Below are 53613 nucleotides of genomic sequence, written 5' to 3' on the forward strand. Positions count from 1 at the left end.
GGCTGCCCGGTCAGGGCCTGGCGGGCCGGGACGGCCTGCGGATTCTGCGGCGCGCGCGCGGTGTCGGCACCCTGGCGCGCGTCCCGCGCCATCGGCTGGGCCACCTCGTTGAACGCCTTGACCGTCGGGTCGGCTTCCTCCAGGCCGGCGCCCCGGCCGGGCGTCGCGGGCACGCTGGCGCGCGCCTCGGGCGCGTCCCGGTTCAGCGCGCTTTCGATGCCGAGCACCGCTTGGCGAATCGCGCGCACGTCGTCGCGGATGGCGGCCCAGTCGGCAACCGCCTTGCTCAGGTCGATGGGGTCGCCTACCAGGAACCCCTGTGCGTCATGTTTCAGCGCCATCGGGACCTCATGAAGGTGTCGAGCTGCGAGAACGTCATCTGCACCTCTTGCAAGCCGTCCTCACGGCGGGAAAGGCTCACGTCGAGATTGACCGGGCGGAACAGGCCGATGTCCTCGTATCCGCCCCGGTTGCTCTCTGCCGTGATGAACGAATGCACCACGCGGATGGTGATGGCGAAGCTGTCAGGCACGCCGACGGTGCCATCGCGCGGCGCGGCGGCGCCGTGGTGCGCGGCAAACCACTTCTTCAGGGAGCCGGCCTGGTCGTCCAGCGTCGTCATGCGCAGCTCGACCGGCTCCGCTCCCTGCACCGCGTCGATCACCGCGCCGCCGACGCGGTGCTTGTCCCCGGCGACGATGAAGGGCGCGTACTCGACCTCGGTGGCGAACAGGTTGAAGCGGTCGGGCATGTTCATGCCCCCACCGCCCAGCCGACTCGTCACCTCCAGCAGCCAGAGGTTTTTCTTGGCGAGGCGTTCGTTGCGCACCTGGTCATAGATGCGCTTGGCTTCGCTCGCGCTGATGCCGCCAAGCAGCGGCGTGGCCGCGCCCCAGTACGCCACCTGCGAGGCGACGCCGCCACCGAAGCCGGGCAGCAGTTCGTTCAGCAGGCCGGAATCCAGCACGCGCAGGCCCGCCGAGTTCCAATCCCCGTTCATGAGGTCGCCCACGGCGCCCGCGCCCACGTTGATCGCACGCTGCGCCTGGATGGGGATGTGCTTGTTCACGGCGTTCATGCCGGCATTGACGGCTGCGCTCTTGCCCATGCCCACCACGGTCTGGGCCAGCTTGCCGCCGCCCAGGGCCTGGGTGGCCGAATCCGTCACGCCGCCCAGGGCCGCATTCAGCCCCGAGCGGATGGAACCCAGCAGCCCGCTACTTGACAGACTTTCGGCGATGTTGTTGTAGAGGCTCATACGCTATAAAATCCTTGTGTGCGCTTTGCGGCCCAGCCGGAGGGTTGGGTAATGTGGTTCCCTGGAACTGCACGGGCCATGAACGGCTTGCTCCGTGTCTGGCTTAGTGCGCGAAGCTATGACCTGTCGCCCAGCATCCGCAGATACTCGGCAACGGACAGCACTCCGGGGCGCATCGCTCCCGGCGCAAGGCGCGCAACCACCCTCTGTTTCTCCTTCATCTTCCCGGCGATCTGCCGCTTCCCGCTTTCATAGACGGAGCGCGCCACAAGGGCGCCGCCCACCACGTCCAGCTCGATGCGCACCAGCGGGATAGACCCGCTTCCCACGCGCTCCCTGAAGATCGCCACGCGCGCCCCGCTATGGATGAACCAGTCGTCCGGGCGCTCCAGCACGAACTGGATGTCGGCCAGTACCTCGTCGGCGTCGCCGTGGTAATACTCGGGGTGCCGCTCGGCCAGGGCCTGCAAGTCGGCGCGCATGGTCATGGCGCCATCGAAGCCCAGCCACTCCACGGTGCGCCGGGGGATGGGCACGGGAACCATCTGGCCCACGCCGTCGAGCGCGGCTGCGTCGAGCACGCTATCCAGCCCGCCGCCGTTTCCACCCCCGCCGAAGCCGCCGCCGCCAAACCCGCCACCACCACCGAAGCCGCCGCCATCGTCCTGCGGCTTGGCATCGACGATGGCCGCGTACAGCTTCGCCTGGTCTTCGTCCAGCATCATCGTCTTGGCGAGGAACTCGGTCATGATGTCCTTGCTGGCGCCCATCTCCTTGAGCATTTGCATGGCCTGCACCAGCAGCATCCCGCCGTTCATCGAATCGGCGCGCGTGCGCTGCTTCTCCGCTTCCAGCGCAGAAATCGACCCGAAGAAGTTGATTTCCCAGGGGCGCTCCTTGACGTTGAACACGATGCCGTAGCGGCGGTAGGTGTGGATGTCGATGACGTGGTTGAAGAACTCGGCCAGGGCCACGCGAATGACGCGCGCACGCTCGGCGGCCTGCGCCGACACGCGGAAGAACCCGCCTTCGCCCAGGCCGCCCGAGAGCTGATCGGCGAAGCCCAGCATGGAAAGATCGACGCCCAGCGCGCCGGACAGCAACCGAGCGTGCAGCAGCACGTCCTCAATGCTGATGGTCGCGGCCCGGCCGGTCTGGCCGCCGTTGCCGGGGCCGATGTTGGTCAGTTGCTTCTCGTTGAAGACCGGGATGATGTGCCGGATGCGCTCCATGATCGGGCGCCCGCGCTTGACGGCCTGCTCGGCGTAGTTCTTCGACGCCAGCAGCATCCCCTTGACGGACTCGACGAACCGCTCCTGCTGCTCCAGCGTCATCGACTCCAGATTGACGGCCACCATCTGCTCGTCGATGGAGTCCATCCACCGCTGGCCCACCAGGCCCAGCAGAGAGGCGGTGAGGTTGTCGTAGGGTTCCTCGGCGTTGTAGAGCAGCGAACCGCCCACCATGCTGGGCATGATCGGCAGGTTGTCGATGTCGTTTTCGGTGATCGCACCCTTCAAGGACTTCTCGACCACGCCGAACTGCGGAATCCATTGCGTGCGCGGCATCTTCAGCCGGGCGAGCTGCGACACGTCCAGGCGCTCGAAGTTGCGTTCCCCGAGGGAGACGGCAAACCCGATCGTGCGGCTGCCGCGCTCGAAAGGCTGCACCAGTTGCGGGCGCACCATCTCGTCGGAGTGAAGATCGACCACGCCGCGCGCGTCGGTGTAGATGCGCGCGTAGGAGTCGCCGTAGGCGGCCCCGGTGTAGGCCATCTGGAACGCCACGCGGTTGAACAGCGGCGCCAGGTCGGCGGCGATTTCATCGGCGATGGCCGCGAGGCGCTTGTCCTTCTTCGCCTCGGCCGTCTTTTCGACGAACACCAAGTCGCCGCTGGTTTCGTGCCCGCCCAGGGCCGAAGTCACCAGAAGCTGGAGCGCGCTGGAGATGATCGGGTCGCCCTCCATCCGCATCCACTTCTCGTAGATGATCTGGCGCGAGCGAGCACCCCGGCTGCCGGAACCCAGCAGCGAGGCAACGGTGGTGATGCCGGCACCGTACAGATAGGTGTCGGACTGGTCGATTTCCTTGACCGGCGCGACGTGCGTAGAAGCCCATCGCTTGCGGGACAAGCCGAATCGGGCCAGGAAGCCTGGCTTGGTCGGAGCGGGGATGTTGGGAGTGTCGGCCATACGGGAAGGGTAGGCTTCCCGATATGGCCCCCTCTGGGCAGTTTTCCGCTATAGGGCGCGCCCGCGCTACGCGGCGGGAAACTCCATGTCCGCGTCGTACAGCACCCAGAAGTCCGGGCTGGCCGCATCCAGCAGGAACTGGTTGGTGTAGATCATGTTCGCCTTCAAGTAGGCCGTGCGGAACTCGTCGGCCATGATGAGGGTTTCCACTTCGCTGTCGCCCCGGTACGCCTTCTTCACCAACGGGTCGGTCTGGCTGCCCAGGTTGTAGCCGCCGGCGATCATAGCGTCCTTCAGCGCCCACCAGTACGGGCCGTAGTCGCGGTAGCGGCGCGGGTCTTTGCCCAGCCGCTCGGCCACCACGCCCAGGCCGAAGGCCAGCAGGTTCGAGAACCCCCGGTTGGCGCGCAGCGCGGCCGCGCGCTCGGACACCAGGGCCTTGATGGCGTCCTTGTCGAACTTGTATTCGGTGTAGGCCATGTTTCCTTCCTTACAGGGAGCGGGTCGCGGCGGTCAGTTCGAGCTGATCGGCCGCCTGGGGATAGTTGGCGATGAGGTAGTCCCAGGTGGAACGGTACACGTTCCACGCCAGGGCATCCCTGTCCCACTTGTATTTGCCGAAGCCGGCCATGTTCGCGCACCGCTTGATGGTTTCCTTCCACACCTTGGTGTTGCCCCGGATGCCCACCACGTCCGACGGCGAAGGCCCGGCCGAACGGTCGTCACCGGCCACGACCTGGCGCACGGCGGCGGCGATAGCGGCCTTGAAGCCATACGGCAGGTAGTCGCTGGCCGGGTCTTTCTCCTGCCAGTCGAACCACGGCGAGGCCGCGCGCATGAACGCGGTGGCCTGTTCGATCACCTCCGGCTCGGTGCTGCCGGTCAGCGCCGCCTTCAGGTCATCCAGCGAAACCGTCTTCTCGATCTGCTTCTGCACCCAGAGGTCGGAGTCGTCGAGGTCGGCCACGGTCAGCTTCAGGCCGTTGGCCGTGGCGAACTCTCGCAGGGCGTCATGCCGAGCGGTGGAATCCTCGTTGCTGGCTCGGCGCGTCACCGGCGTGTCGCTGGGCACCACAAACTTCCCATCGTCGAACGACCGGATGATGGCCTTCTGGGCATCGAAGATGCGGCGCTTCACTTCGGACTTGCCCGCGTCCGTCGGCGAGATAGCGAAGGGGAAATGCGGCTGCGGCAGCCGGTAATCGTGGGTGCTGTATGCCGCCAGGGCTTCCACCTTGCGGCGCTGCGCCACCTCGGGCACTACCGAGCTGAAGCCGTTTTCGACGGTGCCAGAGGCGTTGATGGTGTCCTCGATCTGGGCCGCGTCCGTCAGGCAGGCGTCGTAGCCGGCCGTGCCCTGGTAGAACCACTCGCCGGCCATGACGGCGGCCGTGTTCGCGGCCAGCGGGGTGCCGTCGAGGCTGCGGCCGAAGGCGCCAGGACGGCCGCTTTCCAGCTTCAGCACCGCCAAGCCGTCGGGCACGCGCACGAAGGTTCCGTGGATGAGCGGCTTGCCGTTGTAGATGATTCCCTCGCCGCGCGCGATGGCATCAGCCACGCCGGCTGGGTAGCCGCCGGACTCCCCGGCTTGACGCGCGAACGCGGCCTTGGCCTCGTCGATCATCGACCGGGCCATATCCACCTCGGCCTGCCATTCGTTGCCGATGGGGCCGCCCTCGATGACGTTCAGCCCGAAGGACGGATACGACCGGCCCAACAGCATGGATTCGATGTCGTCGTCCTTCTGCTTCTTCCCGCCGCGCACTGCGGCAAAGAAGCTGTCCAAGGTGGCCGGCTCCGAGGTCGAGCCGCCGGCGCGCCATTCCGTGCGGAACAGGGTTGCGGACTGCTCGATCTGCCGGCGCAGGCCGCCGACGCTCGCCATCAGCTCGGCCAGCAGGCTTTCGTTCTTGGCGACGGCGGTTGCCGTGGCCTTCGGATTGCTGATGCGGTCGCGCAGCTTCTCGGCCTGCTTCTCCAGCCCCCACAGGCCGATGATCTTGCGGATGACGAAACTGGCCGCCGTCTGGTTGTCGTTCAGGAAGGCGTTTTGCTTGCGAATCGTGTCCAGGTTAATCATCTGCCTGTCGCGGTTGCTCGACGCGCGCGAGGCGGCTTCCTTGGCGGCGATGGTTTCCTGCATCCGGCGCATGGCGTCGGCGTCGCCCACCACGTCGATCAGGGCCTCCATCTGCTCCTTGGACAGCCCACCGGTGACGGCCACGCTGTCGGAGCCATTCACGTCCATGACCTGCCCAATCCAATCGGCCTTCTTGTTCACCATCGCCCGCTTGCTGGTGTCGAAAGTGCCGTCGGCGTCGTAGTAGTAGAGGCTCACGCGCGCGGTCAGGTTGCCCTGGCGCACGCCGCGCCCGTTGCGCTGCTCCAGGCTGTCCGGCGTCCAGCCGATGGTCAGGTGGTGGATGGCCTGGGTTCCCTTCTGGAGGTTGATGCCCACCTCGGCCTTCTCGTTGGCGATGACGGTCTGGTACTTGTTGTCCTCGCCGGTGCCGTTGAACCCATCCTGCACGGCCAGGATTTCGTCGGGCGTGTTGTTGGTGCGGCCCGTGATGATGGCGATGGCGGCCGACGGCACGCCGGCGCGGCGGGTCAGCAGGCGCTTGATCTTGTTGTGCAGCGGCAGGATGTCGCAGAACACGATCTGCTTGACGATGGGCGAACGCTGGCCGTCGGCGTCGATGCCGCGCGGGCTGGCCTGCTCATGCTGGAAGTTTTCGAGCATGGCGGCCAGCTTCGGCGGCACGGACACGTCCAGATCAAGGCCCAATTTCTCCGCGATGGCCTCGAATGCGCTCTGCACGTCCGGGTCGATGGTGTCGATCACCACGCGGCCGCCGTCGATGGCCTTGGCGCGCACCTCGATCTTCAGCAACTCGGTTTCGTTGCCGCCGGAATCCTTGACCGTCTTGTGGCCGACGATGGCCGCCTCGTCGGTCATGGGGCCGGGCCGAGGGCGTTCTTCCGTGAATTTCCGGGCGTTGAACTGCTCGATGGCCGCCTTGGCCTTGTCGGCCTGGGTGGGAAGGTAGCTGTAGAAGGTGGCGCGCTGGTCGAGTTCGGGGTCGGCGATCAGCAGCGTCATCTTGTTGATGAGGTTGAACGGGTGCCCGATGAGGTTCAGTTCCTCGCCGAAGTGCTGCGCCACCTGCGCGTAGGCTTCCGGGTCGCCACGGTTCGGCGACTTCTCCGAAATCTCGTCGATGGCGTAGCGGAACGCGCTCTTGTAGAGCTTCAGGCGCTCCACCACGTCGGGCGGCAGCGCCACGGGCGCGGCCTTTTCCTCGCGGTCGGGCACCGCGATCTGCTCGCCCACGTCCTCGGCGCTCTTGATCGTCGCCACCTCGCCGATGGCCTTGCGCAGCACGCCGACGTTGTTCAGGCCGACGAACACGTCCGTGGTGCGCGCCACGCCGTCCATCGTCACGTCGTCCTGGTTCTCCTTGGCGCACATCATCTCCATGAAGTCGTCGGCGCCACGGATGCCCAGGCAAACGTCATTCACGCGCTCATGGCCGACGGCCAGCGACAGCATCGCGTAGATTTCCAGCGGGCTATTGGTGATCGGCGTGGCGGTCAGCACCATCACGCCGTCTTTCAGCTCGGACTTGCCCCGGATGAACCACGCCTTGGCCTGGGCGTCGATGCCGCGCCGGGATGCCGGCGACAGGGACAGGAACTTGGCGCCCTTGAAATCCACCGTCTGGGCGGAGTTCTTGAAGACGTGCCCCTCGTCGAAAACGATGCTATCGACGCCCATGTCCTCCAGGTACGGCGCGCCGCCGCGCTTGTTGGACAGCACGGACAGCAGGCCGGCCTGCTTGCTCTTGGCCCGTTCGTCCTCCTTCTTGTCCATGCTCTCGGCGAAACTGGCGTCCGCCTGGCGCATGAACGCCTCGTAGGCACCGATGGTTTCGTCGCGCAAACGGATGCGCTCGAAGGCTTCCAGCGTCATGAACACCTTGCTGTGCCGGTTCTCCATCACGGCCGTCAGGTCGGCGTCGAAGTTGGTGGCGCTGATGGTGGCCTTGCCATCCTTGCCCACGCGCAGCCCTACGAACAGGCAATCGTCCGTGCTCGCGTAGGCGCGGGCAGCTTCCTTGCGCCAGTTCGACAGCACCGAATTGGGCACCACAAAAAAGGTCTTGGACTTGACGCCGATGCTCTGGGCGTACTGGGTGGCCGCCAGGGCCGTGAAGGTCTTGCCCAGGCCCACGCCGAAGCCGTTGATGCCGCCGAACTCGCGGCTGGTCTTACGCACGTAGGCGTTCTGGTAGCCGTGCAGCGTCAGGCCGTCGTTCATGCCAGGGATGGGCATGGGTGCCTCATCCTCGACCTGGCGGAAACGCAGCTTCGCTGGGTCGGCCGCCACTGCCTCCAGGCGCGCGACGATGGGACGATTGCCGCGCACCCAGCCGTTGAACTGCTCGTTGGCGGTATTCACCATCCGGCGCAGCTCTTGAAGCGCCTTGGCGTCGTCCATGCCCAGCTTCACGCCGCCCAGCGTGATCGTGCCATTCTTCAGGTAGTCGCCGATGCGGTTCAGCAGCTTCTCGCGGTCGGTTAGGTTGCTGCCCGGCACGTCGATGTCCACGCGCTTCTCGCCCGTGCGCTCGTCGTAGATGACGGCGGCCGATGGATGCACGAACCGGCGCAGAAACTCGGCCTTTTCCTCCAGGGTGACATGCGGGCTGAACAGGTTGAAGGTCAGCTTCGACACATCCACCTTGTCGATGCGCGCGCCGGCGTCGAGCTTCTGGCGCAACAGCTTGGCCCGGATGTCGTCGCTGGCCGCGCTGGCAATGTCCGCATCCACGCGCCGCAGGAACTCGGCGTAGTTGCCCACGTAGTAGTCGTCGGCGCGCGTGACGCTCTTGCCGTCCGGCGACAGGCACCAGGCCGGGTCTGCGTAGGGGTCGAAGCCATCGCCGTAGATGCCCTTGGCGTCCTCCAGGCTCACCCAGGCGGATTTCGTCTTGTAGCGCAGGCCCTCGAAACTGGCGTCGGCCGTGATTTCGACCGTCGGGGCCTGCTGCTGCACGTCGCCGCGCCAGACGGCCGAAAGGCCCGTCTTCTTCTGGTAGTGGTTGCCGATGAGCACCAAGCCATCGCGCAGCTTGCCGCCCAGGGCCGCCGGCCGCTTCTTCGCCGTGGTGGCGACGCGCTGCATGGCATCGGTCAGCGCCGGATATTCCTCGGCGAAGTTCACGCCGGTTTCCTCGCCCAGGCGCTCTTGCAGCACCTGCGCGGCCGCCATGCCCACGATGCCGGCGTTCCAGAACTGAGCGCGGTCGCCTTCGTCCTTCAGGTGCCGGATTTCGGTCATCGCACCGCGCAGCCAGTCGGGAATGTCCAGCGACTGCGAGGTTTCAATCATGTAATCGACGCACCGCTCGGCGTCGGCCCACTGGATGCGGCCCTCGAAGGCCGCGTAGGGCGTCGTCAGCTTGCCCACCAACTCGGCCATGCTGGCGCTGTCCTCGCCGCGCGCCATCGGCACCCAGCGGCCATCCTGCATTTGCAGGGTCTGGCCGGCCTGTGTGATGGTGTCGCCGTCGCGGTAGGTGATGGGCGTGGTTTCGACCGTGCCCAGCATGTCCCAATCCACGCGCGAGCCGGGGAACTTCTTCAGCATCCGAGCGATTTCGTCAATGGGCCGGTCGGTCGTCACGCGATCAACGTCGCGGAATTTGTTGGGGTCTTTCGGCACGAACTCGCCCAAGATGAACCGCTTGCCTTCGCCGTCGAAGTAGCGCCCCTCGATGAAGGGCTGCCACTGCACATTGGCGTCGATCAGGGCCTTGGGCGACTGCTCGCGCAGCTCGGCGATCTTGTCCAGCGCCTCCCGCCCGTACTTGCGGAAGGCAATCACGTCCGTCATGGTGTCCGCGCTGGCCGTGCCGAACACGGAGTTCGGCAGGCGGTACGCGCCCAGGAACTCGGCCATGTAGCTGGCCTTCACGCGCAGTTCTTCCTCCTTGCCACCCTTGCCGGAGACGCAGCGCGGCGGCGTGATGAACACGGCCAGACCGCCCGGTTTCAGCTTCTCCAGCGTGCGCAGGATGAAGTAGTTTTGCAGCGGCTCCTTCTGATAGCGCCCGTCCAGCAGTTGGTTGCCGCCGCGATCTGCGACGCCGCCGAACGGCACGTTGGTGACGACGGCATCGTATTGCTCGTCGGGCGTGGCGGCGGCCACGCGCTCGAAGGGCGCCACGGTGGCGGTGTAGCCAGGGCCGGCATTCACCAGGCCGTTGATGCGGCCGGAAGTTTCGTTCAGCTCCACAGCGTCGATGGCCGCGTTCAGCGGCGCGGTGGCGCCGAAGATGCCGACGCCAGCGCACGGGTCGAGCACCTTCCCGCCGGCGAAGCCCAACTCGGCCATCAAGTCCCAGATGCCCTCGGCGATGGGCTTGGGGGTGTAATACTCGTAGGCGCTTCCCTTCTTGCCGTCGGCCCCGATCAGCGCGCCGCCGGTGCCGGAATACTTCGCCAGCGCCAGCTTTTCCTCGGGAGACAGCCGGGCCGCATCGACTTCGCCGGCGTCGATGCGCTTCAGCAGCGCCATCGCGGCGGCGTTGTCCTTCTTGCGCTGCGCAGGCTTGCGGTTCGGGTTGAACTCGTAATACTGCGCGGTCTGGTTGCGCGGGGCCACCGGCTCGTCGTCGCCCGAGGGCGGCTCGGGCGTCGTCGCCACCTGCGCCGGGTTCGGGCCGGCCGCCGGCGGGGTCGCCTTCGGCTGCGATGCAGCGCCCAGCGCGACGCGAATCTGGTTCGCGCGCGCCACCAGCTTCAGCCGCTTGACGGCAGCCAACGGGCCTTCGCCCGCGTCCTTCAGCCCAGCCTTGATGCGGGCCAGCTCGCCCACCAGCTTCAGGCGGGCCAGCGCGCCGCCGGCGGCCACGTCGTCGAGGGAGATACGGTTCTGCATGATCTTCCCTTTCTTACGCAAGGCTGGAGGTGGCGGCCATCATGGCGGCCTGGTAGGCGGCCACGGCCTGCTCGAACAGGGCCGCCAATTCGGCATCGCCCTGGTTGCGCGTGTAGGCGGCCTCCAGGTCGTCGGCCAGCTCGGGCGCTAGGATGTCGGCCACCGTGCCGTCGATGACGGACTGGAACAGGGCGCGGTCGGAGTCCTTCTGCGGGTCGGCTTGACTGTCGCCGGCGCCGCGTTTGGCGGCCTCGGCATCCGCCAGGGCGATAGCTGCGCCAACATCGGCCGTCCGGCCAATCTCGGTCGCCGCGCCCGTGATGCCGCCATTGAAGCCCACGGTCAGGCGCACGATGAACCCGTCTTCAGTCACCCGGACGTTGAACTGGAGCTTCTTGTCGCCGGCCTGCACCGCACGCACGTAGTCGTTGTTCAGCACGCGACGGAAGCCAGCGGCGATCAGCTCGGGCACGTCCGGCGGGGTATCGAGCGGCGCAGCCGTCGGCGCGGCGGACTGCGGCACCAACGTGGTTTGTCCCTCCAGCCCCGGAAGAATGGCCTCCACCAGCGGCTCGCCAAGCTGGGCCTCGACCTTCGCGCGCAGCTCGTCGGACAGGATTACCTCGTCCCCATCGACCGGGAACATGAAGTAAGGCAGGCCGCCCTTGATGTTCAGCCGCGCCAGCGTGCGCGACTGAACGGCAGCCAGGGCAACCGCTACAAGGTCGGCGTCGTCGCCACCTGCGCCGGGTTCGGGCCGGCCGCCGGCGGGGTCGCCTTCGGCTGCGGCCACCTCGGCCTGAGCCTTGACGGCTTCGGCGATGGCCTTGCCGTCGGCAGCGGTGGATTCCGTGGTGACGTTCGGTTCAATCATGATCTGCGCGCTCCCGACATTGACCCAGCCGTGGGGCGAAATCTCGACCTTCAGGCTCTTGCCGCCGTAGGCGATGCTGGTGTTGATGACCAGGTTTGCATCCACCTCGGCGTCCTGTACGGCCACCCCGAGAATCGAGGCAGCCTGCTTCACGGCCAGATACCCGGCGTCGCGCTTGTAGATGCCCGGCGCGTCCGGGTCGTTGCCGGCGTAGGGAACTGCCGGCGCGGGCGCTGCGGCATCGCGCATGGAGAACAGTGCATCGACCATGAGCACCGCGTCGTCGTCCGAATACATCGCGCGCGTGCCCGACGGGAACACCACGCGCTCGTCGCCGGCGGCGCCCACATACACCATCGCCTTGCCGTCGTCGGCAATGTCGATGCGGCCGATGGCCTCGCCGGCCAGCTTGATCGTGCCGACGTGCTCGGTTCCATCCAGGGACGGCACCGCGTCCAGCGCGGCCTGCTGCCCCAGGAACGAACGCAGGGACGCCAGCAGCGCCTTGACGGGCGGCTCGTTGGTGCTGTCCAGCGTGACGGCTTCGGCCTCGAAGGTGCCCCCGATGTCTTCTTCGCTAGGGGCGTAGTCGGCTTCTGTCAGCGTGGCGATGGCTTCGCGGATGCTCTTGGCCGTGTCCGTTTCCAGGTCGGCCTGCAAGATGTCGCCCTCGGCCCGGTTGATCGGGGCGTTGTTCTCGACCACCGCCAGGCTGGCCTCCAGCGAGGCCACGGCATGGCCCACATCATCCAGGGCGGCCAGGGCCTTGTCCCATTCGACGGTCGCGCCGTGGCGCTTCACCGCCTCGTCCATCGCCTTCGCGGTGACGAACGGCGAGTAGTCAGCCTTGTTCAGGGATTCGTGCAGCCACAGCTTGAAGCCGTCTGTCGCGCTCTCGAACGGGTAAGCCGCATCCACGGCCGCAATCTTGTCGGCGTCGCCCTGGGCCTCGGCGGCCTTGGGTTCGACCGCACCCACCAGCTCCAGTGCTTGGCGCAGCCCGCCGAAGGCGATGGCCGCCTTCAGGAAGTTGGTGAAGGTGCGGTTGTTCACGAACACCAGGTCGGTGCCCTTTTCCAGGCCATAGACCGTTGCTGCACCGCGCTTGAAGGAACCCACCGTGTCATAGCCACCAGCCACCTGTCCCAACAGGTACTGCTGGCCGTCCGACACGATGCCGGTGCCGTTGTTGCGCACGTTCATGGCCTTCAGGGCGTCCCAGGCGTCCTTGACCTTGCTCTCGCGCTGGCGCGCCAGCCAAGCCGCATCCTTCGCGGCATCCATCTCGGCGCGCTTCTCCGGGGTGATTCCGGCCCACTCGTCGATCTGCCGGCCGCGCTCGCGCTGGGTCTTCGCCAGCTTCACGCCGGTGGCGCGCTCGAACACCTCCATGCTGGCCTTGTTGCTGTCGCTGCCGACGCCGGCCAGGATTTCGCGCAGGCCGTCGGCGTCCTTCGCCTCGACCTGCTGCGCGACACGGGCCACCCAGCCCTCACCGCGCGGGCCGATGTCGATGCCATGTTTGCGGAACACGGCGCGCGCCACGTCTGCCAAAGGTGCGTCGTCAGGCAGCGCCGCCAGCTCGGCCTTGCCGGCCTCGATCAGCTTTTCCTTGGCGATGGCCTGAATCTTGTCCGTGGCCGCGCGATAGGCGTCCATCGCGTCGCCCTGGGCCTTGAATCCGGGGCTGTCGGTGACACTCGCCAAGCGGTCGTCCCAGGACTTGATGCCGACGGCCTCCAGGGCGTCGCGGGCCTTCACGATGAGGCGGTCGCTGTTCGCTGCGTCGCGCAGCTTCTGCATTTCGGCGGCGGCGCTGGCCGTGTCAGTGATGCCCTCCCAGTTGATCGCGGCCACGGCGGCGTTGATCTGCGCCGCTTCCTCGCCCCACGACTTGAAATAGGCGTCGATCAGCGCCTGTTCGTCGGGTTGCGGCGGCTCTTCCAGCGCAGCCGCCAGGGCGTCGGCTTCCTCGTCCGAGGTCGGGCCGCTGGTGTCCTCGGCAACGGTGTAGCCGGCGTCGCGGATTTGCTGGATGACGGCCTCGGTGTGTGCCGCCAGAATCTTGCCGCCCTCGCTGCCCTGGGTAGCGTTCATGGTGCGCCACGCCTTTTCACCCTCCGGGGTGTTGGGCAAGAACGTGGTGAAAAGCCCGTCGGCGCTGTGGCGGTAGCTCAGGTCGGGCACGACGGCGGCAGAGGCGGCGGCCGGAGCCGGATTCGCATAGCCGTTGGCGGCCTGGCGCTCCGCCACCCACGCCTCGACGCGCTCGTTCAGTTCGCGCGCCACGTCGGCCGGCTCGCGGTCGCGGCCGTCGATGTCGAAAAGCTGGTCGTCGCCGAAGATCGCCGCGATGTAACGCTTGCGCTCGTCGAAACGGTAGCCGGCGTAAATCTTCCGCGTGCCGTCCGGCACCATCTGGCCGCCCAGCGGGCCAACGCCGGGGAACGCCTTGACCACGCTGTCATTGCCCGTGTCTTCCCAGCCGTAGGAATCGACCAGGGCCTTCAGGGTCTGCGCTGAATAGTGCGGCCCATCCTCGGTAGCGGGCGCCGCCGGCGTCACGCCGTTGGCGATGTCGCGCAGGCGCTGTACCTCGACCGCTTGGCTGTCGATCTGGGCAGCCAGGGCCTCCTTGGTCTGCCCCGTCTTGGGGTCGGTGCCGCCGTTCTGGGTGGCGCGCAGGTAGGCGTCCTGCAAGGTACTGACCTGCTGCACCGCGTCGGCGTAGGCGCGGTTCTTCTTGTTCTGGGCGTCCTCGGCATCGACCTTCGCCACTTCCAGCTCATGCTGGGCGGCAGCCAGCTCGGCCTCCAGTCCGGCGATTTCGTCCTTCAGACCCTGGATGGCGCCCATGCGCTCGGCACGCTTCGCGTTGAGCCGCTGGAAGGCAGGGCTATTCTTCTCGGCCAGGCGCATGATGCGCCGCGCCACCTCACGGATGTTCAGGTCGGCGCCGCGCTCGGGTGCCACCACGATGGTGATGTCCTTCTTGTTGAGCAGCCACTTCCACGAAATCACCTCGTCGGTCGGCGCCATCTTGCCGGGCGTCACGTCCGGGTTGTGGAAGAAGATGGAGACGGTCTGGCCGTCGGACAGCTCGAAGATGGCCGCCACGTTGGCGACGCCGCGCTGCTTGAACGGCTCCGTGATCTGCATGGCGACGGGTTTCACCTTGTCCCCGGTGCGCCCCATGACGCCGCGCAGCAGCTCCATCTTGCGCTCCAGCTTCGCATAGGGCGACACCAGCGCGTCGAAGGCCAGCAGGCCATCGGCATCCTCGGTGATTTCCTGGGCCGTCACGGCATCCATCAGCAGGCCCTCGCCGGCGTCCGCGCAGCGGATTTCGTACAGGACGTGATCGAGGGTGTTGTCGTAGGGCAGCGCGTCGCTGTTCCACTGAACTTTTCGGGTCATGGTTTCCAGTCCTTCATGAGGGAGGTTGTCGGCGCGGAGCGGGCGGCGCAGGTCGCCGTTCTTGAGCCACCACTTGAGTTGAGAAATCGAGGCCGGCACCAGGCTGGCGAGGCCATTCCAGCCGCGCTCGTAGCTGTCCAGGTAGGCCCGGCGGGCCGTGTCCTCGTCGGGAAAGGCGAGCATTACCTTGTGCTCGTCGAAGCGGCCGCCCACGTTCTGATTGATGACGTAGGCCGTCTCGCTTTGCGGGTAGAAGCCGATGAAACAATCCACGGCGTCGTCGTCGGCGCCTTTCGTGCCGCTGATGTAGCCGTAGTGGGCTGCCATGCGGCTTGCCCACCGCTTGCCGGTCTTGGCGTCAATGCCCGTGCGATAGCTGCCTCGCGGCTGTTCGATGGCGAGGGGCAGGCCGTAGAGATTGGCCCGGCCCACCTTGTAGTTGCCTGCGATGCACTGCGCCTCGGTGGGTTCGGGAATCGTGTTGTTCCCGAAGGCCCCGCCGTGCGCGGCATTCTCGATGTGGAGAAACGTGGAATCGCTCATGCAGGGCATGGTATGGCCCGGCCTGGAGCGGAAATCGGGGCGTTTTCCGCCCTATTGGGGTGGCGCTTCGGCCTCTATCTCGTCGGCCCACTCGCGGGCGATTCCGGCCGCCCCCACCATCTCGCGGCCGTGTTGCGTCATGCGCCCGTTGAAGCCGCCGAAGTAGTCCATCGCCGCGCCCAGGGATTCCATGTCGGCGGCCACGGCGCGCAGGCGCGCGACGATTTCGGCAGGCGTCATCAAGCGGCCGCCGGTGCAGCGGTGCCCTTGATGGCCTCGATCTGGCTGCGCACCTCGGCGATGGCGGCCTTCAGGGCGTCGCGCTTCTCGGTGAGCACCTGCTCCATCTTCGGCGCGGCGGTGCGGATGCCCGCCGGCGGGCGCGCCTGGGCGGCGGCCAGCAGTTTCTGGAAGCGGGAACGGCCCGCGTCCATCGCCTGCACGATTTCGGCGATGGCCTTCACATGGTCGTCCTGGTTCTTGATCGGCAGCACCTTGCCGTTGAGCAGCACCTGGAAGATGTCGCCCGATTGCTTGATACGCAGCACGACCTGCTGCGAGTCGGCGAAGGTCAGTGCCATTTCCCGGTAGGTGATGCCCGACGAACGCTTCACCGCCGTGGGCACGTCCTGCTGGACGACGTTCGCGCCGGCGCGCGAGAAATAGCGGGCGGCCTGCTTGGCCGCCTTGTCCTTGGCCGACAGGTCTTCAAAGCTGAAAAGCAGGTTCTTCATGGTGGTGTCTTTCCCAGGGCGATCTAACTGCCTGCATTGTGGAACCCGGCAGACGCGCGAGCGCGGCGGGTTTTCCGTCAGCCGCCGGCGAACACCGTGCCCGAGCCGCTGGCAACGGCGCTGCCGCACGCCACCGAATCTCCAATGCGGCCGAGAGGCTTCCCATTCACGAACACCGTGCCCGAGCCTGCGGCCAGGGTCGAGTCGTGACACGTCGGACCGCAGCAATGGGACTGCCAGTGATCGCCCTGGCGGTGCGCGCCCAGGCCATTCACGAACACGTCCTCGGAAGCCTGGTCGTTGGCCCGCGACGGGAAGCAGCCGTGGCCCGTGCAGGTATCCCCGAATCTAGCGACGGCGGGCATTGACGGCCTCCTTGAGTGCGTCGCGGCCAGGGTCGAAGTTGGCCCAGACGCGCAGGATGAAGTCGGCGGTGAAATCCTGGGCCGCCCCGGTGAGGGCATCTGCGCAATGCGCCGTCACCCGCAGCGTCCAGTCTTTCGTGTTGGCCGGGTTCGGCACGAAGCGGATTACCTCGTCGGCCTCGGCCGGCAACTCGTCGAACGCCGCGCAGTGCCCGGTGACGCCCTTGATCTGGTACTCGATGTCCAGCGGCGGAAATACGCCGGCCAGAGCCTTCGGCGCCGACGCGGTGACGCCGGCGGCGTCGGCCTGGACGAGCAGTCCCGGCAGCGGCTCCAGCCCGACGACTTCGCAGCTATACCCCGTCACCGTTAGCAGCGCCTCGGCATCGGCGGCCGTGATCGGGCCTTCTGTCCAAACCTCGTCGGCCTGCACGTCATGCCAGGGCACGGTAGCCGGGTCGGGCGTCCAGGTCAGGGGCATGTCAGTTCAGGTCGATGCGTGGGCCACGGATGGCGATGCCGTCAGGCGTCAGCACGATTTCCGACGGGCCGACAGCCAGGCGCATGGTTCCGTCGGCCAGCAGCTCCATGTTCGGGTGGTGCCAGCGCCGCCAGTCCGCCGAGTTACCCGCCTGGGGGTTCCGGTAGCCGGTGATGATGGGGTAGCGCGGATCGCCAGCGAGAAACGCAACCCAGACGGTATCGCCGGCCAGCATCTCGATTTCGGTGGTGTTCGCGCCCGCGCGCGACTTGTCGCCGATGGGGTACTCGATTTCCGCCTCGGGCAGCACGTCGGCGCCGTCGGTCAGGCCGGGAATCTCGACGCGGCACGTCCGCCGGGCCTGGTTGTAGCTGCGCACGATGGCCGGGTAGCGGCCGGGCATGAGGCCGTAGTCCATCATTCCTCCAGCGCGCCCAGCCAGAGCCGGGTGTAGGTGTCGCTGGCACCGCCGTCGTCCGTGCCGCTGCCGAAGGCGTGCGCGGCCGTGACGACCACCAGCTTTTCGCCGCCGGCGAAGGCGATCAGGTCGCCCGCGCCGATGCGGCTGTCGTAGTCGATGCGAACCGTCTTGCGATGCACCAGGCAGCGCGTCATGTTGCGCAGGCGCTGGGCATCCTTGAACGGGGCGTAGCGCACCGTGCGCGGCTTCTCGCGGTTGCCGAACACGGCGGCGCCGTTCGCGTCCAGAGAGAAGAACCAGGGCACCTCGTGGCGCTCTAGAAAGCCGCCATCCACGTCGTCCGATGCGTTGTCGGGCAGCGTCTTCACGGGCGCCTGCTTGAATAGGTCGGGCAACCGGACGAACTGGAGCCGGCCGGCCTTCCAGCGCACCACGCCGCCTTCCTCTTGCAGCACGCGGGCGACGTGGAAGGTCGGCGTCTCGCCCACAGGGCAGTAGAAGCGCGGTACAGGAAAATCGGCATCCACCGCCTTGATGGTTGCGCCGGCCGCCTTGTAGATCGCCGACAGGGCGGCGCTTTCTTTGATGATGGCGCGGCTTCGCACGTAGGCGACGCCGAGGCAGGATTCCAGCAGCGCCGTGATACGGAAGCTCGCCATCTCGCGCGTGCCCTGGGTGCTGCGCTCGGCCACGCGCACGGACTTGACGATGTGCAGCGTATCGCCGCTGCTGATGGAGAGCTTCTGGCCCTCGGCCAGCAGCTTGTCGAGGCTGGCGTCGCCGGCCCGGATGTCCGCCTCCAGCGTCATCGGCACCGGTGCCAAGTCGGAGCGCAGCACGGCGGACTTGATGAGGTCGCCGCGAATCTGCTTGCCGTCGGCGAGAAAGAGAATCACGGCCCACCCTTCAGACGGTGATGATGGGCTGGAAGAACGCCCGGTGCGGCATGTCGGCCTCGGCCTGGGTGATTTCGGCCGCGATTTCGCTGGCCGAACGCCCGAACGGGTCGATGCCCATGCCGCGCGACGCTTCCAGTTGCAGCGCGGTTTCCCGCTCCGCGTAGAGCAGGAACAGCGGGCGAATCAGCGCCCATTCGGACGTGGTGATGGCGGTGTCGCCGTCGATGTCCGGCACGGGCGTGACGCCCTCGTGCGCGCGCAATGCGGCGAACCCAGCATAGAACCGGGTCGCCGCGACGGCCTGCGCCAGAACCGTTTCCTCGTCCAGCAGGTTGCCGGCCGGCCGCTCTTGCGTGGCGAAGGTCTGCGCCAGATCGGCCAGCTTCGCCATTAGCGGTAGTCGCCCGAGTTGCCGGCGATGATTTCGCCGAAGTAGTGGTAGAACAGCGTGCCGCTGAAGGTCAGCGGCTGCGAGCGGTTCTCCCAATCGCGGTCGGGCACGTCCATCTGGATGAACGCATCGACGATGCGCTTGGCGCGCAGGAACTTGGTGGGCGTGCCCTCGTAAATCTTGGCGTTGAAGGTGGCCCCGCCGCTGGCGTAGGTGCCGCCGCGCGTGATGAGGTTCACCAGCATTTGGTCGATGGAGCCGGCAATCGTCTCGAACATCGAGATTTGCCCTTGCTGAGCAACCTTCAGTTGCTGCGGCTGCCACATGGTGGCGCCCAGCGGCGTCGGCACTTCGATTTCGCCAGCGGGCGAAAGCTCGGGCCAGGGAGCCTGCTTGCACAGCAGGTAGTTCCCCTCGAAACCTTCGATTTCAAAGGTGAAGTCGCTGGAAATGACCTTGGCGCCCAGGGCGCGGGTCGTGTCGTAGAAGCCCTTGAGATAGGCGGCATTGGAGACAGTCATTTCGTGTCCTTTCGGTTGATGAAACTCCCCTGCACTGTATGGCCCGGCCGCCCGTGGAACTGGCGCGGTTTTCCGGCTGCCGGCAGGGTTCGGCGCCGGATTTCCCCTGTTACTTCTGGCCCGGCGAATCCGCCGTCACCGTGCCCGGCGTCACCGCGAACTGGCGCACCTCGGCGTTGGCGCGCTGCGTCTCGCCGGTGGTGCCAAACCAGAACGCCAATACTTGCTTCAGCTCGTTGAACCAGTAGCCGACGATGGTGCCGATGGTCAGGCTGGCGGTGGCATCGCGCAGCAGCGTGTCGGCCATGCCGGAGAAAACGAAAAACACGATGCCGCCGGCGCCGAGCAGCAGCAGGACGGTGATGGACGGGCGCACCCAGTCCTTGGGCTGCTGGGCCGCGAGCTTGCGCGCGCTGTCGCGGTCGGCCGCCTCGGCGGCGTACTGCGCGGCGGCCGCCTGGAGCCGGTTCTGTTCGGCGCTCACCGCGAGCTGCTGGAGCTGCACCCTGGAATTGACCTCCAGCTCCTTGAGCTTGACGGCCGCGTCCGGGTCGCCCAGCAGCGCGGTGGAAACCGCGTCGGGCGTGGCATCCGTGCCCAGCGCCGTAGCAACAAGGCTGCCCACGGCGGCGCCAGCCGGCCCGCCCAGGATGCCGCCCAGAATGGGGGCCGCCTTACCGACGACCCCGGCAACGTCTTTCCAGTCCATTACGCAACCTCCGTGTCATGCCGCTCGAAAGCGGCGGCCATCTTGATGTCGTACTTGTTGGCCGCGTAGTTCGGCCCGTTGTAGTTCTTGGCGAACTTCGCCCAGTCCTGCGCCTTCAGCGCCGCCCAGATGGCCGGGTTGGCCTTCACGAAGCGCACGAAGGCGTCCAGGTGCGCGGCCTCGTCGCGGTACATGGCGTTGATGAACGCCTGCACCGAAGCGAAGCCCAGCAGTTGCCAGTGAAAGCCCATAATCTGGAACAGGCCCCAGCTCGCGGACTCCAGCGCACAGGCGCGGTTGATCTTGGCGGCCTCGTCCAGCCGGTCGCACTCGGCGACACCGCCCCGGTAGCCGCCGGCCGTCGGATTGACGACGCCAGGATTGCTTTTGGCGAAGGCGTCCGCACGCTGCTGGCCGATGGCATTCTTGAGTCGGCGGTACATGATGTGCCGCTCGAACAGGATCACCGGACGGCCATCGGCGTAGAAGCCGTTTCCACGGCTTTCCACCTCGGTGACTGCTTTCACCGCCGCAACGGGCACAGCAAGCGCCTTGGCCGCCGCCTCGAAGTCGCTTTCCTTCAAACTCTTGGTATCCATCACTTTCCCCCGGAAATATTCGAGACGATTCCGGCCCACACCGCAGCGGCCAGCGCTGCTGCTACCACACCGATGAAGGCCAGGGTTCCGTGGTCGGCGATCTTGCGCAGCTTCCTGCCGAAGCGAAGATCGGCGCGGAATTCCTCGACACTCTCCGGCCTATCGACATCGACACCAAGAATGGCGAAGACCTTCTTCACTGCACGATCTGCCGCTTCAGCCGAAACCGTCTCAGGAGACAAGCAGTGCTCGTCGTACTTGGATTTCTCGGTCATCAGCGAGTCCTCGCAATGGTCTTGGCGACGATGCCGCAGGCGCGGATAACGTCGTTAAGTCGGTTCACAATTGCCGCCTGCGTTTTCAATTCGGACTCCCTTCCTTTTTTCCAGTCGTCGAACGGCTTGCCCTCAAAGAATTTCCTGACCGTGCTGGGCTGCATCTGCATGGCGTCGGCCAGGGATGTCGAGGAATATAGGGTGAGGCTAGAGGCCAGATTCATCAGGTTTTCCGACCAGTTCGCGCGCCATTCGAGAGAGGCAGGTATGAACCGGAAATCGGGCCGGCGGCAGGTTCGCTGCCGCCCCTCCTTTGGGCATCGCCACGATGCCGTCCTTGCTGAACTCGGTCTTGAACAGGTGGTGCAGCTTCTCGCGGCCGGCGAAGTAGAGCGCCATCAGCGCGGAGAAGTCACTTTCGGGGAAGGCGCCCATGATCTTCATGCGCGCCACCATGAACTCGTCGAAGGCGCCCTCGGCCATGTCAGCGTCCGGCACGCTCTCATCCGAGCGCACCATCTGCGCGGCCATCGCGCCCAGAATCCAATGCAGGCGGCCGGACAGCGGCTTGCCCGAGGCGTCCTGCACCTCGCCAGTCATGCGCTCGATGGACTCGGCCATCGCGCCGGTCAGGTGCCGGATGTGCCAGGTGTCGCCGCCGACCTCGCCCACCTCGATCTGCGGGGCCTGGGTCTGGATGTCGGCCGCGCCGTCCAGGTAGTCCGAATAGTGGCCCTCACCCAGGGCGAAGTCGGGGCCGTCCTCGGCCGTCGCGGCCAGGTAGTGCGCCACGGCCAACATGCGCTCTTGCACCGTCCAGGCGGCGGGGTCGTCGATGCCCTGCGCAGACGCCACCGCCGCGCGCAGGAAGGCCGTGCAGGACGCTTCTTCCAGGTGCGTCGGCATCGACGCGATGGCGACGGACTCGGCGATGGACAGCTCGCGCAGTTGCACCGTCAGGCGGCGCGTGCGCAGCAGGGGAAAGTGAATCATCGTCTGGTGCTCCTACATGGAAACGATGGCCGCATTGCTCCAGTCCTTGCGGTCGAGCGCGGTCAGCGTGCAGAGGGTCATGGGAACGGCGAGCTGGACGAACCGCCCGCTAGCATCCACGGGGGAATTGAGGGGCATACCGATGGACTCGATCACCAGGGGTGAGAAGATGCGGCCCTTGTATTTCAGGGCAACCCGCGTGGGCGCCTTCGAGGGCATCAGGGCCTCGACATAGCCCATGTCGCCCTTGGCCGTCTCGGCCGCGCGCGCGAGCACGGAGCCGTCCTTGGACAGCTCGATGGGCAAGGCCCACTCCATCAGCTTGTTGAATGGCGCCTCGACTTCGCTGGCGGAATCGCGCCAGGCCCGGAACAGCGCAGTCACCGTGATCTTGACGGGCGGCATCCCGTTGAACACCTGCGTGCTGTTCAGCTTCGTGATGCCGGTGCGTCCCTCGAACTGCTTGAGGAACTCGTTGGACTTCTGCTGCGCGGAGCCTTCCTTGGACTTGCCCATGACCGCATCGACTACGGGCTGGAGCGCACCGGATTGCAGCATCGCCATCAGCGCCGGGGCCTTCGACTCCGGGCCGGCTTGCTCGAACGGGCTTTGCCAGTTGAGCACCATTTCCAGATTGGCGTCGGTCAGCGGCGCCATGACCGCGATAGGGTCGGTCTTGCCCTCGATGCGACCCCAGGCGTCATCGCCCGTCTTCGCCACCTCGTAGAAGGTGGCGATCAGGTGCGGGGAAAGCCCGTCCCAGATGGAAGTCAGGGCGTTCGCGCCCAGCGTGGCCGCTTGGCCGATGGATGGAATGGTTGCCATAGCAAAAAAATGGCGCCGCCGGCGGTAGCACAGCGGCGCCCAAGTCCCCCTCGGAGCAGCGGTTACAGGCCGGCCTTGCGGCGCAGGCGCATGGACTTCAGGCGGCGCATCATGGCGCCGGCGGAGTGGCTTTTCATACGGGCCTTGCGGATGGCGACTTTCTGCTTGGCCGACAGGCGCACGGTGCCGGAGATGCGCTTGTTGATGCGCACCTTCTTGCCGTTGCGCACGGCCACCGTCTTGCGATACACCGCATCGAGGGCCGGCGCGTTGTCGTCGTCCGAAAACACGAAGCTGTCGATTTCGGCGCTGGCCGCGTCGTCGCCATCGGGCAGCACCGAAGCCACCAGGTCGCGCACGCGGTCGGCCGCGTCGTCGTCCCAGTCGTTTAGCAGCGCACCGGCGTCTTCCTCGGTGACGCCAGCCTTGACCAGGTAGTCCCAGGCCGCGTTGAGCGCCACTTCCAGCACGCCCTGTTCGTCCTCGGTGACATCGCCGTCGTGGTTGGCGTCGGCGATGCCCACGAACATCGCCATCAGGCGGTCGGCATAGCTTTCGCCGTCGTCCAGGTCGTCGGTTTCCGCCCACTGCTGAACGACCGCGATGGCCGACAGCTTGATGTCGCGGAGGGTGTAGTCGTCGGCGCCGGACAGCGCCGGCTCGTCGCCGGTCGAGTCCAGCACCTTGACGGGTTCGCGGCGCTTCATCGCCCCGCGCAACAGTTCGCTCATGCTCATGTTGATGTCCTTCTCGGTGATGGGTTACTTGGTCAGCGTCTGGGTGACGAAGGTCTGGCGGTTCGTGCCGTCGTAGCGGAGCCAGTAGGACACGTCCATCGCGTCGTAGGGGCGTTGCTCGTTCGGGCGCACGTCGTAGGCCCAGGCCGCACCGTTCATCTGCGGGTCGTTGGACGGCACCAGCCAGCCGGACGCCTGCGCACCCTCGAACAGGGTGGTCAGGAAGTCCCGCATCTTCTTCACGGACACGTCCATCGGAAGTTGCAGGAAGTCCTTGGCCGCGCGCGTCACGGACTCGTCGATGCTGGTGGACATATCCGCCACCGCGATCAGCTTCTTCAGGCTCGACTCGACCAGCGCGCAGGTCAGCGAATCGCGGAACACGTAGCGGCCGCCGCCGGTGTACGTCTCGTAGATCACCGGGTTGATCTTCGCGCGCGCCAGCAGGTTGAGTTCCTGATTGGTCGGCGAGTAGGTCTGCACGATGCGCGTGCGCTGGAGCGGCCATTCCCGGCCCGCGATGGGGTAGTTCTTCGGCGCGAAGCCCTTGGCGTTCTTCTGGGCGTTGCGGCCGCAGCCGTAGGCGATGTTCAGCGTCTCGGTGCCGAAGTAGCCGTGCGGATTGATGCCGGTCGGGTCGTCGGACTTCAGCGGCGCCCAGAATGCGTGCATCAGGTGCGCGGTCTGGCTGGCGCCCATGTTGAGCTGATTCACGAACGCGACGGCCGCCTCCGGCGCCAGGTTGCCCGGAATGCCGAAACGGAGCTGGCGGTTCGTGTCGAACGCGAGCTGGGCGAGCTGCGCCAGCAAGGCCGGGGCCTGCGTGCCACCGGACGAGATGTAGGCGTAGTCGAACTGCGTGTATTGCAGCTTGTCGCGCGCCGCCATGTAGTCCTGGGTGGTGTAGGCCGTGCCGCCCTCGACGAAGCACACCAGCGTGCCGGACTTCGCCCACTTCTGCTGCCCGTTGGTGTCGTAGCCGTAGGCCGCGGAATCGGAGCCGATCACAGCCGAGGCGCCGGTGACGCCCGTGGTGATTTCCACCGCGTCGGTCTGCGCCAGGGCCACGTCGGGCAGGTAGGCCGAGTTGCCGTAATCGTCCTTGGCGTCGCTTTTCAGCGAACCGTAGAACTCGTACAGCAGGTTGCCGTCCTTGTCCCGCAGGCGCAGGGTCAGCTTGTCATTGTCGGCCGGCAGGCCGCCAGAGGTGACTTCCTCGGCGCGGAACTCCAGCACGATGCCGTCGTTGAAGCACTCCAGGTGCTTGACGGCGAACAGATACGGCGTGGCCGGCAGGTTTTCGGACACGGTGAAGGTGAAATTGCCGGTCGGAGCCGGGGTTTCATCCTCGCTCATCTCCGCTGCCACCACGGCGTACTTGATGACGGCAGCCGACGTGCTCAAACGCTGGACGATGGCTTGATAGGCGCCCTTGTTCAGGGCCTCCACCACATGCACCCACGCCTCGTTCAGCGCAGACAGGCGCACCTGCTCGCCGCTACCCAGCTTCTTGAACACGTTGCCGCGATCAACGGCGAACGGCTTGTCGATGCGGCCACGGGTAGCCCGCATCATGATGCCGAACACCTGATCGGAATTGTCGGTGGTCGGGATTTCGGAGTTGTCGCGCAGCGGGTTGAGCTGCACGCCGGATTCCGAACCCAGTTGTCGCACGAAAGCGGTACTCATGGCCTCTCCCCTCGATTAAGCGTTCGCGGCGCCGGTGTCGGCAGCGCCTTCCGTGCCGTCGCCAGCGTCGGCGGGCGCGGCATCCAGCAGCGCAGCCAGGTCGGCCTTCTTGGCGTTGGCCGCGAACTCGATGCCCTTGGCCTTCAGCGCGTCCTTGAGCTGGTCGTAGGTCAGGCCATCGGACGGCTTCTTGGCGGTTTCGGTGCTGTCGCCAGTGGGCGCGCCAGCGTCGGCGGCGGCCTCGGCCGCTTCCGAGATGGTCAGCGCCAACTCGCAGCGGCTCAGTTCGGCGATCTGCTCGACGCTCGACGCCAGGCGCTGGAACAGGTCGTGATCGGCGATCACCACCGTCTTCCGGCTGTCCTTGGGATTGGCGACGTGGCGGAGGAACAGGCCCTCGACCTCGGGGAACACCACGTCCTGGGGCATGTGGTTCTGCACCACCACCTTCAGGGGATACGCGGCATCGGCGAAAACCTCGGCTACGAGGTCGTTGGCGTCCTTCCCGGTCAGGGAAGGAGCGCCCAGTTCAACAGTGCGGGTCATGGCTCCATCCGTCCTTTACATGTTGGTGACGTTGATGAGGGCGAAGCCGCGAGCCGACGGGTCGTGCGGATTCACGGCGGTGAAGTTGCGGGCGTAGAAGCCGGCGCCCTGGCGCAGGTCGGCATTGACGGCCAGCGGGATGACGGTCGGCGGCACGGCGTCGCCCAGCACCACGGGGTTGCGCGTCACGTCGGTGGCGCGGCCCACGGCCAGAATCTGGGCGCTGGTCGCGGTTTCGTTCAAGCCCTTCGGCGTGTAGTACACGTCGTACTGGCCGAACAGGCGGCCCAGGCGATAGATGCCGGGGCGCGGGGCAATGCCCGAGGGCTGGAACAGCGTGCTGGGCAGGCCAAGGAACTGCGCGGCCACGCGCTTGGTGACGTACAGATGGGTGACGCCATGATTCATGGTGTCCTCGGCCATCTTCTGCGACACGACACTCAGCGGGTAGGCCAGCTCGGGCCACACGCCGAAGCGGCCGCTATCGACGTGCGCCTGCGCGGCGCCGAAGTCGAAGGTCGCGGTGTTCAGCGCGGCCAGGCGAACGCCCTTGCGCAGCACGTCGTAGTGGCGCTCGTTGGCGAACTGCGCCTGGATGGCGATGACGCTTTCGCTGTACGGGTCGAGGCCCAGTTCGTTCGCCATCTGGGTGCGGCTGTCGATGGTCTGGTGCGTGGTGACGCGCCAGGGCTTGGCGAACAGCGAGAAGGTATTGACCGCCGAGATGATCGTCGGGGTCAGCTCGGGCGCACGCTCGAAGTCGATGAAGCCTTCGACCACCACGGGCACGGTAGCCGGCAGCGCGGGGGTCGTGGTCAGCGAGTAAGCGCCGGTGTCGGTGTTGATCGTGCCGCCGATGGCATAGCTGGTGCCGCCGACATTGATGGTGCCGGACACGGCCGAGTTGCCGCTACCAGCGGAATCGACCTCGCGGGCAGCCACGCGGCCATCCACATAGACGATGGAGCGGCCACGCAGCAGCTTCAGGTTGGCGGCGTTCTGGTCGCAGGTGTCGGCGGTAGCCTGGATGGCGGTAATCTTGCCCGTTACCGCGCCAGGGGTGGCGTCGCCCGAGCCGGCCGGCATGGAGGTATGCACGCGGCTGGAGCTGATGTAGGTGTCGCCGGAATCGACGCCATCCAGCAGCGCGCCTTGCGCATAGGCGCCGAACTCGCTGCCGGCTTGGTGCGTCATGATCGCCAAGCGCGCCTCGTTGGAGCCGATGTCCGCCGGCAGGTAGTGCGCGAACGGGATGGCTTCGCCCAGGGCAGCCAGAATCGCCACCACGGCGCGGTTCGGTTGCAGCGAAATCTGGTCGTGGTGCGCCGAGGTCGCCGAGTCCAGACTGAACTTGCGGCGGGCGGCTTCGGTCGTGGCGTAGGCCGAGTGCAGCGCCAGCTCGATCACGTCGGCCGGGGCCGGGGTGCCGTGCTGGGCCTCATAGACGGAAACACCGTCCAGAACAGCGCGAGTAACGAGAGCGGCCGCATCGTCGCCCTTCGCCTCGTCCAGCACGGTCTGGAGGGTGTCGGGCACCTTGACGCCCGTGTTCTGGCTGGTGGCCGTCGCCAGGAAATCGGCGGCGGCGGCAGAATCGAAGGTGCCGCCCTTGGTGGCGTTGTCCTTCAGAGAATCGACGAATTGGGCTACTTCGGCAGTCTCGCGCTTGAAGTAATCCTGATGGATGCGCTTGGTCATGGTTTCGTGTCCTTTCGGAGAAGTTCAAACACTGGAACGCCGGCTGGTAGCCGACTGCCAGCTATTCTCAAAGGCTCACGAACTCGCCAGACGGCGCTTTTTCCGGGTTTGCTATCCGCCCGCGCTGGGCTACGAAGGGAGTCTTTCGCCGCTCTCGAACGCCTCGCGCCCATCCATCGCGCGATGCACGATCAGGCCCGGCTCGTCATCGTCGGCAACGGGATGGCACCAACACGACAGGCTGGCCTCGTGCTCTCGGAAGTCGCCCAGAGGGATGACGTGGATGCGATCAGGGTTCATCCGGCGCCTCGTCCTGAGAGTTCGCGTAATCCTCTTGCGAAAACAAGTCCAAATCGTTCCGACGGTTTGTGATGTAGCGCGTGGTGAAAGGCGGGATGTTGGACGTGGTTTCGATGCCCACGACCTCGAAGGCCATTTTCGGCGGCGTGTCGCCAGTTCCAAGCAGCAGGTACATCACGTCATGGGTGCGCACGTCGAACCAGTCCTGGTGCCCGGAGGGTTCCTCCGGCTCGATCAGGAACCGGAATTCTTCGCCGGAGCCAATGTTGGCGTCTCCGCGCTTGACCATCGGCGCGGGCGCGAAGCCCTCTGCCGGAAGAGCATGGCCGTAGCCAAGGAAGGCGTATTCGTACTGCTCTTCGTCCATCGAATCCAGCACGCCCAAGCCGCCCATCGTGGGCAAACCGCCAACCGTGTCTGGCGCCGCGCGGGTGACGGTTTTGCGGTACACCTCGCAATTCATGGCGTTCGGGTGGTTCATGACCACGTTGCGCGCCATACGGTTGATCCCGGTCGGGACGTTGTTCAGCATGTCAGTTCCTCGCTGTTTCTCACTGAGCCACCCTGGAAATCTTCTTGTCATCCCAACCCCAGGTGCGCATCTGCGCAACCTGATCGGGCATCAGCGCGCCACGCTTGAGCGCCGCGTCAATCCGGCGTGTGTAAGGGTCAATCTTCTTGGGCGGTCGAGCCTTCGGCCGGCTCGCCGAAGCCTTGGCGGCCCGCCTGTCACGAGCTTTATCCGCCTCGACCTTGCGCTGCTCGCTGGTCTTGATGCGTGCCGGCGCCTTGGATTGGATGGCTTCTTCGGCCTCCGTCTGCTTGAGCGTGGTATTCGCCTTGTAGGCCGACACGCCCTGCAAATGTCGCTCCAGAAAGCGCAGAACGGTATTGGACGATTCCAACTCCGTCATGACACGCAGGACGTGCTTGCAGGCTACGCCCTTCAGTCCAGGGTTCCGAATCTTGGGAAAACCCGTTTCGTCGCGGCCGGCATTAAACCCGCCGATGGTCGCCACGTAACGCAGGAAGTACCTATGCCGGTCGCAACTGCAATCGAACTTCAGCCCGCCCTTGCGCATTTTGTTGGCTTCCCTGCGCACGGCGGCCTGGTCGCCACCAGAAGCGATGATGGCATCCACCGCGTTTCGGAATCCAACCAACTGAATCGTGACATGGTGCCGCGTCACGCCTGGCGTCGAGCCGCCAGCGTTCGTTATGAACCGCACGGAGTCGTGAAGCGCCGACACCGGCACACCCATCGTGATTTCCTTGCGCGCCCGGTCGATGTCGCTTCTCGCCCCATCCGACCTGTCGGACAGATACACCAGTGGCTTCGCCGAAGCCAGGTCGATGACCTGCCGTGCTGTGATGCCCTTTCCGGTGGAAAACCCTGCCTGCTTCTTGGCGAGCTGCATGTTGTGGCGGAAAGCCGCAAGCTCGTTGGCAGTAATTTGCGTCAGCCCACCGTTCAGTGTGGTGAACAGAACCTTGCCGGAGTCCCACTGCCCCGACTGGAGCATCTTGTCAGTCAGGATCGTGGATTTCGCGGTGGCCTCGGCGTCCGCACGCTGCTTGGCGTCCGCCTCAAAGCGCCTCTTCGCTTCCCCGACGTGGCCTTTGACCTTGCCGAACCAATCAGCCATTCAGGTACTCCCAGGTCAGTCCTGAGCGTGTCGGTAGTCCGCGAAGTTGCTTGCTGATGACCGATTCGCTGACACCTTTCGCCTTGGCGGCCGCGCCCCTGCTAGGGAAAACCTCTCCCGTGGTGATGCAGCGGATTTTCTTTTGGTGCCGAACCCTGGCCGCCTCGTTGCGCTTTCTCTGAAACTCAGGGTCTTGGCTCAACCGCTTCATGTTCTCCCGCATCCGTTCCGAATGCGCGGCGGCAAAAGAAGGGTCGGCGTGCAACTTTTTCAGGGTCGCCGCCGATGCCTCGGCTACGTTTCGATATGCCTGCCCGCGCTCCCTCATCACTCGACGACGGGAAGCTGCCGCCTTCTCCTTGGCCTCGTCTGTCTGCATGACCACGGCCCTTGCTCGCGCTTTCTCAACGAAAACAGGGTCGCTCCATCGCTCTTTGTTCTGTTTGGCTGCGCGTGCGGTGTTCCTGGCCCGGAAGCCGGGACGCTTCCACTGCTCAGTCAGCAGGTGCTCGGCAGTTGGAAGGACATTCAGCGCGGGCCGCAGCCGATCAATTGCCGCCTGTTCGCAGGCCCTCAAACCATCCCGAGCACACCGCAGCAGCAAGCGAAAGCGCAACGACTCCACGCCTGCGTCGGCAGCGATCTGGGAAAGGATGGGGTTGTCGTGCCGCCTATGCCGAAGGCGCGACTTGTGTTCAGCCCATCGCTTATCTACATCCACAGACGAGCCGATATACAGCCGCCCGTCAGGGGCCTGGATGGCATAGACTCCAATGATTTTCTGTTTCATTCAGCCATCCTATGGAACTGAAAACGTCGATACCGTTACGTTTTCCGATATTTGCGCCTACACCTCCGCCCAGGCGGGCGCGTAGTCTTCGCGCAGGTCGTCGATGGACTCGAAACCGGCCCGGCGCTTGATGTCGATGAGCTGCCCCTCGTTGGGGAGCACGATGCGCTTCTGCGGCAGAGGCTGATCGACCGTATCCAGGCCGGCGGCAGCCATCACGGCCAGGAACTCGTCACGCCGGCCATAGACGCGCTGGGAAACCAGCGTCAGGTCGTACATCTCGTCCGGCTTCGTCTCGTAGAAGATCGCCGTGGTGTCCCAGGGTTTGGTGTTCTCCGCGAACTTGCGCACCTCGCGGTAGAAGGATTTGGCGGCGCGGGTGTCCTTGTCGAGCATGGCCGGCCCTCAGATGGTCATGATGCCGCCGCCCAGCAGGTGGCGGAACGATTCGGCCAGCTTGACGGTGCGCTCCACGGTGTCGGAGCGGGTCGCGTGCAGGCACGTCGCCAGCGCCGCGATCTGGCCGCAGGAGATACCCTCGGCCACCCGGTACTTGGGGCCGCTGGTGTCGATACCGTCGCGCTCAATGGCTTGTTCGGGGTTCGCGCGCGCGGCGCGGTCAGCAAACACCAGCCGGGCACTCTTGCCGTCAGCCGCCACGCCCACCTTCAGCGAGTAGAAGGCAGCAATGGCCGGCATCAGGTCGGCGTCGGTGAAAAGGGCATCGCGGGCGATGTCCGGCACGTTGGTCAGGACGATGCAGCCCTCGCGGCGCTCGGCGCGGTAGTCGGCCTCGGCGCCCACCACCAGCACGCGCGCGTCCGGGTCGTAGGCGGAGAACAGGGAGCACGGCCGCCCGCCGTACCCGGTAAAGGTCGCCTGAATCTGAATCATGGCGCGCCCCCGGCTTCGTCGGACACCTCGTAGGGTCGGATTTCGGCCGCGCCGCCCTGGCCGCCGGCCTCGGCGCTTTCCACATGCACTGTCTGCACCAGCGGATACCCTGCGGGGTCGTCCGTGCCAGGCTCGCCCTTACCGTCGTTCGGCTCGCCAGCCTTGGGAGCGTCGAACAGCGGGATTTCCGCGCGCAGGGTCAGGTCGATGGCAAGGATGGTCAGGTTCTTGGCGTCGGTGGCGATGGACATGGCCGGCATGTCCGGCGATTCGACCTGCACCGGCCAAGCCGTATCCAGCCCAGCGAAGCGGTAGGACGCCTCGAACCGGCGGTTATCCGTCTCGTCGAGGAACAGCAGGAACTGCGCCGCCAAGGAGTGCGCCGACGGCTCATCCGTGGCGAACACCACGACCTGCGCGCGCACGTCGCCCGCTACGGCACGCAGGCCGAACAGCCGCTCCTTGGGATCATCGGGAATCATGACCATCTGGCGGTCGGCCACCTGGCGGGTGTAGTCGCGGCCGGTCGGGGTGTAGTCCTTCGCCACGGCAACGATGATCGCCGGCAGCTCGGGCGGCGTCGTGGGCGCGTTCTCCAGGTCGGAGCGCAGCCAGAGGGACAGCATTTCCTCGGCGGCGTCGATCATGCGCGCCGGCGCCCAGGCAATCGCCTTGGCGAGCGGGCGCGTGACGAACCCCTCCAGGGGCTTCGTGCTCGGCACGATGGTGGAGAAGTAGCGGCCCATGAACTGGCCGAGGGCGATCTTGACGGGCTGGAGCATGGGCGCTTACCGGCGGAGGAACTGGCCAAGCAAGCGGCCGTACAGGGGCACATGCTCGGCCGGGTCGGCGTTGCTTTGCGGCTCGACGAACTGCGGCAGGGACGCGGCGCCACGGAAGGCGGCGGCGTCCCGGCGCATCCGCTCCACCGGGTCGATGGAAACGGCGATGGGCGCCACGGCCACGGCGTCCATCGCCGCGCCGGCGTCGATGCCCTTGGCGGCCAGCATGGACAGCAGTTGCTCGTTCTCCGCGCGCAGGTGCTCGATGACCTCGCTTGCCGTGTCGCGCTCCGCATTGGCCGAATCCAGCAGGCGCAACACGCCGCGCAGTTGCTCGTCGTAGATGGCCGCCTCGATGTCGTCCAGCGTCATGTCGCGCACGTCGTCAAGGGTGTAGCCCCGGTTCGTGCTGTAGTTCGGCTCCAGCACGTAGTCGAACCCGAAGAACTCGGGCCGGTGCTGGTCGATGGCCGAGCTGAATCCGCCCACACGGCCGGCGTACAGCTTCGCGGCCACCTGTCCGGGGTCGTTGTTCAGGAACTCGGCCTGGTGCTCTATGGTGCCGTCCGGGCTGGCCCGCAGCATGGTCGTGACAAGGGCCGGCTCCACCAGCGACGGGCGGCCGTCATCCAGGCCGCCTTCGGCCGGGTTCATGCCGAATTTGATGCGGGGCCAGTGCCCGTAGTAGCCCAGCATGTCGCGGTTCTTGACCCGCTCTTGGCAGGCCGGGCCGTTGATCGCGTCGCAGATGGCGCGGATGTTGAAATTCCGCTCCTTGCCTCGGAACTGGCGGCCCCGCTCCCGCAGGTTGTAGGTGATGACCTTGGTTTGCATAGGAACCTCCTTCTTCGGAGGATGGTAGGAGCCGCCCAGGGGGCGAAAGCGCGCCGTTTTCCGGCCCTGGCCGTGGTCACACGTCGGCGAACAGCCCTTCGGCCTTCTCCAGCACCGTCTCGGTCAGGCTGGTGGCGACGCTGGCCGCACCACCGGCCACCATGTAGGTCGCGCCTTCCAAGAAGATGAAAGACATGGCGTCGATCATGTCGGGCGACTTGATGCCGTCGCGGCGCATGTTCTCCTTGCTCTCCATGACGTACCGCAGGCCGCCGGCCTCGCTGAAGTGGTACGGCAGCCTGGAACCCTGGTCGATGATCTTCTCGCGCAGCTTCTTGGAGATGCCCTGGGGCAGCACCACGCGGCCCTGCCGGATGGCGTCGCGGAATCGCACCATCGCGCAGGCGCGCAGGTTGTAGAACCTGGACTTGTATTCGTTCTTGAAACACGGCGCGCCCCAGTTCACGCGCGTCACCGTGGCGCCCGAACGCTCGATCAGCTTGCAGACGGTCGCGCCGACGCCGCCAGCATCCACGTACAGCGTGGCGTTGGACAGCTTGCCCACCAGATTCACCAAGTCGCCGGCCAGGTCGATTTCGTTCTTGTCGTTCGCGCAGATAGGGATTTCGATGAACTCCACCCGCCGGGCGTCCGGGCCGTGGTCGGCGTCGCCGATCACCTTGGCGACGATGGCCACCGAGTCGTCCCGGTACTCGCCCAGGGCCACGTCGGACAGCACCACCAGGCCGAAAGGCTCGTCGTCGCCGATGATCTTCCTGGGCTTGAACGCCGCCTCGATGTCGGCGCGCGTCATCAGGACGTTGCTGCTGCTCTGGGCGAACAGGCCCAGCACCCGAATCTGGTACTCGACCGAGTGCCGGCCGCCGCTCTCCGATTCCCGCTCCCGCAGCCATTTCGTCGTGACGAACGGCGACAGCTCCGAATTGAAGCGTAGCGGCAGCCAGCTCCCGCCGTTCTCGATGCTCAGGGTATGGTGGGAGTCGTAGAAGCGCCCGGCGCTGCGCGCGCCCTGGGATGCCATCAGCGTGCGGTTGCCCGGCTGGGTCTGGGTGCCGTCGATCACGTCGAAGTGCTCATCGGGCACGCCGGCGGCTTCGTCGATGATGATGAGCTGCCAGTAACGGTGCTTGCCGGCCACGCCGATGGCCTCACCCTTCTTCATGGCGATCTGGGTGATGAACCACTGCTCCGCGTACCCATTCACATGCACGCGGGTCTTGGTGATCGTGAAGAAGTCGTTTATCCAGGCGTGCGGCCCGTTGGCAATGGCGATGCGGGCATCCTGCATCTCCTTCCAGATGCCGTCGGCCACCTGCTGAATGAAGGGGGCGCCGATGTAGGTGTTGCTGCCCACCTCCACCTTGCCGTCATAGACCGCGACGGGGAAGCACAGTAGATGCCAGAGGGCGATGCGGGCGAAGCTGGCCGTCTTACCCGTACCCGTACCAGACACCACCGACACCTTGGCGTTTGGCGCGGTGATGGACTGGAACAAGGCCATCTGGTCGGCGCTGGGCATGAAGCCCGTCACCTCCACGGCGAATCGCAGCGGGTCAGCGTGGTAACGCTCGACGAACGCCTGGTAGCGCGGGTCTTCCAGCAGGTTCCGGTTTCGGCGGCGCTTCGTCATCCCCTTGCCATCCGCGCCTCAAGGCCGCGCAGCAGCCGCGCGGCCGTCTCGCTCTTGCACCCGCCGATGCGTCGGCAGATGTCCTCGGCGGTGGGGCTGATTTCGCTGTTCTCCAGTGCCTCGTACAGCAGCTCCACCAGCTCCGCGTCGCCCGGCCCGCGCTCCGCTGGCTCCAGAGCGCCCGCCGGCCCGTCTCCCAGCTCCGGCCCAAGCACGGCCGCCAGCCACAGCAGGGAACCCAGCACCTCAAGCAGCATGGCGATCAGCACGCCGGCCCAGACGTTGAGGGCCGCCACGGGCAGCCCGGTAATCTCGGTCAGGCCGGACACCACCGGGTCAGTCGTCGCGGCGGCGGCCTCCTGCCCGGATAGGGCCACGAGCTGGGCGCGCAGCTCGTTCGCGCGCTTTCCTTCGGTCAGCTCGATTTCCAGGGCGGCGCGGGCCTTGGGGTCTTTCGTTCGCGCCAGGATACCGGCCACGGTCGCGGCACTGCGGGCCTTGTTCTCGGCCAGCGCCGCCTCGATGGTGCGGCGCTGCTCCTGCACGGCACGCACCTGGGCGGACGATGCGGCCCGGCCCTCGGCGGCCCCGTGGCTGGCATTGGCGAAGAACCAGATGTGCCCCCACAGGGCAGCCAGGAAGCACAGGCACCACACCGGCCACACGACCAGGCGCGACAGCCGGCCAAGCAGCGCGGGCATCAGATGGACAGCCAGCACGATCACGGCGGACAGGCCGGCCAGCAGCCAGCGGTCGGCCTCGGCGCCGGCGCGCTGCCAGGCGCTGGCAACGGCCATAGAGACGGCCAAGCCGGTGACGACGAACGCGAACGCGCGGGTGATGGCGGCCTTCACGGGGATTCCTCCGGCTCCGGTTCGTCCGCGCCAGGCGCTGGCGGCCCGTCCTCGTCGGCGTCAATGACGATGCCGCGCTCGGACAGTACCAGGGCCTGCCGCTCGCGCGCCTGCTGCATCTTGTCCTCGTAGAGGCGGAACAGCTCGTCACCCGACACCATGTTGATGTTCACCTCGGTTTCCTTCTCCTTGAACAGGCCCAGGGCGCGCGCCAAGTTGTCGGCGGCCTTCTCCTTGCTCATGGTCAGGACTTCGATGCCATCCCGGCCTTCCTTCACGCCGGCATAGACCAGGCGGGCGGCCGGCGACAGGTTGCGGGTGTCCGCGAAGAACACCTCCACGACGCCCTCGCCGTGGCATTCCGGGCAGTCTTCCGCCGGCGGGCGGCGCTTGTCGTACCAAGCGTCGGTGTAGGCCGGGAACTCCCCGATGTCGTCGTTCTGGTCGGCCTTCAGGCGGCGCTGGCGCTCCCGCTCATGCTTCGTTCGGGCGGCCTCCAGGCTGGACGGGGTGTATTGCCGCTGGTGGTCGGCTCCCCAGCAGTACGGGCAGCACACCCGCCGAAGCTGGGAAATCTCGTTGGCATCCAGGGTGACGACCGCCGCCCACATCCGCATCAGCTCGTCGGCGTCGATGCCCAGCCGGCGCGCGCGGGCCGAGGCCAAGGTTTCTATCGCCTCCCGCACCGAAGGTTTCTGGAGTAGCTGGTAGGCGATTTCCCCCGCGCTCTTGGCACTGTAGCCAGCCCGGATAGCTGCCTGCGTCCCGTTCCAATCCACCATGTATTCGCGGACGAAAACCTCTTGCATATCAGTCAGTTGCGCGAGGACGCCGAACTGGTCGGGGTCGCGCTCCAGGGCTTCGGCCGTGGTCAGGGGCATGGTTTCGCCCGTGCTCATGGTTTCGCTGATGGTTTCTCGCTGATGGTTTTCGGAAACCTTGGAAACCTTGCTGGTGCGCGGCGTGGCGTCGCCTTTCGGTTGGCCCTCCGCCTTCGTGCGGGCGGCCTTCTTCGGCTCCTTGGTGCCGGTCTTGGCCGGGGCCGGGGTGGCGTCATCCCCATGGGCGGAAACCTTGGCCCAGCCATCGCGCAGCGCGGTCTTGCGCACGCCCGGCGCGGACACGGGCAAGCCCAGCTCATCGACGAGCCAGGAATACCCATCGCGCGGGTCGTGCTCCCAGTGATTTCGGACATCCGCCCATTGCTCGGGCGTCAGCTTCGGTTTTGCCGCCATATCCCACGTCTTCCCCGATCTACAGGGCCAGGCTCAGTTGATGAGTGTCGGCAGCAGCCAGGACGCACTCCACACGGAACCGCGCCATCTTGGCCTTGGCGCCTTTGGCGGCGCCGGTGGCCCGCCCTACCGTGCTCAAGAGTCGGGCGCCTCCCGGCATGTCCTCAAAGCCGGGGTTCAGCTCCATGAAGCGCGCCAGGGCCGCGCCCACGTCGTCGGTGGTGGTGAGCATCAGCGCCACGGCCTCGGACATCGCCTCCACCTTGTCATGCAATTTTTTCAGAGCCGCCATGTCCCGCTGGCGGGCTTTTTCCCAGGTGTCGAACAGCCAGGCCGAGGTTTCCCGCTCGATGCTCATGCGGGCGCCGACTTCCCAGTCATCGGTGACGCCGAACAGGAAGTCGATGCTGACCTCGTACACCTTAGCCGCGCGCAGGATGAGCCACAGGGGCACGCTGTTGGTGTCCGTTGCCCCCTCGACCTTGGACAGCTTGGACGAGTTCGAGTAGCCCAGGCGCTTCGCCGCCGCGCTCTGGGACAGGTTGCACAGCTCGCGGGCCTGCCGCATCCGGGCGCCGATGGTCTTGACCGCCGCCGCCTGTTCCATGCGCGTGTTCGCCGCCGGTTTCTTCTCTGCCATCGCCTATACCCCCTTGATCGACCAGCCGCCGCCGTCCTTCTTGGATGCCTTCTGGCACAGGAAGAACCGGAACGGGAACAATGCGGCGGCCACCTTCAGCTTCAGCCAGCCGTCCTCTCGAATGAAACCGCCCTTGGTTTCGTGAATCTCCAGCACCCCGTCCGGCAGCATCACCAGGAAGTCCGGCGTGTAGCGCGTGTTGTCGGCCAGCTTCAGGGTGATGGCCTCGTACCGCCACCAGGCCACCTCGCCGCGCAGGCGGCGTTCTTCCAGCATCCCGGCGTACTCGGCCTCGGTCTTGTTCATGGCCGGGTTCAGCTCAGGCGGGGCCACGGTGCCCACGGCCACCGGCAGCCGCTTGGCGGCGGGCTTCTGGGCCGGCTCCGCCTCGGGCGCGCGCCGCAGGTGGGCGGCCAGTTGTTCCTCGCTCCAGCGCAGGGTGTTCGCCACGGTCAGCCCTCCCCGCGCTTGTCGAGCCAGGCAGTCCGGGCCGCGCGCACGTCTGCGGCGGCCTCGCTGAACTTGTCGCACTGGCGGGGATAGACGGAAGACGGGAAGCTCGCCCGGCTCGGGGATAGCGCGCACAGGCCGAACCCCAGCCGGCCCATCGCGCCGGCGTCCTTGAGCCGGTAGTGGGCGCAGTCGATGCAGCGGACGGTCTTCTGGGCTACCGGCATCCGCCCTCCAGTCGTTCGAGGGTCAGGGCCAGCAGGTCGAGTTCGGAAAGGCCGTAGGTGCGCTCGAAGGCTCTGGTGCCCAGCCCGTGCAGGCCGGTCTTGCCCGTGTGGTGCTCAGGGCACAGGGGCACGGTCAGGTAGTTGCTGGCGCGCTGGGCGCCGCCCTGATCTTCGCGGACGTGATGAACCTGCGCCGGCGTGGCGCCCAGGCCCAGGTGATCGCACAGGATGCAGCCCAGCGCGGCCACGCGGCCCATGTGGCGCTTCTCGGCGGCGGTGGCGGCGCGCTTCATTGGTCGAACCTCATCAGCTCATTGACGACGCGCTCGACTTCTTCCTCGCTGGCGTAGCCGGCGGCCTTCAGCACGCGGTTCCACACCACGGTCAGCACAGCCCGGAACACCGTCTCGAACCGCTCTTCGCTCATGGCGGCGAACGACAGGCTTTCCGCCTCCAGCCGCACCTCGCCGCGAGCGTTGTAAACGGCCTTGTAGAAGCCGGCCAGGATGGTCATGTCCTTGCGGAAGCGGTCGAAGTCCTTGGCGACGGGCAAGCCCTGGTATTCCAGGGGTGTCACCGGCTCCCACACGTCGAACGCCAGCTTGAACAGGGCGAACGCCTTGCGGTGGAACTTGATGTTCCGGGTACGGCGGATGGTGGCGCGCACGCCCTGGCCGGCCTTCAGCTTCTCGATCAGCGCACGGGCTTCCTCGTCGGCCGGTGCCAGCGCGCCGTTCGGAGTCTTGACCAGAACCATGTCCATCAGTCGCCCTCCCACTCGTCGCGCTCGCAGCGGTAGGCGTCGGCCAGCGAGGCCACGACAAGGCCGAACAGGCCCGCCACCAGCAGCAGGCCGCCCACGACCACCAGGAAGATCGTCTCGATCACGCCGCCCCCCCTTTGCCCCGGTGGCTTTCCCAGTCGAAATGCACCATCTGGCCGCCCCCCTCGCGCAGGCGGTCATAGGCGGCTTCGCCCAGGTAGGCGCGGATTTCCTCCGGCTCCTTGTTGCTGATGACGATGGTGGGCTTCATCAGCCGGTAGCGATGGTCGATGACGTGGAACAGGTGGATTTGCTCGCCCTCGGTGCCGTACTGGCGGCCCACCTCGTCGATCACCAGAAGATCAACGTCGCCCAGCGCGCGCGTCACGTCCTGCTCGGTCTGGTCGCCCGGCTGCCGGCGCCCCCACGTCTCGCGGATGCGGCAGACGATTTCGTAGGCCGTGGCGTGCAGCGCGGTGTGGCCCTGCGCCAGCACCTGCTTCGTGATGGCGACGGCCAGATGGTTCTTCCCGGTGCCAGGGTTCCCGCGCAGGATGAGGCAGCGGCCAACCTTGAGGGCCTCGGCGAACGAATCAGCGTAGTCGCGGCAGACTTCGAGGGCCTGCACCTGGTCGGGGGTCGTCGCAGCGTAGCCATCGAACGTGCAGCCCTCGAATCGGGGCGAAATCTCGGCGCGACGCATGAGCTGGCGCACGGCCGATTGCTTCGCGCAGGCCGGGCACACATCGGGCCGCCAGCGTTCGCGCCCCTCGCTGTCCAGGCTGTTCAGCGGGTACTGGCCGTGCTGCTCGCAGGTGCCGAACACCTGACGAAAGACCGGAAGGCTCGGCGCCTTGGCGCCGGTGTCGGGGGCCTTGTGGCGCTCCCCCAGGCTGGCAGGCAAAAGGTCAGATGCTCGTGACAACATCGCGCGGCTCCTTCGGTTGTTGGGGGTGGGCAGGCGGGTTCATGCGGCCAGGACGCGCCGGCCCACCCTTGGGCAGCGGGCTGTCGGCGCGGCGAATCCAGTTGCGCCAGGTGGCCTCCCAGTCGGCCTTGCGCGCATCGGCACCGGCCTTGCCGTGCCAGTAGTCGGCAAAGCAGGCGGCTTGGTGCCGCACGTCGGCGTCGGTCATGTCGGGGCGGTTCTCCAGCGCCCAGTCGCCCCAGCCCTTCGGCAGTCTCCAGTCCTCGGGCAAGCGGGTTCCCCGCTTGGTTTTCGGCGGAGCCGCAGGCGCAGCATCGGGGTTGGTTCCGTTGCCGTCGCCGCCATCGGTGCCGTCGGGCTGGCCGTCGCCCCCAAGACTCTTCTGTTCCTGCTCCTGTTCTTTCTCCTGTTCCTGTTCTTGGCTTCGGAGGGGCTTTGAAGGGGCTTCGTAGGGGCTTGTTTTCCCCCGGCAGGCCGACATGCAGAATGCCGCGCTGTACTTCTCGTAAAACCGCGCCAGATAAGGGTTTTCGGGCAGCGAGCCGTACTCGTTCTGCACCCCTTTGACGCGCAGGTCGTTGGGCTTGAGCGCCTCTCCGATCTGGTACGAGGCCATTTCGATCACCCAGACCACCTCGGAAGCCTCGTCGTACTCGCAAAATCCGGCTTCGATGGCGCTTTGAAGCCCCTTTGAAGCCCCTTCCAAGCCCAGCCCGGTTTCATGGGCAATGAACATGGTCGGGCAGTAGTAGAGGCCCAGCATGTTGGCGTGCGGGCTGGTCAGCAGGTACATGGCGACGATCTGCGCCTCCATCCCTGCCGCGCGCAGGCGCTTACCCGTGGCACCAATCCAGAACTTCGGGCCGACTTTCGAGTAATCACGCATAGGTGCCCTCCATCGACGTTTCAAAACCGGGGGCACCCCGGAAGCGTTGCGCGGCCGCGATCAGGTACTCGCGGCATCGCTCGGTCACAAGCCAGCGCCGGCCGTGCAGCTCGGCACCGCGCCCCGTCGTGGCCCAGCCACCGAAGGGGTCAACAATCAGGTCGCCCACCTCGGACAGGAACCGGACGAAGTGCTCGGCCAAGCGCACGGGCATCAGCGCCGGATGGGCCGGCAGGCCGTGCCGTGCCGCGAAGTCGCGCGCGGGTTGCTGGTCAGGGTCGCGGTGCGGGATGGTCAGCACGTTGCGGGCAATGGCGCCATCGGTGGGCGCGCTGAAGCTGCCCTCGCGGACGGTGTAGGCCCCGCCGGCGTAGCGGGCGTACTGCTGCACGCCGCCGGCGTCCATGAACCGCCGGTGCTTATCGGTGTGCTCGCGCAGGCAGCGGCGGTTGTCGGCTATGACCAGGGCCGGCTCGTTGGTGAACCACAGCACATGCTCGTAGGCCGTGTTGTGATGCACGCGGCGGATGGATGCCCATTGCACCGGGCCGGGCGGCTTCGTCGGGTTGTGCCAGACGAACCGCTCCATCAGGTGCAGGCCCAGCTTGTCGTGCAGCGCCAGGGTCAGCCGCTCCAGGTAAAGGGAGCGCGCCGGAGAACCCGGCTCGAAGATGTCATTGCCCAGGTTCAGCACCACGTTCCCGCCGGGCCGCAGGTGCGCCACGATGGGTTCGAGGATGGGCAGCAGCCAGTCGATGTAGCTGGCCTGGTCGGCGTTGCCGTAGGCGCGCTGCTTCGCCAGTGGGTACGGCGGCGAGGTGAAGGCCAGGGTGATCTGCTCACCCAGACCGCTGAACACGTCCTCGGCGTTCGCCCACAGCGCGCAGCCCAGGTCGGTCGAGAATGCCAGCAGGACGGCGCGACGCGGCGCCGGCGTCAGCTCCTTCTTGGCCTCGCCGCTCAGGCGCCAGGTGCCACGCTCCACGCGCTCAAGCACGCCCAGATGCTTCAGGGTCTGCTGGTGCCAGCGCACGCGGCGCTCGAACAGGTTGTAGGCTTTGCCGGCCTTGCCCACGGGCGCGCGCGCTTCCAGCGCCGCCTCGGGGATGTCCAGTTGCAGGGCGAGTTGCTGGAACAGCTCGCGGTTCGTGAGGGTGTCGCGGCCGACGAACGGCGCCATGACGGCTTCGGCGGACAGGTTCTTGAGGTCTTCCATCAAACCTCTCCCAGGTCGCACAGGCCATAGGCCGAGGCGCACGCCGTCGGCTCGATCAGGTCGGCCGGCATGTCGAACTGGCGACCGCCGCGCGACGTGCGCGACCACTCCACGGCCTTCCAGATGTTGTTCCGGGCGAAGATGTCCGAGTCGATATCGCAGAAGATGGCGACGATACGGGCGCGCCCGAAGCGGGCAATAGCCATCAACAGGGTGGCGGCGCTGCCCTTGCCGCCGGAGACGCTGACGACGTGGAAAATCATGCAGCAGCCTCCGTGCCGCTACCCGGCGCGTACAGGCGTCCGCCGGCCGTGCCGTGGCCGCGCACGCGGGCGCAGGCGCCCACCACGCGGATGTCACCCTGGCGGATGGCCTTGGCGTAGATCGCGCCGAAAGCGCGGTCGTCCTTCGGAGTGATGCCGGCGGCGCGGGCGGCCATCGTCACCTGTTCGCCGGGCACGCTGCCCAGCCGGGCGGATTGCTCGCGCACGTAGGCCACGATGAACGTGTAGGCCCGCGCGCTGAAACTCGGGTCGGTCGAGGTAGCCGCATCCAGGGCAAGCTGCATCTGTTCCTCGCCCAGGCGGCGGGCGGTCGCGGCGCGCTGCGCGTGCGGCGGGGCGATGACGGCGCTCACAAGGCACCTCCCCGGATGGATTGCAGCAGCTCGCCGGTCGCCTTCATCAGCGCCAGCAGCAGCGGTTCGAGGGCGCGGCGCTCGTCGGCGCAGAACCGGCCATCCTTCGCGGCCTCGGAACCCACGCCCAGCAACTCCGACGCCGACGACACCAGCGACAGGAACAGGCGCACAGCCTCGGCCGGCTCGCGCGGCTCCAGCTCGAAGTCCATCGGCACTTGGCCAACGAGGTGCGCCAGCGCGAACACGGTGCGCCGGGCCTGGGCCACGATGACGATTTCGAGGATGACGCCGAAGCTGGGCGGCGGCGCGTCGTGGTCGGGGTTGATGCCGTTCGCCAGCGTGTTCCCGTTCATGCCCATCGCTTCCGCGATGGCACGAACGCCGCCGGGGTATTCCTTGGCATCCGCCTGAAGCGCCAGGAACAGCGCGCGATGGACTTGCTTGATGGGTTTACGCATGACGAACGCCCTTTCAGATTCGCCTACCGCCAGCCCGGCGGACGGCGGAGACTTGCTGCATGGAAAAGTTGATGAAAACCACAGCGCGCTACCTTTCACGCACCGAGACTGGTGCGAAGGGAAGGCATGAACAGGCGGTCATTGACCGGCCAGCCGCTTCGAAGCCTGCAATGGACAAGGTGGGCGCTGACGCCGCGCTCCGCGCATACCTCGCCGAGAACGCGAGTGCGCCCGTCGATTTCGATGGTTGCGGTGATGCGGCGATTGCGCGTCTGCTCGACCGGCGTAGCCCAGCGGCAGTTGCCGGGTTCGTAGTTGCCGTTCGTGTTGTTGCGCTCCAGCGTCAGGCCGTCCGGGCACTCGCCCATGTCGGCCAGGAAGTTCTCGAAGCGGCTCCAGGCGTCGCAAACAGTGATGCTGCGCCCGCCGTAGTTCTCGTAATTGACGGCGCGCGGGTTGAAGCAGCGGCGGCGCATCGACTCCCACGCCTTGTAGGTGCGCGTCTTCTTCATGCCGTGGGTCTTGTTGCCCCGGCCCATGCTCGCCGTGCGCTCCCGAGCGAGACACCCGCAGCTACGGGTATTGCCGCTCCGAAGGGAGTAGATCGAGACGATGCGTTTGGTGCCGCAGGCGCAGGTGCAATGCACCTTGCTCCCTTCGACGGAATCAACGGTGAGACGACCGAATACCTGCATGGCTCGCTCCTTTCTCAAACATCCAAGGGGCCGATCTGGATGCGCTCGTCCTTGGCGTCCTGTTCGGGCGCGGGCGCATGGCTTTCCTGGGCCGTATCCGGCTGCCGGGCGGTGCGTTCGGTTTGGCTGGTGGTCTTTGCTTCAGGCATCGGTTGCCTCCTTGGCCTTCGTGTTGGCACCGCGCAGGTACGCCCAATCCACGTCGGGGCGCAATTCCTCGCACGTCACCTCGCCGGAGGTGGCTTTCTCGATTGCAGGGCAGCGTTCAGCCGGGATGGGACGGCGGCCGTTGGCCCACTGCGAGACGAGCACAGGGGTAACGCCAATGGCGCGCCCCAGGGATGCGGCCCGCCCGCGCTGCTTGTCGATGTAGGTTTTCAGGTTCATTCCGGTACATGCCTGTCTGACTCAGAATGAATGATAGCACGGTGCTACGTAAACACAATAGCTCCGTGCGTCTTCCAATTGTTAGCAATGCGCTATGCAATGATCGCCATGAAGACGATTGAAGAAATCCGGCACGACTGGCTATCCAGGCTCATCGAGAAGCACGGCACCGTGGCCGCACTGAATGAGGCGTTGGGCCGCGCGCGCACCGATGCGACCCTGTTGCAGATCAAGAACCAAGCCCCGAACACGCGATCAGGGAAGCCCCGCAACATGGGGAGCGACCTGGCGCGCGAGATAGAGGAAAAGCTCGGCCTGGAGCGAGGGATGCTGGACAACCAGATCAGCGCCTTGCCGCCGGTCTTCACGGCCGCGCAATCAACGCCGGCGCCCGGATATGTCCGGTTCGACCGGCTCGATGTTCAGGCCGCCGCCGGCGGCGGCCAGCTTGCGAATGAATACCCCGAAGTCGTAGAACAGATCGACGTTCTCGAACGATGGGCGCGAGAGCACTTCGACGGGATGTTATTCAGTCGCATCCGCGTTATCTCGGCGCGCGGCACCTCAATGTCGGGCACCATCGAAAATGGCGATGTCCTATTTGTCGATGTGTCGGTAAATCACTACGACTCGGAGGCTGTTTATGTGATCGCCAGGCCAGATGTCGGGGTGCAGGTAAAGCGCCTCCAAATGATGGGAGGCGGCCGTCTCGCCATCCTTTCCGACAACCCCAAGAACATGCCGGAATACGTCGAAAAAGACGAAATGAACACCGTCAGGATATGCGGCCGCGTGCTGGCATCTTGGACGTTAAAACGACTTTGGATTGAATCGGCCGGCTAGGGTCAGGTGCAAAATATAAAAACAACCGCACGCATCCTCTGGAGAAAATATGCTAATCGCTGTCACCAAAACCGCACGCTGGCTCTCTGTCGGCATCATCGCAGCCTTGACCCTTCCCGCCATAGCCCAGGCCGATACCACACTGCTGCCGGCGGATAGCATCTCCCAGATTGCCGGCGCCACCTTCCAGAACTACCAAATCGGCAACGTCAACCAAATGCTGGCCGAGGAAAACACATGCTGGGATGACGCCTCGCGTGAAAAGGGCAGCAACAAGCAAACCATCGTGGCAGCGTGCGCGTCGGCAGCGATGTCCGGGGCTTTCATTGAAGCAACCTACGCCAGAAGCCAGCGGCGCGGCAGCCACCCCCAATACACCGGCGACGCCGTGCGCGCCCGCATCCTGAAGAAGTCCGGCCTTTCAGAAGCTGAAACGCAGCGCATTTTAGAAACCACCGTGGAACCCAACGTGCCCGCCATACTGGCCGGCCTCAAGGGCGCGGGAATGAGGTAGAAATGGTGAACCTGCCGCCCAACGAAGACGAGCCGCAAGACCGTTCCGACGAGCTTTTCAATCGCCTGCGCTTGCTGGGTTCGGCCGCTCGCACATGGCTCCAGTTCGACCGGGCGGAGCTGAAGCGTCGCGTGTGCGACAGGGTGATCGCGCATTTCCGCGCCGCGCCGCCGCCAGAGCCGCGCGAGGGTATCGAAAACGGCTTGGCGTTCCTGGGGTTTCTCTTGCAGGAGGGCAGCGCGCACGGCCTATACGACGCCACGATGCGGCAACTCGACAGGATGACCTTCAAGGCCGTCGCCGAGCTGGACGACGACGAGCAAGCGGTGTTGCTGCTGCCGATGGTGGACGTTGAAGACCTTGCCACCGATTGGGACGCGAGCGAATGGGCAAAGGTATTGCGCACGCGCCTTGTCCCCGAATGGGAAGATGAAATGCGCTCCATCGTCCTGCACCGTGTTGAGCTGGCCCAAGCGCCGACCGCATGAGGCGCTTCATGAAAAATGTGTGGGCCTACATTATCCGAGCGGTTCGCCGTTGCTATTACGGCCCGCAGCCAGATCGGCAAATCTTCAGGGGCATCGGCGTTCCAGATGGGATGCCGATCCCCCCTGCGCAGCGCCCCTCTGTGCTGCGTATAAAGCGGCTTTTACCTCGCTTGCTCCCCTTTCTGTTGGGTCTTTCTGCCATTGTGAGTGGCGTCGCTGCCGTGGTCGGCATGTTCCGGTAAATCCCCCCGAGAAACGACAATCACCTTCTGCCCCCAATCGGGCATGACAATGAACTCGATGCCCCGCTCCCTGACGGGTTCGATCATCGCCTCCATCGAGGCGATCAGCGCAATCTGCTGATCGGCCGTCATGCCGTCCAGTGACGGTAGCATCAACACCGTATCCCCAGGCTGCAAGACCTCTACCTTGTCGGGTGGCAACAGCGGGCGCGCCCCCCAAGCCTCCCGATCTAGGCGCGCTTCCTTCCGCCTGTAGCGGATAGCCGCCGCCGAATTCCAGGCCCCAGCCACCAGGTTGAAGCCCAGGGCCACCAAGAGCGCCAACGCCGTCCAGTCTTCCATCTTCCATCTCCGCAAGCCCGGCACGTCGCCGGGCTTTTATTTTGCCTCGAAACTTAGCTTGGTGCTATTGACAAAAGAAAGCACGGTGCTACTATTCATCTCACCAGAACACGCAACGACGCGCAGCGACATGCGCAGAAGTCGTAGCGTGGTGCTCTTTAACAACCTGCCGGATGAATAGAGGCGAGGCCCGCTCCCCGAGAGCGCGGCGCCAACCTCCTACGCCTGGGCGCGCGCCGTAGAAGCAAAAGCGCGCGAAATCCTGGCCTCCCTGGTGGAGCGGCCCGCGGGGGTCGTGACGAAGCCATAGGCCAGGTCGAAAGACGCCCACCCGTTCGTGGCGCAGGTAACGACGGGCAGAAAGACATGCAGTACCCCCGGCAGCCGGTCGAGGCAAGGCCAGAGCCGGCGCCCGTTTTCACGGGCAACGCGCAGGGGGCGCGGCGCGCGCACCGAGTCGCATCAATGCCGCAAAGAAGCCCGGTAGGTCGGGCCGGTTGGGCAGACGTAAGCCCCGCAATGGTGAGCCGAAAGCGCCATGACAGCCTGAGAGAAGGCACACCTCGAACAGCCGCGCACACCAGCGCGGCAACGCGGCCCGCGCCAGGGCAATCCCCCGAAGGACACCGACATGGACATCCAAATCCGCACTGCCGGTATCGGCAAGTGGCCTGTCGTTCGCGCGATGGGCCATGACGTGACGCTGAACCTGTACGGCAGAACGAGCCTGCTGCTCGACCTGCTGTACCGCGCCGGGATGCTGCCCAGCGTCTCGGCCTACGGCAAGGAAGGTTCCGACGCCCTGTTCATCAACGGCGAGAACCTGGGCACGACCGATCAGACCGTCCAGTTCGGTATCTGGCGGATGGTCGAGAGCTACCGCACAAGCGGCTACCTGTTCGACGACGACTTCGCGCTTGTCATGCGCGCCGTCGGCGTGGAGCCGGACGCCGACGAAGAACAGGCCGCCGCCGAGCCGGCGTAGGCCACCCCTCCCAAGCAAGCAAGAAAGGAATCCTCATGAGCCACATCATCGGCATCATCATCGGCAAGGCGCTGGGCAACTGGCAGCGCATCGACGCCGAGGGCAACAGCATCGCGCCGGCCGCCGGCGACTTCGACGCCCACCCGACCTACGCCGGCATCGCCGACGAGGTGATCGACGGCCAGCACCTGGTGCGCGTGCCGGCCTTCTACTACCGCGCCGGCGCCGTGCCCACCGGCGAGCACGCGGGCAAAAAGGCGCTGTGGGTCAGCCCCGAACCCGCGCCCGGCTTCGAGCTGCACCCCGCGTTCCGCCACCACGGAGCCGAGCTGGCCCAGTTCCACGTCGGGAAGTTCCAGGGCACGCCGGACGGCGACGACAAGCTGGGCAGCCAGCCCGGCCTGAAGCCGTTGGCCTCCATCAACTTCCCGACCATGCAGGCGCGCGCCGCCGCGCGTGGCGAGGGCTGGATGCTCTGGAGCATCTACCAGCTCGCGGCCATCCAGGCGCTGCTGCTGATCGAACTGGGCACGCCGGACGCGCAGCAGGCCATCGGCGACGGCAACGTGAATGGCGGCGGCGTACGTGCGGTCGATGACGAAACTGTGGCCCAGGCCACCTGGCGCGGCATCGTCGGCCTGTGGGGCAACGTCTGGCAGATGGTCGATGGCTTGCAGACCAATGCCGACAGCGAATACCGCATCTGGGCCACCGACGGCAGCCAGACCTACGTGGAAACCGATGTCGAGGCGCCGGGCGATGGCTGGTTCCGCCGCCGCGCCACCGACCGCGATGCCGGTTTCGACCTGGGCGCGGTGTTCTTGCCCGCCACGACGCGCGACGACCGCGACGAATCGGCCTTCGGCGACTACTTCTGGAGCTACCCGAACGCCGTGGCGTACCACGGCGGCCCTTGGGGCGACGGCCAGAACGCCGGCGCCTTCCTTCTCGACGTCAGCAACGACGCGGAGGTCTCGGCCTCCGACGTCGGTGGCCGCCTCGCAAAGGTGTAGTGCCCTCTGTGGCTTGTGTCATGTCCGGGGCAGGCCCGCCGAGCGGGCCGCCCCAAGCGCCCCGCCAGGGGCGCTTTCGATTTCCCCCTGAAAGGAGCGCATCCATGAGCGCATCGACAACTGCCTGCGCGGCGGCCACGCCTGCCGCGCGGCCGGCCCGGCTCGTCAAATGCCGGGTGAGCGTGAGAACGGCGACGGGCGAGCAGCACAGCTACACCGCCCTGTTCAAGAGCACCTGCGGGGCGGTCATGGATGCACTCGACCGCTTCGGGTTCTGCAAAGTCAGCGTGGAGGCGATGCGCGAATGAAGGCCCTCAAACGCCTGAAGAAACGCCTCGCCGACTACCGCTACTACCGCGCACGCGGCTACGGCATCCGCCGGGCCTGGGAACTGGCCGGGGTGACGCTATGAACCTCGCCACGCTCCCAGGCCCCGGCGACGAGGCCACCTGGCCGGCCTACACCGGCCACCCCAACGACCCCAGGGCACCCGACGACGAAGGCCGCGATACGGCCATCGACGAACGCGCCGCCGAGCTGCTGACCGCGCCCGGCTTCACGCCCTTCAACCCCGCCAACCTCTGCGAAGCCCTTTGCGAAACGGGCGACCCGCAGATCGAGCCGCTTTGCCGCCTTCTGGCCGAGGGCGACACGGCGGCGGCTGGCGAGGCGCTGGCGCGCTTGGCGCGCGGCTACTGGGAACCCATTGCCCGCAAGGAAGCGGAGCGCCAGATCGACGCCGAAGCGGACAGCGCGTGCCGCCGGTGCCGTGGGCGCGGCTGCCGCCGCTGCGAGGCCGACTGATCGAAACCTACCGGAGAACCCTTCTCATGAACTCCCCCGTGAATCAGGCCCTGGCCGTGCGCCAGGACTTCGGCGGCACCAGCTCGACCCTGGCCGCCCAGGAAACCGCATCGGCCTACGTGGCCGCCCAGGCCAAGGCCGTTGTCGAGGCCCGCTACGTGATGGCGCTGCGCCGCCCGCGCCAGTGGGATCAGGTGCGCCAGGACTTGCTCAAGGAGTGCAAGCGCCCCAGCTTCGCCAACAACAAGTCCGCCTACTACCGCAAGCCCATCGGCGACGGCGTGGAGGGCCTGGGCATTCGCTTCGTCGAAGTGGCCCTGCGCTGCATGACGAACGTGCTGGTCGAAACCAGCATGATCTTCGAGGACGAGGGCAAGGAAATCCACCGCGTCAGCGTCACCGACCTGGAATCGAACCTGACCTACCCGCTCGACGTGCGCGTCACGAAGACGGTGGAGCGGTCGAAGCCGTCCGACGACGGCACCTACATCAGCGTTCGCAAGAACAGCTACAACCGCAACGTCTATACGGTGCCCGCCACCGACGACGACCTGCTGAACAAGCGCGCCGCGCAGATTTCCAAGGCCATCCGCACCCTGGGCCTGCGCATCATCCCCGGCGACTTGCAGGACGAGGCCGAGGCCATCATCAAGGCCATCCGCCTTGACGAAGCCGCGCGCGACCCCGACACCGAGCGCAAGCGCATCGCCGATGCCTTCGGCGAAATCGGCGTCAAGGCCGCCGACCTGACCGAATACCTGGGCCACACGCTGGATACCTGCTCGCCGGCCGAGCTGGTCAATCTGCGCGGCATCTACGGTGCCATCCGCGACGGCGAATCCTCGTGGAAGAGCGTCATGGAGAACAAGGCCGAACAACAGGCCGGCAAGAGCGGCGGCGCGGGCAATGCCGGCGGCGGGGCTGGCGCCGGCAACGGCTCGAAGGGCGGCTCGCTGCCGACGTGCAGCGATGAAGCCTTCGAGAAGAAGAAAGCCGGGTGGCGCAAGGCCATCGAGGGCGGCAAGTCGGTGAACGACCTGATCGCAATGATTCAGACCAAGGAACTGCTCACCGACGACCAGAAGATGGAAATCGCGTCGTGGGCGACTGAAGGGGGTGCGCAGCAATGAAAATCCACGAACTTGTCCAGGGCAGCCCGGAATGGCAAGCCTTCCGCCTGACCCACCACGGCGCCAGCGAAGCCGCCGCGATGCTGGGCCTGTCGAAGAAAACGACCCGCTCCGAGCTGCTGCGCATCAAGCACACCGGCACGCCGAAGGAGTTCTCCGACTGGGTGCAGGTGAACATCCTCGACTACGGGCACCAGGTCGAAGCCCTGGCCAGGCCGCTGGTCGAGGAAATCATCGGCGAAGACCTCTACCCGGTGACGACCTCGAACGAGGACGAGGGCGGCAATCTGTCGGCATCGTGCGACGGGCTGACCATGCTCTACGACACAGCGTTCGAGCACAAGCAATGGAACGAGGCCCTGGCCGCATCGGTGCGCGCCGGCATCCTGCCCGAGGAACACATGCCGCAGTGCCAGCAGATCATGCTGGTGACGGGCGCCGCGCGCGTGATCTTCGTCGTCTCCGACGGCACGCCCGGCAACCTCGTTTGGGTCGAAGTCCGGCCCGACCCGGAATGGTTCGACCGCATCCGCGCTGGCTGGGCGCAGTTCGACCGCGACCTGGCCGACTACGTGCTGCCCGAGGCCAAGCCGGCCATCGTCGCCGAACCCGTCCAGGCGCTGCCCGCCGTGTCGGTGCAGGTGTCCGGCGCGCTGACCGTGGCCGAGAACTTCACGGTGTTCGAGCAGGCTCTGCGCCAGTTTCTCGACGAGCGCCTGATACGTGAGCCGCAGACCGACCAGGACTTCGCCGACCTCGACCTGCAAATCAAGGCGCTGAAGCGCGCCGAGGATGCGCTCGACGCCGCCGAGGCGCAGATGCTGGCCCAGGTGTCCGGCGTCGATGCCGCGAAGCGCGCGAAGGATGCGCTGCACAAGCTGACGCGCGACAACCGCCTCATGGCAGAAAAACTGCTGGAGAGCGAGAAAAAGCGGCGGCGCGAGGAAAAGATCGAGGCCGCCCGCAAGGCGTTCGCCGACCACCTGGCCGAACTCCAACGCGAAATTGCCGACCTGCGCCTGGACGTGCCGGCGCCGGACTTCGCGGCCGTCATCAAGGGCCTGAAGACCCTGGCGAGCGTTCAGGACAAGCTCGACACCGCACTGGCGAACGGCAAGATCGCCGCCGACCAGAAGGCCGCCGACCTGCGCACGAAACTGGCCTGGGTGGGCACCAATGCGGCCGAACACCGCGCGCTGCTGCCCGACCTGCAACAACTCGCGGCCAAGCCGCTGGACGACTTCAAGCTGGCGATCACGGCCCGCATCGACGCGCACAAGCGGGCCGAGGCCGAGCGACTGGAGGCCGACCGCGCGCGCATCCGCAAGGAAGAAGCCGAGCGCCTGGAGCGCGAGGCGAAGGACAAGCAGGAGCGCGAGGCGGCCGCCGCCCAGCAACGCTCGCTTGACGAGGCGGAAGACGCCGCCATCGTGCCGCTGCACCCGGCCAATGCGGCGCTGGAGAACAACGGCCCCGACAGTTTCCCTGGCAACGCGGACGCATCGGCCTTCCTGGGAGTGGACATGGCAGCAACGCCGGCGGCGGAACTCGTCACGGCCAGCCCCCAGTGCGCGGCCCACAGCCGCCCGATGGGTGGCGACGGTGGCGGCAGCGTCTCCACCGCAACGCTGAAGCTGGGCCAGATCAACGAGCGCCTGGCGCCCATCGCACTGACCGCCGACGGGCTGGCGACGCTGGGCTTCCCGCACGTCGCCACCGACAAGTCGGCAAAGCTGTACCGCGAGCGCGACTTCCCCCGCATCTGCGCCGCCCTGGTGCGGCACATCCAGACCGTGCAGGCCGGACAGCCGGCGCCGGCAACCCAGGCCGCCCCGGCCACAACCCGCAACCCTGAAAGGACTACCGACATGGCAACCCGAGCACCCGCAGCAGCTTTTGACGACGCCGCCGACTACCAGCACATCCCCATGAAGGAAGTGGAGTCGCACAAGATCAAGGCCGTCGGCTACGACGAAGCCACGCGCACGCTGGCCGTGACGTTCCAGCGCGGCGCCGGTGCGATCTACCACTACCCGAACGTCGAGCCGCAGGTGTATGCGGACTTCATCGGCGCCGAGTCGCTGGGTTCCTTCTTCGGCGCGCACCTCCAGAGCCTGCCGTTCAAGAAGTTCCACCCCGAGCAGGTGGCCGCATGACCCACGCCGCCCACCATCCTGACGACGAAGCGGTAGATCGCTTCGCGGCCGAGCTGAAAGCCAAGCTGGCGGACGCTCGGGCGAAGGGGCGCGGCGGCTGGGAAGACAAGGCCCAGGTCAGCGCCCAGGCCCTGTCCGACATGCTGCTGGCGCACGTCTTCAAGGGTGACCCGCGCGACGTGGCGAATTTCGCTATGTTCCTTCACCAGCGCGGAGAGAGCATCGCACTGGCCGACGGCCCGCGCATGGAACACGCCGTCGAGGTGTTCCAGATCGCCGAACAGCGGTGCGCGGAGCACCACGCCGGCGCCGGCCGCCTGATCGAACCCGGCATTGCCGTACAGGCCGGGCTGATCGCCGCCGCGCCGTTCCTGATCGGCGCGCCGCCCGCGCCCGTGGCCGGAGGCTATCGCGGCGTGTCGTGGCGCGCGAACGGCGAAGCCAACTCCTACCACCTACTGCGCGGCGGGCGATGGCTCGCCCACATCCTCATGAACGGCGAACTGTTCGTGGGGCAGCAGACCGACATGATGGAGCGCATCGTCATCGCGCTGGGCGGCCCGGCCCAGCACGGCGGCGCGGCCGAAACCGCGCTCCGCCAGGTGGCCGCCGTCATCCAGCGGTATCAGGCTCCGGCCGGCATCAGCAAGTACGACGCCATCAGCGAAATCATTGGCATCGTGCAATCGGTGCCGCTGCTCGACGATGGAGCGCAGCCGGAGGCGGCCCCGAACCAGTGGAAATGCAAGTCCTGCGGGTGCGATGCCGGCATTGCTGGCGAACCCTACTGGACGCATGGCCGCACCCAGCACGCGGCCGAGGCCATCTGGCGGTGCGACAGGTGCGACGCCACGCACGAGGTGAAGCTGTTCGAGCCGACCACCGAGGCCCAGACCAGCGAGCCGCACGCCAGCCTCGAAGACCTGCGCACGCGGCTGCTGGCGCCGCGCGACATCGTGCGCGACCCGGATGGCTGGTTGAGCCACCCGGACATGCCGGTTTGCGACGAGAGCGTGCGCTACGACGACCTGCTGGCGGTGTTCGGCATCGAAACCGCGTTCGTCTCCCTGGAGAGCCAGGACGAGAGACTGGCTGAACGCTACTTCGAGGAATCGGCCAGCATCGAGGACTGGAACCCGGAGCCGCCAGCCGGCGACGGCTGGGTGCTGCTGGAAATCTACGACACCGAGAACGGCCCCTACGCGATCTTTGGCCGGGCCATGCCATCCGAAGTCTGGCCGCGCCTCACCAGCGGCACGCCGTTCGACTTCCACGCCCATCTGGTGCGCCAGGCGAAGTTCTCGCGCAACACCTTCGGCCCCGGCCGTCGCACGCAAGGCGTCTCCGACCACATCCGCAAGGAGCTGGCGGAAATCGCCGAAGCGCCCGACGACCTGGAGGAATGGATTGATGTCGTGATTCTGGCTCTCGACGGCGCTTGGCGCACTGGCGCGAGTCCCGAACAGATCATCGCCACGCTGAAGGCAAAGCAGGCCAAGAACGAGGCGAGGACGTGGCCGGACTGGCGCACGGCCGACCCCAACAAGGCCATCGAGCACAGCAAGGAGACGGCGCCATGAACAGCAAGGAGTTTCGCGCCGAGCTGGTCAAGATCATGCCGGGGTACGACTGGACGGTGCATCAGTCTCGCGTTGCTTGGCGACTGGAGGCCACCGGCATCCAGTCCAGCGGCTACAACCGGCTTTC

At 66.4% G+C, this 53613-nt stretch carries 62 protein-coding genes (1 of these 62 only partly in view); 11 read left to right on the forward strand and 51 right to left on the reverse strand.

From position 1 onward, the window contains the following. From CDO44_RS01895 to CDO44_RS02125, 50 genes are all read right to left on the reverse strand, one after another. On the reverse strand, window positions 1-341 hold a 341-nt coding region (locus tag CDO44_RS01895), incomplete at its 3' end, for a hypothetical protein (protein WP_144389449.1). Then, a complete protein-coding gene (locus tag CDO44_RS01900) occupies window positions 332-1258 on the reverse strand; it encodes a hypothetical protein (RefSeq protein ID WP_087778448.1) in 927 nt (308 codons plus the stop codon). The genes CDO44_RS01895 and CDO44_RS01900, both read right to left, overlap by 10 nt. Window positions 1259-1374: 116 nt before the next feature. Further along, window positions 1375-3450 (reverse strand): hypothetical protein, encoded by a 2076-nt coding sequence (locus tag CDO44_RS01905; protein WP_198951272.1) that lies wholly within the window; start codon window positions 3448-3450, stop codon window positions 1375-1377. Window positions 3451-3516: 66 nt separating this feature from the next. Further along, window positions 3517-3930, reverse strand: a complete 414-nt coding sequence (locus CDO44_RS01910; protein WP_087778450.1) for a hypothetical protein — start codon at window positions 3928-3930, stop codon at window positions 3517-3519. A 10-nt stretch (window positions 3931-3940) separates the two neighbouring features. After that, complete coding sequence (locus CDO44_RS01915) at window positions 3941-10396, reverse strand: hypothetical protein (RefSeq protein WP_087778451.1); 6456 nt, start codon at window positions 10394-10396, stop codon at window positions 3941-3943. Window positions 10397-10409: 13 nt separating this feature from the next. Next, the gene (locus tag CDO44_RS01920; RefSeq protein ID WP_144389450.1) at window positions 10410-15230 is read right to left on the reverse strand and encodes a hypothetical protein; all 4821 of its coding nucleotides are present in this window, start codon (window positions 15228-15230) and stop codon (window positions 10410-10412) included. A gap of 51 nt (window positions 15231-15281) precedes the next feature. Beyond that, window positions 15282-15470: a hypothetical protein gene (locus tag CDO44_RS01925; RefSeq protein WP_087778455.1), complete on the reverse strand. Its 189-nt coding sequence runs from the start codon at window positions 15468-15470 to the stop codon at window positions 15282-15284. After that, entirely contained in the window at window positions 15470-15964 is a 495-nt protein-coding gene (locus CDO44_RS01930; RefSeq protein ID WP_087778457.1) for a hypothetical protein, read from the reverse strand. Before CDO44_RS01930 ends, CDO44_RS01925 begins: the two co-directional genes overlap by 1 nt. 77 nt (window positions 15965-16041) lie before the next feature. After that, window positions 16042-16329 (reverse strand): PAAR domain-containing protein, encoded by a 288-nt coding sequence (locus CDO44_RS01935; protein WP_087778458.1) that lies wholly within the window; start codon window positions 16327-16329, stop codon window positions 16042-16044. After that, window positions 16313-16810, reverse strand: coding sequence for a hypothetical protein (locus CDO44_RS01940; protein ID WP_087778460.1), 498 nt, complete (start codon window positions 16808-16810; stop codon window positions 16313-16315). Before CDO44_RS01940 ends, CDO44_RS01935 begins: the two co-directional genes overlap by 17 nt. Before the next feature lies 1 nt (window position 16811). Then, window positions 16812-17228 carry a hypothetical protein gene (locus CDO44_RS01945; protein ID WP_087778462.1) on the reverse strand — a complete coding sequence of 139 codons (417 nt, stop codon included), beginning with the start codon at window positions 17226-17228 and terminating at the stop codon, window positions 16812-16814. Then, window positions 17228-18127 carry a hypothetical protein gene (locus CDO44_RS01950; protein WP_087778464.1) on the reverse strand — a complete coding sequence of 300 codons (900 nt, stop codon included), beginning with the start codon at window positions 18125-18127 and terminating at the stop codon, window positions 17228-17230. Before CDO44_RS01950 ends, CDO44_RS01945 begins: the two co-directional genes overlap by 1 nt. A gap of 10 nt (window positions 18128-18137) precedes the next feature. Beyond that, window positions 18138-18521 carry a hypothetical protein gene (locus tag CDO44_RS01955; protein ID WP_087778466.1) on the reverse strand — a complete coding sequence of 128 codons (384 nt, stop codon included), beginning with the start codon at window positions 18519-18521 and terminating at the stop codon, window positions 18138-18140. Next, window positions 18521-19042, reverse strand: a complete 522-nt coding sequence (locus tag CDO44_RS01960; RefSeq protein ID WP_087778468.1) for a hypothetical protein — start codon at window positions 19040-19042, stop codon at window positions 18521-18523. The genes CDO44_RS01955 and CDO44_RS01960 overlap by 1 nt, the downstream gene beginning before the upstream one ends. Before the next feature lie 109 nt (window positions 19043-19151). Further along, the gene (locus CDO44_RS01965; protein WP_161970000.1) at window positions 19152-19751 is read right to left on the reverse strand and encodes a hypothetical protein; all 600 of its coding nucleotides are present in this window, start codon (window positions 19749-19751) and stop codon (window positions 19152-19154) included. Next, a complete protein-coding gene (locus CDO44_RS01970) occupies window positions 19751-20350 on the reverse strand; it encodes an N-acetylmuramidase family protein (RefSeq protein WP_087778470.1) in 600 nt (199 codons plus the stop codon). Before CDO44_RS01970 ends, CDO44_RS01965 begins: the two co-directional genes overlap by 1 nt. Continuing rightward, on the reverse strand, window positions 20350-20625 hold the full coding sequence (locus CDO44_RS01975) for a hypothetical protein (protein WP_087778471.1): 276 nt from the start codon (window positions 20623-20625) through the stop codon (window positions 20350-20352). The genes CDO44_RS01970 and CDO44_RS01975 overlap by 1 nt, the downstream gene beginning before the upstream one ends. Continuing rightward, entirely contained in the window at window positions 20625-20849 is a 225-nt protein-coding gene (locus CDO44_RS01980; RefSeq protein WP_087778473.1) for a hypothetical protein, read from the reverse strand. The genes CDO44_RS01975 and CDO44_RS01980 overlap by 1 nt, the downstream gene beginning before the upstream one ends. Then, window positions 20833-21618: a hypothetical protein gene (locus CDO44_RS01985; RefSeq protein ID WP_087778475.1), complete on the reverse strand. Its 786-nt coding sequence runs from the start codon at window positions 21616-21618 to the stop codon at window positions 20833-20835. Before CDO44_RS01985 ends, CDO44_RS01980 begins: the two co-directional genes overlap by 17 nt. Window positions 21619-21630: 12 nt before the next feature. Beyond that, complete coding sequence (locus CDO44_RS01990) at window positions 21631-22443, reverse strand: hypothetical protein (protein ID WP_087778477.1); 813 nt, start codon at window positions 22441-22443, stop codon at window positions 21631-21633. A gap of 62 nt (window positions 22444-22505) precedes the next feature. Then, the gene (locus tag CDO44_RS01995; protein WP_087778479.1) at window positions 22506-23180 is read right to left on the reverse strand and encodes a hypothetical protein; all 675 of its coding nucleotides are present in this window, start codon (window positions 23178-23180) and stop codon (window positions 22506-22508) included. Between the two features lie 24 nt (window positions 23181-23204). Further along, on the reverse strand, window positions 23205-24869 hold the full coding sequence (locus CDO44_RS02000; protein WP_087778480.1) for a hypothetical protein: 1665 nt from the start codon (window positions 24867-24869) through the stop codon (window positions 23205-23207). A gap of 15 nt (window positions 24870-24884) precedes the next feature. Then, window positions 24885-25415 (reverse strand): HeH/LEM domain-containing protein, encoded by a 531-nt coding sequence (locus CDO44_RS02005; protein ID WP_087778482.1) that lies wholly within the window; start codon window positions 25413-25415, stop codon window positions 24885-24887. Between the two features lie 15 nt (window positions 25416-25430). Beyond that, the gene (locus CDO44_RS02010; RefSeq protein ID WP_087778484.1) at window positions 25431-27113 is read right to left on the reverse strand and encodes a hypothetical protein; all 1683 of its coding nucleotides are present in this window, start codon (window positions 27111-27113) and stop codon (window positions 25431-25433) included. Window positions 27114-27242: 129 nt separating this feature from the next. Beyond that, on the reverse strand, window positions 27243-27413 hold the full coding sequence (locus tag CDO44_RS27770) for a hypothetical protein (RefSeq protein WP_198951273.1): 171 nt from the start codon (window positions 27411-27413) through the stop codon (window positions 27243-27245). Next, window positions 27403-27945, reverse strand: coding sequence for a hypothetical protein (locus CDO44_RS02015; RefSeq protein WP_087778486.1), 543 nt, complete (start codon window positions 27943-27945; stop codon window positions 27403-27405). The genes CDO44_RS27770 and CDO44_RS02015 overlap by 11 nt, the downstream gene beginning before the upstream one ends. Before the next feature lie 19 nt (window positions 27946-27964). Beyond that, entirely contained in the window at window positions 27965-29059 is a 1095-nt protein-coding gene (locus CDO44_RS02020; protein ID WP_087778487.1) for a hypothetical protein, read from the reverse strand. Next, window positions 29052-29849, reverse strand: a complete 798-nt coding sequence (locus CDO44_RS02025) for a GIY-YIG nuclease family protein (protein ID WP_087778489.1) — start codon at window positions 29847-29849, stop codon at window positions 29052-29054. Before CDO44_RS02025 ends, CDO44_RS02020 begins: the two co-directional genes overlap by 8 nt. 57 nt (window positions 29850-29906) lie before the next feature. Then, the gene (locus CDO44_RS02030; protein WP_087778490.1) at window positions 29907-30245 is read right to left on the reverse strand and encodes a hypothetical protein; all 339 of its coding nucleotides are present in this window, start codon (window positions 30243-30245) and stop codon (window positions 29907-29909) included. Window positions 30246-30254: 9 nt separating this feature from the next. Continuing rightward, window positions 30255-30743, reverse strand: coding sequence for a hypothetical protein (locus CDO44_RS02035; RefSeq protein ID WP_087778492.1), 489 nt, complete (start codon window positions 30741-30743; stop codon window positions 30255-30257). Continuing rightward, on the reverse strand, window positions 30740-31525 hold the full coding sequence (locus CDO44_RS02040) for a hypothetical protein (RefSeq protein ID WP_175854396.1): 786 nt from the start codon (window positions 31523-31525) through the stop codon (window positions 30740-30742). The genes CDO44_RS02035 and CDO44_RS02040 overlap by 4 nt, the downstream gene beginning before the upstream one ends. 6 nt (window positions 31526-31531) lie before the next feature. Further along, complete coding sequence (locus CDO44_RS02045) at window positions 31532-32359, reverse strand: hypothetical protein (RefSeq protein ID WP_087778494.1); 828 nt, start codon at window positions 32357-32359, stop codon at window positions 31532-31534. 76 nt (window positions 32360-32435) lie between these two features. Next, a complete protein-coding gene (locus CDO44_RS02050) occupies window positions 32436-34010 on the reverse strand; it encodes a hypothetical protein (protein WP_087778495.1) in 1575 nt (524 codons plus the stop codon). Then, on the reverse strand, window positions 34007-34864 hold the full coding sequence (locus CDO44_RS02055; protein WP_087778498.1) for a hypothetical protein: 858 nt from the start codon (window positions 34862-34864) through the stop codon (window positions 34007-34009). The genes CDO44_RS02050 and CDO44_RS02055 overlap by 4 nt, the downstream gene beginning before the upstream one ends. After that, window positions 34861-36099: a terminase small subunit gene (locus CDO44_RS02060; protein ID WP_087778500.1), complete on the reverse strand. Its 1239-nt coding sequence runs from the start codon at window positions 36097-36099 to the stop codon at window positions 34861-34863. The genes CDO44_RS02055 and CDO44_RS02060 overlap by 4 nt, the downstream gene beginning before the upstream one ends. 19 nt (window positions 36100-36118) lie before the next feature. Beyond that, window positions 36119-36739: a helix-turn-helix transcriptional regulator gene (locus CDO44_RS02065; protein ID WP_087778502.1), complete on the reverse strand. Its 621-nt coding sequence runs from the start codon at window positions 36737-36739 to the stop codon at window positions 36119-36121. A gap of 3 nt (window positions 36740-36742) precedes the next feature. Continuing rightward, window positions 36743-37189 (reverse strand): hypothetical protein, encoded by a 447-nt coding sequence (locus tag CDO44_RS02070; RefSeq protein ID WP_211090093.1) that lies wholly within the window; start codon window positions 37187-37189, stop codon window positions 36743-36745. A gap of 2 nt (window positions 37190-37191) precedes the next feature. Continuing rightward, a complete protein-coding gene (locus CDO44_RS02075; protein WP_087778503.1) occupies window positions 37192-37416 on the reverse strand; it encodes a hypothetical protein in 225 nt (74 codons plus the stop codon). Continuing rightward, a complete protein-coding gene (locus CDO44_RS02080; RefSeq protein WP_087778505.1) occupies window positions 37407-37709 on the reverse strand; it encodes a Ref family recombination enhancement nuclease in 303 nt (100 codons plus the stop codon). The genes CDO44_RS02075 and CDO44_RS02080 overlap by 10 nt, the downstream gene beginning before the upstream one ends. Beyond that, on the reverse strand, window positions 37706-38179 hold the full coding sequence (locus tag CDO44_RS02085) for a DUF1367 family protein (RefSeq protein ID WP_158213188.1): 474 nt from the start codon (window positions 38177-38179) through the stop codon (window positions 37706-37708). The genes CDO44_RS02080 and CDO44_RS02085 overlap by 4 nt, the downstream gene beginning before the upstream one ends. Next, a complete protein-coding gene (locus CDO44_RS28230) occupies window positions 38179-38304 on the reverse strand; it encodes a hypothetical protein (RefSeq protein ID WP_255407764.1) in 126 nt (41 codons plus the stop codon). The genes CDO44_RS02085 and CDO44_RS28230 overlap by 1 nt, the downstream gene beginning before the upstream one ends. Beyond that, window positions 38301-39107 (reverse strand): ATP-binding protein, encoded by an 807-nt coding sequence (locus CDO44_RS02090; RefSeq protein WP_087778508.1) that lies wholly within the window; start codon window positions 39105-39107, stop codon window positions 38301-38303. Before CDO44_RS02090 ends, CDO44_RS28230 begins: the two co-directional genes overlap by 4 nt. Further along, on the reverse strand, window positions 39088-39993 hold the full coding sequence (locus CDO44_RS02095) for a DNA-binding protein (protein WP_105812220.1): 906 nt from the start codon (window positions 39991-39993) through the stop codon (window positions 39088-39090). Before CDO44_RS02095 ends, CDO44_RS02090 begins: the two co-directional genes overlap by 20 nt. Next, window positions 39986-41209, reverse strand: coding sequence for a site-specific DNA-methyltransferase (locus CDO44_RS02100; RefSeq protein ID WP_087778512.1), 1224 nt, complete (start codon window positions 41207-41209; stop codon window positions 39986-39988). The genes CDO44_RS02095 and CDO44_RS02100 overlap by 8 nt, the downstream gene beginning before the upstream one ends. After that, complete coding sequence (locus CDO44_RS02105) at window positions 41209-41472, reverse strand: hypothetical protein (protein ID WP_087778514.1); 264 nt, start codon at window positions 41470-41472, stop codon at window positions 41209-41211. Before CDO44_RS02105 ends, CDO44_RS02100 begins: the two co-directional genes overlap by 1 nt. Beyond that, on the reverse strand, window positions 41469-41846 hold the full coding sequence (locus CDO44_RS02110; protein WP_087778516.1) for a hypothetical protein: 378 nt from the start codon (window positions 41844-41846) through the stop codon (window positions 41469-41471). The genes CDO44_RS02105 and CDO44_RS02110 overlap by 4 nt, the downstream gene beginning before the upstream one ends. Next, complete coding sequence (locus CDO44_RS02115; RefSeq protein WP_087778518.1) at window positions 41843-42307, reverse strand: phage regulatory CII family protein; 465 nt, start codon at window positions 42305-42307, stop codon at window positions 41843-41845. The genes CDO44_RS02110 and CDO44_RS02115 overlap by 4 nt, the downstream gene beginning before the upstream one ends. Window positions 42308-42402: 95 nt before the next feature. Next, window positions 42403-43002, reverse strand: coding sequence for a hypothetical protein (locus CDO44_RS02120; protein ID WP_144389451.1), 600 nt, complete (start codon window positions 43000-43002; stop codon window positions 42403-42405). 14 nt (window positions 43003-43016) lie between these two features. Then, window positions 43017-43151 (reverse strand): hypothetical protein, encoded by a 135-nt coding sequence (locus tag CDO44_RS28235; protein ID WP_255407765.1) that lies wholly within the window; start codon window positions 43149-43151, stop codon window positions 43017-43019. Continuing rightward, window positions 43144-43389 (reverse strand): helix-turn-helix domain-containing protein, encoded by a 246-nt coding sequence (locus CDO44_RS02125; RefSeq protein ID WP_087778522.1) that lies wholly within the window; start codon window positions 43387-43389, stop codon window positions 43144-43146. Before CDO44_RS02125 ends, CDO44_RS28235 begins: the two co-directional genes overlap by 8 nt. A gap of 99 nt (window positions 43390-43488) precedes the next feature. Between CDO44_RS02125 and CDO44_RS02130 the strand changes: the two genes are divergently transcribed. From CDO44_RS02130 to CDO44_RS02140, 3 genes are read left to right on the forward strand one after another with little or no spacing between them, the layout of a single operon-like run. Continuing rightward, window positions 43489-44232 (forward strand): S24 family peptidase, encoded by a 744-nt coding sequence (locus CDO44_RS02130; RefSeq protein ID WP_158213189.1) that lies wholly within the window; start codon window positions 43489-43491, stop codon window positions 44230-44232. 49 nt (window positions 44233-44281) lie between these two features. Further along, complete coding sequence (locus CDO44_RS02135; protein WP_087778526.1) at window positions 44282-44746, forward strand: hypothetical protein; 465 nt, start codon at window positions 44282-44284, stop codon at window positions 44744-44746. Between the two features lie 2 nt (window positions 44747-44748). Beyond that, the gene (locus CDO44_RS02140) at window positions 44749-45234 is read left to right on the forward strand and encodes a hypothetical protein (protein WP_087778527.1); all 486 of its coding nucleotides are present in this window, start codon (window positions 44749-44751) and stop codon (window positions 45232-45234) included. A 161-nt stretch (window positions 45235-45395) separates the two neighbouring features. Here CDO44_RS02140 and CDO44_RS02145 read toward each other — a convergent pair whose 3' ends face one another. Next, window positions 45396-45818: a hypothetical protein gene (locus CDO44_RS02145; RefSeq protein ID WP_087778529.1), complete on the reverse strand. Its 423-nt coding sequence runs from the start codon at window positions 45816-45818 to the stop codon at window positions 45396-45398. Window positions 45819-46449: 631 nt separating this feature from the next. Here CDO44_RS02145 and CDO44_RS02150 point away from each other — a divergent pair. From CDO44_RS02150 to CDO44_RS02195, 8 genes are all read left to right on the forward strand, one after another. Continuing rightward, window positions 46450-46803 (forward strand): hypothetical protein, encoded by a 354-nt coding sequence (locus CDO44_RS02150; RefSeq protein WP_087778531.1) that lies wholly within the window; start codon window positions 46450-46452, stop codon window positions 46801-46803. Window positions 46804-46838: 35 nt separating this feature from the next. Beyond that, window positions 46839-47816: a hypothetical protein gene (locus tag CDO44_RS02155; RefSeq protein ID WP_087778533.1), complete on the forward strand. Its 978-nt coding sequence runs from the start codon at window positions 46839-46841 to the stop codon at window positions 47814-47816. A 104-nt stretch (window positions 47817-47920) separates the two neighbouring features. Next, window positions 47921-48124, forward strand: coding sequence for a hypothetical protein (locus tag CDO44_RS02160; RefSeq protein WP_087778535.1), 204 nt, complete (start codon window positions 47921-47923; stop codon window positions 48122-48124). 100 nt (window positions 48125-48224) lie between these two features. Next, entirely contained in the window at window positions 48225-48620 is a 396-nt protein-coding gene (locus CDO44_RS02165; RefSeq protein WP_087778537.1) for a hypothetical protein, read from the forward strand. A gap of 26 nt (window positions 48621-48646) precedes the next feature. Further along, the gene (locus tag CDO44_RS02170; protein WP_170288786.1) at window positions 48647-49750 is read left to right on the forward strand and encodes a hypothetical protein; all 1104 of its coding nucleotides are present in this window, start codon (window positions 48647-48649) and stop codon (window positions 49748-49750) included. Next, window positions 49747-51906, forward strand: coding sequence for a KTSC domain-containing protein (locus tag CDO44_RS02175; protein ID WP_233146006.1), 2160 nt, complete (start codon window positions 49747-49749; stop codon window positions 51904-51906). Before CDO44_RS02170 ends, CDO44_RS02175 begins: the two co-directional genes overlap by 4 nt. Next, window positions 51903-53486: a dATP/dGTP pyrophosphohydrolase domain-containing protein gene (locus tag CDO44_RS27950; RefSeq protein WP_233146007.1), complete on the forward strand. Its 1584-nt coding sequence runs from the start codon at window positions 51903-51905 to the stop codon at window positions 53484-53486. Before CDO44_RS02175 ends, CDO44_RS27950 begins: the two co-directional genes overlap by 4 nt. Beyond that, window positions 53483-53613 carry the beginning of a hypothetical protein gene (locus CDO44_RS02195; RefSeq protein WP_087778539.1) on the forward strand. Its footprint extends 244 nt past the window's final position, so the window shows 131 of its 375 coding nt (coding positions 1-131); it begins with the start codon at window positions 53483-53485; its stop codon lies beyond the right edge, outside the window. The genes CDO44_RS27950 and CDO44_RS02195 overlap by 4 nt, the downstream gene beginning before the upstream one ends.

The organism is Pigmentiphaga sp. NML080357 (assembly GCF_002188465.1).
Classification (GTDB): domain Bacteria; phylum Pseudomonadota; class Gammaproteobacteria; order Burkholderiales; family Burkholderiaceae_B; genus Pigmentiphaga.

Coding starts and splice junctions, on each gene's coding strand:
- CDO44_RS01900 (WP_087778448.1), bottom strand. CDS start 1,258: ATGAGCCTCTACAACAACATCGCCGAAAGTCTGTCAAGTAGCGGGCTG.
- CDO44_RS01905 (WP_198951272.1), bottom strand. CDS start 3,450: ATGGCCGACACTCCCAACATCCCCGCTCCGACCAAGCCAGGCTTCCTG.
- CDO44_RS01910 (WP_087778450.1), bottom strand. CDS start 3,930: ATGGCCTACACCGAATACAAGTTCGACAAGGACGCCATCAAGGCCCTG.
- CDO44_RS01915 (WP_087778451.1), bottom strand. CDS start 10,396: ATGCAGAACCGTATCTCCCTCGACGACGTGGCCGCCGGCGGCGCGCTG.
- CDO44_RS01920 (WP_144389450.1), bottom strand. CDS start 15,230: ATGAGCGATTCCACGTTTCTCCACATCGAGAATGCCGCGCACGGCGGG.
- CDO44_RS01925 (WP_087778455.1), bottom strand. CDS start 15,470: ATGACGCCTGCCGAAATCGTCGCGCGCCTGCGCGCCGTGGCCGCCGAC.
- CDO44_RS01930 (WP_087778457.1), bottom strand. CDS start 15,964: ATGAAGAACCTGCTTTTCAGCTTTGAAGACCTGTCGGCCAAGGACAAG.
- CDO44_RS01935 (WP_087778458.1), bottom strand. CDS start 16,329: ATGCCCGCCGTCGCTAGATTCGGGGATACCTGCACGGGCCACGGCTGC.
- CDO44_RS01940 (WP_087778460.1), bottom strand. CDS start 16,810: ATGCCCCTGACCTGGACGCCCGACCCGGCTACCGTGCCCTGGCATGAC.
- CDO44_RS01945 (WP_087778462.1), bottom strand. CDS start 17,228: ATGGACTACGGCCTCATGCCCGGCCGCTACCCGGCCATCGTGCGCAGC.
- CDO44_RS01955 (WP_087778466.1), bottom strand. CDS start 18,521: ATGGCGAAGCTGGCCGATCTGGCGCAGACCTTCGCCACGCAAGAGCGG.
- CDO44_RS01960 (WP_087778468.1), bottom strand. CDS start 19,042: ATGACTGTCTCCAATGCCGCCTATCTCAAGGGCTTCTACGACACGACC.
- CDO44_RS01965 (WP_161970000.1), bottom strand. CDS start 19,751: ATGGACTGGAAAGACGTTGCCGGGGTCGTCGGTAAGGCGGCCCCCATT.
- CDO44_RS01970 (WP_087778470.1), bottom strand. CDS start 20,350: ATGGATACCAAGAGTTTGAAGGAAAGCGACTTCGAGGCGGCGGCCAAG.
- CDO44_RS01975 (WP_087778471.1), bottom strand. CDS start 20,625: ATGACCGAGAAATCCAAGTACGACGAGCACTGCTTGTCTCCTGAGACG.
- CDO44_RS01980 (WP_087778473.1), bottom strand. CDS start 20,849: ATGAATCTGGCCTCTAGCCTCACCCTATATTCCTCGACATCCCTGGCC.
- CDO44_RS01985 (WP_087778475.1), bottom strand. CDS start 21,618: ATGATTCACTTTCCCCTGCTGCGCACGCGCCGCCTGACGGTGCAACTG.
- CDO44_RS01990 (WP_087778477.1), bottom strand. CDS start 22,443: ATGGCAACCATTCCATCCATCGGCCAAGCGGCCACGCTGGGCGCGAAC.
- CDO44_RS01995 (WP_087778479.1), bottom strand. CDS start 23,180: ATGAGCATGAGCGAACTGTTGCGCGGGGCGATGAAGCGCCGCGAACCC.
- CDO44_RS02000 (WP_087778480.1), bottom strand. CDS start 24,869: ATGAGTACCGCTTTCGTGCGACAACTGGGTTCGGAATCCGGCGTGCAG.
- CDO44_RS02005 (WP_087778482.1), bottom strand. CDS start 25,415: ATGACCCGCACTGTTGAACTGGGCGCTCCTTCCCTGACCGGGAAGGAC.
- CDO44_RS02010 (WP_087778484.1), bottom strand. CDS start 27,113: ATGACCAAGCGCATCCATCAGGATTACTTCAAGCGCGAGACTGCCGAA.
- CDO44_RS27770 (WP_198951273.1), bottom strand. CDS start 27,413: ATGAACCCTGATCGCATCCACGTCATCCCTCTGGGCGACTTCCGAGAG.
- CDO44_RS02015 (WP_087778486.1), bottom strand. CDS start 27,945: ATGCTGAACAACGTCCCGACCGGGATCAACCGTATGGCGCGCAACGTG.
- CDO44_RS02020 (WP_087778487.1), bottom strand. CDS start 29,059: ATGGCTGATTGGTTCGGCAAGGTCAAAGGCCACGTCGGGGAAGCGAAG.
- CDO44_RS02025 (WP_087778489.1), bottom strand. CDS start 29,849: ATGAAACAGAAAATCATTGGAGTCTATGCCATCCAGGCCCCTGACGGG.
- CDO44_RS02030 (WP_087778490.1), bottom strand. CDS start 30,245: ATGCTCGACAAGGACACCCGCGCCGCCAAATCCTTCTACCGCGAGGTG.
- CDO44_RS02035 (WP_087778492.1), bottom strand. CDS start 30,743: ATGATTCAGATTCAGGCGACCTTTACCGGGTACGGCGGGCGGCCGTGC.
- CDO44_RS02040 (WP_175854396.1), bottom strand. CDS start 31,525: ATGCTCCAGCCCGTCAAGATCGCCCTCGGCCAGTTCATGGGCCGCTAC.
- CDO44_RS02045 (WP_087778494.1), bottom strand. CDS start 32,359: ATGCAAACCAAGGTCATCACCTACAACCTGCGGGAGCGGGGCCGCCAG.
- CDO44_RS02050 (WP_087778495.1), bottom strand. CDS start 34,010: ATGACGAAGCGCCGCCGAAACCGGAACCTGCTGGAAGACCCGCGCTAC.
- CDO44_RS02060 (WP_087778500.1), bottom strand. CDS start 36,099: ATGGCGGCAAAACCGAAGCTGACGCCCGAGCAATGGGCGGATGTCCGA.
- CDO44_RS02065 (WP_087778502.1), bottom strand. CDS start 36,739: ATGGCAGAGAAGAAACCGGCGGCGAACACGCGCATGGAACAGGCGGCG.
- CDO44_RS02075 (WP_087778503.1), bottom strand. CDS start 37,416: ATGCCGGTAGCCCAGAAGACCGTCCGCTGCATCGACTGCGCCCACTAC.
- CDO44_RS02080 (WP_087778505.1), bottom strand. CDS start 37,709: ATGAAGCGCGCCGCCACCGCCGCCGAGAAGCGCCACATGGGCCGCGTG.
- CDO44_RS02085 (WP_158213188.1), bottom strand. CDS start 38,179: ATGGACATGGTTCTGGTCAAGACTCCGAACGGCGCGCTGGCACCGGCC.
- CDO44_RS02090 (WP_087778508.1), bottom strand. CDS start 39,107: ATGTTGTCACGAGCATCTGACCTTTTGCCTGCCAGCCTGGGGGAGCGC.
- CDO44_RS02095 (WP_105812220.1), bottom strand. CDS start 39,993: ATGCGTGATTACTCGAAAGTCGGCCCGAAGTTCTGGATTGGTGCCACG.
- CDO44_RS02100 (WP_087778512.1), bottom strand. CDS start 41,209: ATGGAAGACCTCAAGAACCTGTCCGCCGAAGCCGTCATGGCGCCGTTC.
- CDO44_RS02105 (WP_087778514.1), bottom strand. CDS start 41,472: ATGATTTTCCACGTCGTCAGCGTCTCCGGCGGCAAGGGCAGCGCCGCC.
- CDO44_RS02115 (WP_087778518.1), bottom strand. CDS start 42,307: ATGCGTAAACCCATCAAGCAAGTCCATCGCGCGCTGTTCCTGGCGCTT.
- CDO44_RS02120 (WP_144389451.1), bottom strand. CDS start 43,002: ATGCAGGTATTCGGTCGTCTCACCGTTGATTCCGTCGAAGGGAGCAAG.
- CDO44_RS28235 (WP_255407765.1), bottom strand. CDS start 43,151: ATGCCTGAAGCAAAGACCACCAGCCAAACCGAACGCACCGCCCGGCAG.
- CDO44_RS02125 (WP_087778522.1), bottom strand. CDS start 43,389: ATGAACCTGAAAACCTACATCGACAAGCAGCGCGGGCGGGCCGCATCC.
- CDO44_RS02130 (WP_158213189.1), top strand. CDS start 43,489: ATGATCGCCATGAAGACGATTGAAGAAATCCGGCACGACTGGCTATCC.
- CDO44_RS02135 (WP_087778526.1), top strand. CDS start 44,282: ATGCTAATCGCTGTCACCAAAACCGCACGCTGGCTCTCTGTCGGCATC.
- CDO44_RS02140 (WP_087778527.1), top strand. CDS start 44,749: ATGGTGAACCTGCCGCCCAACGAAGACGAGCCGCAAGACCGTTCCGAC.
- CDO44_RS02145 (WP_087778529.1), bottom strand. CDS start 45,818: ATGGAAGACTGGACGGCGTTGGCGCTCTTGGTGGCCCTGGGCTTCAAC.
- CDO44_RS02150 (WP_087778531.1), top strand. CDS start 46,450: ATGGACATCCAAATCCGCACTGCCGGTATCGGCAAGTGGCCTGTCGTT.
- CDO44_RS02155 (WP_087778533.1), top strand. CDS start 46,839: ATGAGCCACATCATCGGCATCATCATCGGCAAGGCGCTGGGCAACTGG.
- CDO44_RS02160 (WP_087778535.1), top strand. CDS start 47,921: ATGAGCGCATCGACAACTGCCTGCGCGGCGGCCACGCCTGCCGCGCGG.
- CDO44_RS02165 (WP_087778537.1), top strand. CDS start 48,225: ATGAACCTCGCCACGCTCCCAGGCCCCGGCGACGAGGCCACCTGGCCG.
- CDO44_RS02170 (WP_170288786.1), top strand. CDS start 48,647: ATGAACTCCCCCGTGAATCAGGCCCTGGCCGTGCGCCAGGACTTCGGC.
- CDO44_RS02175 (WP_233146006.1), top strand. CDS start 49,747: ATGAAAATCCACGAACTTGTCCAGGGCAGCCCGGAATGGCAAGCCTTC.
- CDO44_RS27950 (WP_233146007.1), top strand. CDS start 51,903: ATGACCCACGCCGCCCACCATCCTGACGACGAAGCGGTAGATCGCTTC.